This is a genomic window from Sodalis sp. RH19, from assembly GCF_047324215.1.
Classification (GTDB): domain Bacteria; phylum Pseudomonadota; class Gammaproteobacteria; order Enterobacterales; family Enterobacteriaceae; genus Acerihabitans.
Genome location: NZ_CP178734.1, coordinates 2,245,054 through 2,301,449, shown reverse-complemented (window position 1 = coordinate 2,301,449; position 56,396 = coordinate 2,245,054). Strand labels below are relative to the sequence as shown.

Annotated in this window: 57 protein-coding genes and 1 pseudogene (1 of these 58 running past the window's edge); 34 read left to right on the top strand and 24 right to left on the bottom strand. The window is 58.3% G+C overall.

Translation table 11 applies throughout. The features are described 5' to 3' along the window. The 17 genes from otsA to ACL2XF_RS10265 all read left to right on the top strand — a co-directional run. Positions 1-1,309: the 3' portion of an alpha,alpha-trehalose-phosphate synthase gene (gene otsA, locus ACL2XF_RS10345; RefSeq protein WP_410015422.1), read on the top strand. It extends 74 nt beyond the left edge of the window; 1,309 of the gene's 1,383 nt are visible here — the last part of the coding sequence; the start codon falls outside the window, past its left edge; the stop codon is at positions 1,307-1,309. Positions 1,310-2,430: 1,121 nt separating this feature from the next. Further along, positions 2,431-2,781: a flagellar transcriptional regulator FlhD gene (flhD, locus tag ACL2XF_RS10340; protein WP_410015421.1), complete on the top strand. Its 351-nt coding sequence runs from the start codon at positions 2,431-2,433 to the stop codon at positions 2,779-2,781. Positions 2,782-2,783: 2 nt separating this feature from the next. Beyond that, positions 2,784-3,365: a flagellar transcriptional regulator FlhC gene (gene flhC / locus ACL2XF_RS10335; protein WP_410015420.1), complete on the top strand. Its 582-nt coding sequence runs from the start codon at positions 2,784-2,786 to the stop codon at positions 3,363-3,365. 125 nt (positions 3,366-3,490) lie between these two features. Then, entirely contained in the window at positions 3,491-4,381 is an 891-nt protein-coding gene (motA, locus tag ACL2XF_RS10330; RefSeq protein ID WP_410015419.1) for a flagellar motor stator protein MotA, read from the top strand. Then, entirely contained in the window at positions 4,378-5,547 is a 1,170-nt protein-coding gene (gene motB / locus ACL2XF_RS10325; protein ID WP_413728535.1) for a flagellar motor protein MotB, read from the top strand. Before motA ends, motB begins: the two co-directional genes overlap by 4 nt. A 10-nt stretch (positions 5,548-5,557) precedes the next feature. Next, positions 5,558-7,624: a chemotaxis protein CheA gene (cheA, locus tag ACL2XF_RS10320; RefSeq protein WP_413728802.1), complete on the top strand. Its 2,067-nt coding sequence runs from the start codon at positions 5,558-5,560 to the stop codon at positions 7,622-7,624. 38 nt (positions 7,625-7,662) lie between these two features. Then, positions 7,663-8,160, top strand: a complete 498-nt coding sequence (gene cheW, locus ACL2XF_RS10315; protein ID WP_410015417.1) for a chemotaxis protein CheW — start codon at positions 7,663-7,665, stop codon at positions 8,158-8,160. Positions 8,161-8,576: 416 nt separating this feature from the next. Further along, on the top strand, positions 8,577-8,720 hold the full coding sequence (locus ACL2XF_RS10310) for a hypothetical protein (protein WP_413728534.1): 144 nt from the start codon (positions 8,577-8,579) through the stop codon (positions 8,718-8,720). Between the two features lie 213 nt (positions 8,721-8,933). Then, entirely contained in the window at positions 8,934-10,604 is a 1,671-nt protein-coding gene (locus ACL2XF_RS10305) for a methyl-accepting chemotaxis protein (protein ID WP_413728533.1), read from the top strand. 40 nt (positions 10,605-10,644) lie between these two features. Continuing rightward, positions 10,645-12,264, top strand: a complete 1,620-nt coding sequence (locus tag ACL2XF_RS10300; protein WP_413728801.1) for a methyl-accepting chemotaxis protein — start codon at positions 10,645-10,647, stop codon at positions 12,262-12,264. A 34-nt stretch (positions 12,265-12,298) separates the two neighbouring features. Next, a complete protein-coding gene (gene cheR, locus ACL2XF_RS10295) occupies positions 12,299-13,159 on the top strand; it encodes a protein-glutamate O-methyltransferase CheR (RefSeq protein ID WP_410015415.1) in 861 nt (286 codons plus the stop codon). Then, on the top strand, positions 13,156-14,202 hold the full coding sequence (locus ACL2XF_RS10290) for a chemotaxis response regulator protein-glutamate methylesterase (protein WP_410015414.1): 1,047 nt from the start codon (positions 13,156-13,158) through the stop codon (positions 14,200-14,202). Before cheR ends, ACL2XF_RS10290 begins: the two co-directional genes overlap by 4 nt. A gap of 40 nt (positions 14,203-14,242) precedes the next feature. Further along, entirely contained in the window at positions 14,243-14,632 is a 390-nt protein-coding gene (gene cheY, locus ACL2XF_RS10285; protein ID WP_410015413.1) for a chemotaxis response regulator CheY, read from the top strand. Between the two features lie 12 nt (positions 14,633-14,644). Continuing rightward, positions 14,645-15,286 carry a protein phosphatase CheZ gene (gene cheZ / locus ACL2XF_RS10280; RefSeq protein WP_410015412.1) on the top strand — a complete coding sequence of 214 codons (642 nt, stop codon included), beginning with the start codon at positions 14,645-14,647 and terminating at the stop codon, positions 15,284-15,286. 148 nt (positions 15,287-15,434) lie between these two features. Beyond that, complete coding sequence (gene flhB / locus ACL2XF_RS10275; protein WP_410015411.1) at positions 15,435-16,577, top strand: flagellar biosynthesis protein FlhB; 1,143 nt, start codon at positions 15,435-15,437, stop codon at positions 16,575-16,577. A 1-nt stretch (position 16,578) separates the two neighbouring features. Further along, positions 16,579-18,666: a flagellar biosynthesis protein FlhA gene (flhA, locus tag ACL2XF_RS10270; RefSeq protein WP_410015410.1), complete on the top strand. Its 2,088-nt coding sequence runs from the start codon at positions 16,579-16,581 to the stop codon at positions 18,664-18,666. Beyond that, positions 18,663-19,292, top strand: coding sequence for a flagellar protein FlhE (locus ACL2XF_RS10265; RefSeq protein ID WP_413728532.1), 630 nt, complete (start codon positions 18,663-18,665; stop codon positions 19,290-19,292). The genes flhA and ACL2XF_RS10265 overlap by 4 nt, the downstream gene beginning before the upstream one ends. On the opposite strand, the gene ACL2XF_RS10260 is transcribed toward ACL2XF_RS10265, so the two are convergent. The 3 genes from ACL2XF_RS10260 to flgA form a co-directional block, all read right to left on the bottom strand. Then, positions 19,282-19,725, bottom strand: a complete 444-nt coding sequence (locus tag ACL2XF_RS10260; protein WP_413722609.1) for a flagella synthesis protein FlgN — start codon at positions 19,723-19,725, stop codon at positions 19,282-19,284. The genes ACL2XF_RS10265 and ACL2XF_RS10260 overlap by 11 nt on opposite strands. A 9-nt stretch (positions 19,726-19,734) precedes the next feature. Further along, on the bottom strand, positions 19,735-20,031 hold the full coding sequence (gene flgM / locus ACL2XF_RS10255; RefSeq protein WP_410015407.1) for a flagellar biosynthesis anti-sigma factor FlgM: 297 nt from the start codon (positions 20,029-20,031) through the stop codon (positions 19,735-19,737). Between the two features lie 96 nt (positions 20,032-20,127). After that, complete coding sequence (gene flgA, locus ACL2XF_RS10250; protein ID WP_413722610.1) at positions 20,128-20,874, bottom strand: flagellar basal body P-ring formation chaperone FlgA; 747 nt, start codon at positions 20,872-20,874, stop codon at positions 20,128-20,130. 195 nt (positions 20,875-21,069) lie between these two features. On the opposite strand from flgA, the gene flgB reads away from it, so the two are divergent. The 11 genes from flgB (at position 21,070) to flgL (ending at position 31,249) form a co-directional block, all read left to right on the top strand. Then, positions 21,070-21,480: a flagellar basal body rod protein FlgB gene (gene flgB, locus ACL2XF_RS10245; protein ID WP_410016566.1), complete on the top strand. Its 411-nt coding sequence runs from the start codon at positions 21,070-21,072 to the stop codon at positions 21,478-21,480. A gap of 7 nt (positions 21,481-21,487) precedes the next feature. Then, positions 21,488-21,892 carry a flagellar basal body rod protein FlgC gene (flgC, locus tag ACL2XF_RS10240; protein ID WP_410015405.1) on the top strand — a complete coding sequence of 135 codons (405 nt, stop codon included), beginning with the start codon at positions 21,488-21,490 and terminating at the stop codon, positions 21,890-21,892. A gap of 12 nt (positions 21,893-21,904) precedes the next feature. Continuing rightward, the gene (gene flgD / locus ACL2XF_RS10235) at positions 21,905-22,573 is read left to right on the top strand and encodes a flagellar hook assembly protein FlgD (protein WP_413728531.1); all 669 of its coding nucleotides are present in this window, start codon (positions 21,905-21,907) and stop codon (positions 22,571-22,573) included. 57 nt (positions 22,574-22,630) lie between these two features. Further along, positions 22,631-23,836, top strand: a complete 1,206-nt coding sequence (gene flgE / locus ACL2XF_RS10230) for a flagellar hook protein FlgE (protein WP_410015403.1) — start codon at positions 22,631-22,633, stop codon at positions 23,834-23,836. 21 nt (positions 23,837-23,857) lie between these two features. Next, positions 23,858-24,616, top strand: a complete 759-nt coding sequence (locus ACL2XF_RS10225; protein WP_410015402.1) for a flagellar basal body rod protein FlgF — start codon at positions 23,858-23,860, stop codon at positions 24,614-24,616. A gap of 19 nt (positions 24,617-24,635) precedes the next feature. After that, positions 24,636-25,418, top strand: coding sequence for a flagellar basal-body rod protein FlgG (gene flgG / locus ACL2XF_RS10220; RefSeq protein ID WP_410015401.1), 783 nt, complete (start codon positions 24,636-24,638; stop codon positions 25,416-25,418). A gap of 270 nt (positions 25,419-25,688) precedes the next feature. Then, positions 25,689-26,315: a flagellar basal body L-ring protein FlgH gene (locus ACL2XF_RS10215; RefSeq protein WP_410016565.1), complete on the top strand. Its 627-nt coding sequence runs from the start codon at positions 25,689-25,691 to the stop codon at positions 26,313-26,315. 93 nt (positions 26,316-26,408) lie between these two features. Further along, positions 26,409-27,473 (top strand): flagellar basal body P-ring protein FlgI, encoded by a 1,065-nt coding sequence (locus ACL2XF_RS10210; protein ID WP_410016564.1) that lies wholly within the window; start codon positions 26,409-26,411, stop codon positions 27,471-27,473. Next, positions 27,473-28,447: a flagellar assembly peptidoglycan hydrolase FlgJ gene (flgJ, locus tag ACL2XF_RS10205; protein WP_410015400.1), complete on the top strand. Its 975-nt coding sequence runs from the start codon at positions 27,473-27,475 to the stop codon at positions 28,445-28,447. Before ACL2XF_RS10210 ends, flgJ begins: the two co-directional genes overlap by 1 nt. A gap of 141 nt (positions 28,448-28,588) precedes the next feature. Further along, on the top strand, positions 28,589-30,235 hold the full coding sequence (flgK, locus tag ACL2XF_RS10200) for a flagellar hook-associated protein FlgK (protein ID WP_410015399.1): 1,647 nt from the start codon (positions 28,589-28,591) through the stop codon (positions 30,233-30,235). A gap of 48 nt (positions 30,236-30,283) precedes the next feature. Next, entirely contained in the window at positions 30,284-31,249 is a 966-nt protein-coding gene (gene flgL, locus ACL2XF_RS10195) for a flagellar hook-associated protein FlgL (RefSeq protein WP_410015398.1), read from the top strand. Positions 31,250-31,359: 110 nt separating this feature from the next. Here the strand turns inward: flgL and fliR are convergent, their stop codons facing one another. From fliR to fliF, 13 genes and pseudogenes are all read right to left on the bottom strand, one after another. Next, entirely contained in the window at positions 31,360-32,145 is a 786-nt protein-coding gene (fliR, locus tag ACL2XF_RS10190) for a flagellar biosynthetic protein FliR (RefSeq protein ID WP_410015397.1), read from the bottom strand. A gap of 2 nt (positions 32,146-32,147) precedes the next feature. Next, positions 32,148-32,417: a flagellar biosynthesis protein FliQ gene (fliQ, locus tag ACL2XF_RS10185; protein ID WP_410015396.1), complete on the bottom strand. Its 270-nt coding sequence runs from the start codon at positions 32,415-32,417 to the stop codon at positions 32,148-32,150. Between the two features lie 23 nt (positions 32,418-32,440). Beyond that, on the bottom strand, positions 32,441-33,205 hold the full coding sequence (fliP, locus tag ACL2XF_RS10180; RefSeq protein ID WP_413728530.1) for a flagellar type III secretion system pore protein FliP: 765 nt from the start codon (positions 33,203-33,205) through the stop codon (positions 32,441-32,443). Positions 33,206-33,234: 29 nt separating this feature from the next. Next, positions 33,235-33,600: pseudogene (fliO, locus tag ACL2XF_RS10175) on the bottom strand (flagellar biosynthetic protein FliO); the annotation flags it as partial. After that, positions 33,601-34,020 carry a flagellar motor switch protein FliN gene (fliN, locus tag ACL2XF_RS10170; RefSeq protein WP_410015394.1) on the bottom strand — a complete coding sequence of 140 codons (420 nt, stop codon included), beginning with the start codon at positions 34,018-34,020 and terminating at the stop codon, positions 33,601-33,603. Further along, complete coding sequence (fliM, locus tag ACL2XF_RS10165; RefSeq protein ID WP_410015393.1) at positions 34,013-35,014, bottom strand: flagellar motor switch protein FliM; 1,002 nt, start codon at positions 35,012-35,014, stop codon at positions 34,013-34,015. Before fliM ends, fliN begins: the two co-directional genes overlap by 8 nt. 5 nt (positions 35,015-35,019) lie before the next feature. Further along, on the bottom strand, positions 35,020-35,499 hold the full coding sequence (gene fliL, locus ACL2XF_RS10160; RefSeq protein WP_410015392.1) for a flagellar basal body-associated protein FliL: 480 nt from the start codon (positions 35,497-35,499) through the stop codon (positions 35,020-35,022). Between the two features lie 149 nt (positions 35,500-35,648). Continuing rightward, positions 35,649-37,103: a flagellar hook-length control protein FliK gene (locus ACL2XF_RS10155; RefSeq protein ID WP_413728529.1), complete on the bottom strand. Its 1,455-nt coding sequence runs from the start codon at positions 37,101-37,103 to the stop codon at positions 35,649-35,651. After that, the gene (gene fliJ / locus ACL2XF_RS10150; protein ID WP_410015390.1) at positions 37,100-37,543 is read right to left on the bottom strand and encodes a flagellar export protein FliJ; all 444 of its coding nucleotides are present in this window, start codon (positions 37,541-37,543) and stop codon (positions 37,100-37,102) included. Before fliJ ends, ACL2XF_RS10155 begins: the two co-directional genes overlap by 4 nt. 18 nt (positions 37,544-37,561) lie before the next feature. After that, entirely contained in the window at positions 37,562-38,923 is a 1,362-nt protein-coding gene (gene fliI / locus ACL2XF_RS10145; RefSeq protein WP_410015389.1) for a flagellar protein export ATPase FliI, read from the bottom strand. Then, the gene (gene fliH / locus ACL2XF_RS10140; protein WP_410015388.1) at positions 38,923-39,612 is read right to left on the bottom strand and encodes a flagellar assembly protein FliH; all 690 of its coding nucleotides are present in this window, start codon (positions 39,610-39,612) and stop codon (positions 38,923-38,925) included. Before fliH ends, fliI begins: the two co-directional genes overlap by 1 nt. Continuing rightward, entirely contained in the window at positions 39,605-40,597 is a 993-nt protein-coding gene (gene fliG, locus ACL2XF_RS10135; protein WP_410015387.1) for a flagellar motor switch protein FliG, read from the bottom strand. Before fliG ends, fliH begins: the two co-directional genes overlap by 8 nt. Further along, positions 40,594-42,315, bottom strand: coding sequence for a flagellar basal-body MS-ring/collar protein FliF (fliF, locus tag ACL2XF_RS10130; RefSeq protein WP_410015386.1), 1,722 nt, complete (start codon positions 42,313-42,315; stop codon positions 40,594-40,596). The genes fliG and fliF overlap by 4 nt, the downstream gene beginning before the upstream one ends. Before the next feature lie 234 nt (positions 42,316-42,549). Between fliF and fliE the strand changes: the two genes are divergently transcribed. Continuing rightward, entirely contained in the window at positions 42,550-42,861 is a 312-nt protein-coding gene (fliE, locus tag ACL2XF_RS10125) for a flagellar hook-basal body complex protein FliE (protein WP_410015385.1), read from the top strand. 264 nt (positions 42,862-43,125) lie between these two features. On the opposite strand, the gene lysM is transcribed toward fliE, so the two are convergent. Both lysM and ACL2XF_RS10115 read right to left on the bottom strand, forming a co-directional pair. Next, positions 43,126-43,563, bottom strand: coding sequence for a peptidoglycan-binding protein LysM (lysM, locus tag ACL2XF_RS10120; protein WP_410015384.1), 438 nt, complete (start codon positions 43,561-43,563; stop codon positions 43,126-43,128). A gap of 438 nt (positions 43,564-44,001) precedes the next feature. After that, positions 44,002-44,436: a hypothetical protein gene (locus ACL2XF_RS10115; RefSeq protein ID WP_410015382.1), complete on the bottom strand. Its 435-nt coding sequence runs from the start codon at positions 44,434-44,436 to the stop codon at positions 44,002-44,004. A 518-nt stretch (positions 44,437-44,954) separates the two neighbouring features. Between ACL2XF_RS10115 and ACL2XF_RS10110 the strand changes: the two genes are divergently transcribed. Then, entirely contained in the window at positions 44,955-45,158 is a 204-nt protein-coding gene (locus tag ACL2XF_RS10110) for a hypothetical protein (RefSeq protein WP_410015381.1), read from the top strand. A gap of 29 nt (positions 45,159-45,187) precedes the next feature. On the opposite strand, the gene ACL2XF_RS10105 is transcribed toward ACL2XF_RS10110, so the two are convergent. From ACL2XF_RS10105 to fliD, 5 genes are all read right to left on the bottom strand, one after another. Then, positions 45,188-45,349 carry a YnfU family zinc-binding protein gene (locus tag ACL2XF_RS10105; protein ID WP_410015380.1) on the bottom strand — a complete coding sequence of 54 codons (162 nt, stop codon included), beginning with the start codon at positions 45,347-45,349 and terminating at the stop codon, positions 45,188-45,190. Between the two features lie 144 nt (positions 45,350-45,493). Continuing rightward, positions 45,494-45,748, bottom strand: coding sequence for a CsbD family protein (locus ACL2XF_RS10100; protein ID WP_410015379.1), 255 nt, complete (start codon positions 45,746-45,748; stop codon positions 45,494-45,496). A gap of 119 nt (positions 45,749-45,867) precedes the next feature. Further along, positions 45,868-46,242, bottom strand: a complete 375-nt coding sequence (gene fliT, locus ACL2XF_RS10095) for a flagellar protein FliT (protein ID WP_410015378.1) — start codon at positions 46,240-46,242, stop codon at positions 45,868-45,870. Positions 46,243-46,383: 141 nt separating this feature from the next. Further along, positions 46,384-46,773, bottom strand: coding sequence for a flagellar export chaperone FliS (gene fliS, locus ACL2XF_RS10090; protein ID WP_410015377.1), 390 nt, complete (start codon positions 46,771-46,773; stop codon positions 46,384-46,386). Between the two features lie 39 nt (positions 46,774-46,812). Continuing rightward, positions 46,813-48,240 carry a flagellar filament capping protein FliD gene (gene fliD / locus ACL2XF_RS10085; RefSeq protein WP_410015376.1) on the bottom strand — a complete coding sequence of 476 codons (1,428 nt, stop codon included), beginning with the start codon at positions 48,238-48,240 and terminating at the stop codon, positions 46,813-46,815. Between the two features lie 280 nt (positions 48,241-48,520). On the opposite strand from fliD, the gene ACL2XF_RS10080 reads away from it, so the two are divergent. The 3 genes from ACL2XF_RS10080 to fliZ all read left to right on the top strand — a co-directional run bounded on the left by ACL2XF_RS10080 (position 48,521) and on the right by fliZ (position 51,660). Beyond that, a complete protein-coding gene (locus ACL2XF_RS10080) occupies positions 48,521-50,050 on the top strand; it encodes a flagellin (RefSeq protein ID WP_410015375.1) in 1,530 nt (509 codons plus the stop codon). Between the two features lie 242 nt (positions 50,051-50,292). After that, positions 50,293-51,015: an RNA polymerase sigma factor FliA gene (locus ACL2XF_RS10075; RefSeq protein ID WP_410016563.1), complete on the top strand. Its 723-nt coding sequence runs from the start codon at positions 50,293-50,295 to the stop codon at positions 51,013-51,015. Positions 51,016-51,150: 135 nt separating this feature from the next. Continuing rightward, positions 51,151-51,660 carry a flagella biosynthesis regulatory protein FliZ gene (gene fliZ, locus ACL2XF_RS10070; protein WP_410015374.1) on the top strand — a complete coding sequence of 170 codons (510 nt, stop codon included), beginning with the start codon at positions 51,151-51,153 and terminating at the stop codon, positions 51,658-51,660. A 63-nt stretch (positions 51,661-51,723) separates the two neighbouring features. On the opposite strand, the gene putA is transcribed toward fliZ, so the two are convergent. Beyond that, entirely contained in the window at positions 51,724-55,662 is a 3,939-nt protein-coding gene (putA, locus tag ACL2XF_RS10065; protein ID WP_413728528.1) for a trifunctional transcriptional regulator/proline dehydrogenase/L-glutamate gamma-semialdehyde dehydrogenase, read from the bottom strand. Positions 55,663-55,806: 144 nt separating this feature from the next. Here putA and ACL2XF_RS10060 point away from each other — a divergent pair, with 144 nt between their 5' ends. Further along, positions 55,807-56,112, top strand: a complete 306-nt coding sequence (locus ACL2XF_RS10060; protein WP_413728527.1) for a hypothetical protein — start codon at positions 55,807-55,809, stop codon at positions 56,110-56,112. Positions 56,113-56,396: the final 284 nt, after the last annotated feature.

Sequence of the window (56,396 nt, the reverse complement as noted above, 5' to 3'; positions counted from 1 at the left end):
CGTCGGCATTATGGATTCGCTGAAGGACGCGGGCGGCTTGTGGTTCGGCTGGAACGGCAAAATCAGCGAAGAAGAGCTTCCTTTGGAGAAACACCAGCAGGACAACATTACGTTTGCTGCGTTCACATTGAACCAAAGCGAATATGACCAATATTATCTCAATTTTTCCAATACCGTTATCTGGCCGGCGTTTCATTACCGCCTGGACCTGGTGCAATACCAGCGTGAGGATTATGACGGTTATTGCCATGTTAACGAGAAGCTGGCGGGACGTTTGCAGCCTCTCGTGGAAGACGACGATATCCTGTGGATCCATGATTATCATCTGTTACCCTTCGCCGCCGCCTGCCGCAAGCTGGGCATGACCAATCGCATTGGTTTTTTCCTGCATATCCCGTTCCCGACCTCGGAAATATTCAATGCCTTGCCGCCGCGAAAAGAATTGTTGGAAATGCTGTGCGAATATGATCTCATCGGTTTCCAGGCGGAAACCGACCGTTTGGCCTTTATTGAAAACCTGTCGCTGGTGACCGACGTGGAGCAACTGGATGAAGACCGCTTTGCCGCCTATGGCAAATCGGTCACGGTGCGCGTGTATCCCATAGGCGTGGAACCGGACAGTATCCGTGAACTGGCGGAAGGGGCGCTGCCGCCTAAGCTTGCGCATCTGCGGGATAAAATGAACGGCAAGCTGATTATCAGCGTGGATCGCCTGGATTATTCCAAAGGTTTGCCGGAGCGATTCCAGGCCTTCGAGACCCTGCTTGAGAACTATCCACAGCACCGCGGCAATATACGTTTTTTCCAGATAGCGCCCACTTCGCGCGGCGACGTCCAGGCCTACCAGGATATTCGTCACGAACTGGAGACGGAAGCCGGCAGGATTAACGGCCATTTCTCAACGCTGGAATGGACCCCGTTATTCTATCTTAACCAGCATTATGAACGCAGCCTGCTGATGAAGATTTTCCGTCATTGCGAAGTCGGCCTGGTCACCCCGCTGCGCGACGGTATGAACCTGGTGGCGAAAGAGTATGTCGCCTCACAGGATCCCGCCAATCCGGGCGTACTGATTCTTTCCCGTTTTGCCGGGGCCGCCAACGAGCTTACCTCGGCGTTGCTGGTGAATCCTTATGACCGCGACGGTGTCGCCGCCGCCCTGGATAAAGCGCTCTGTATGCCGCTGGAAGAGCGCATTTCTCGCCATGCGGAAATGATGAAGGTGATTAATAAAAATGACATCGTACACTGGCGTCAATCGTTCCTGAACGACTTAAAAGCCGTTCCGGCCACCACGGCGGCGCACTAAAGCCTATCGTCCCGTACCCGCCGCCGCGCCCTTACGCTGGCCGGGGGCGGAGGGAACGGCATAGGTCCCGGCCAGCGGGACGCTTGCCCCGGGGTCCGTGACATAGCCCTGCTCAACGTATCGCCGCCGTAAACCCGGACCGGAATTACGGCGGCATTTTTGTAGCTGTATGATAACGTTATGCGTTATCACCCTTATTTTCCCTAACGGACGTGGACATAAATACCCGTCGCGGCGTTGCAAATCCCCTGGTATAAAAAACGATCTAAAATAAAGAGTTACTGCATATTTTGCGAATATTTTGATCAGTTTTATCTCAAGTTTTGAATAAGTATGCCGATGATAATCATACATGGCTATTTTGGGTTGTGGGCACGCCCTCATCCTTTTAACAGCCACATAAATGTTTACGTATCATTTCCTTCCCCAATCTCATTCCTTCCATTGTTAACATTCCACTGTAAAATCGTTCATTTTTAATACAAAAGAATCTGACCCTGACGGGCAAAAGCCGTTGGTATGTTTCAATAATGTTATTGATGTATCCATGACGTTTATCCTGGAAAACAGCATTAATACTGATGAATTTAATTTTAAAAGATATTTTAGGGTGCGAATTTGTTTTTTCGAATGATATTCTGTCAAAATCAATATGATCAGATGAATCCGCTGATTGTGCGGGGATTTTTGCTAAAAATTTGTTGCAATCTTTTTTTGTGTTCATTTTTTGATCAGCAATCACATCAGACCAGTAGCAATTCTGATCAAGTAAGCTAAATTTCTGTGATCTAGATCACACTTTATCTAAAATTTGCCCAGGGGTAGATTGTATGAACGACAGAATCGGCGTTAGAGTTGCGGCGCAATTAGGAATAATCTCACTAAATTGTAAAAATGTTTCACGGAAGAAACCTTAATGATTCATGTTAATTTTGGGCATATTTTACACCAAGAATATTTAACGGTACGGCTTTTATAATTAGCCGCTTCGATTACCGGACAATTTAAGTATGTACGGTATCGTTGATTTCATTAGCCACCCAGGGGAAAAATCCCCGGATACCGGGCGATATTTTATCACCCAAGTTATGTTTTTAAACATAGTCTAGAGGGATGGGAAAATGAATACGAGTGAAATACGTAAACATGTTTACGATATAAATTTATCATATTTATTATTGGCGCAGCGTTTGATCAACCAGGAAAAAGCGTCGGCAATGTTTCGGCTGGGGATTAACGATACCATGGCCGATGTTTTACTGAAACTGACCTTGCCGCAAATGGTTAAACTGGCCGAGACGAATCAGCTATTGTGCCTGTTTCGTTTTGACGATCACCAAACCATTACGCAATTAACGCAGGATTCCCGCGTGGACGAATTACAGCAAATCCACACCGGCATATTGCTATCCAGTCAACTACAGGAACGGCTGGCGGCAAAAGACAACCATCTGCCTAAGAAAAGGGCATAGCGATGGCCGGCAAAAGTATTGTCCAGGAAGCGAAGGATATTCAGCTGGCTATGGAGCTGATTACGTTGGGCGCCCGGTTGCAAATGTTGGAAAGCGAAACGCAACTTAGTCGCGGTCGACTGATCAAATTGTACAAGGAGTTGCGCGGCAGTCCTCCGCCCAAGGGTATGCTGCCGTTCTCAACCGATTGGTTCATGACCTGGGAACAGAACATTCATTCGTCGATGTTTTACAATATTTTCCAGGTGTTGCTGCAAAATGGGCAATGCACCGGTGTTGAAGCGGTGATCAGGGCCTACCGGTTATACCTTGAGCAGTGTCCCCAGCAGGACGGTGAACAGCCGATACTGGCGCTGACCCGCGCCTGGACCCTGGTGCGGTTTGTCGAAAGCGGCATGCTGCAGCTAACCCCGTGCAGCCACTGCCATGGCCACTTTATCACTTACGCTCATCAGCCCATTTACGGGTTTGTCTGCAGTTTGTGCCAGCCGCCGTCCCGGGCGGTAAAAAGACGTAAACTTTTGCCGGTAGCGGCCGATATCAATACCAAGCTGCTGGATGAGCAGGCGCAGCATGCGGTGTGATGGGCAATCCTAACGGATGACGACATCCACGACGATATCCTGGCATAAGCTTGCCAAGACTGTCGTCGTTCGGTTTCCCGGATGTGCTGCGTGCAGGCCGACATCTTTTTACCGGGAGAACGGATGTGTTAGTGATAGTGGGATACCTTGTGGTAATGGGCGCCGTATTTGGCGGTTATGCCTTAGTCGGCGGCCATCTTGGCGCGCTGTATCAACCTGCCGAGTTTCTTATGATTGGCGGCGCTGGCCTTGGCGCCTTTATTGTCGGCAATAACGGCAAAGCGATCAGATTGACAATAAAGGCCTTCCCGCAGTTATTTCGTGGCTCTAAATATAACAAATCCCTCTATATGGACCTCATGGCGTTATTATTCCGCTTAATGGCCAAGGCGCGCCAGCACGGAATGCTGGTACTGGAATTTGATATCGATTCCCCCAATGAGAGCGACATCTTTAAACTCTATCCGCGTATTCTTGCCGACAAACATCTGATGGACTTTATTACGGATTATTTACGCCTGATGATCGGCGGCAATATGAACGCGTTTGAAATTGAAACGCTGATGGATGAGGAAATCGAAACTTATGAGCATGAATGCGATATACCGGCCAGCAGTCTGGGGCAGGTAGGCGATTCGCTGCCGGCCTTCGGTATTGTCGCCGCGGTTATGGGGGTGGTGCACGCCCTTTCCGCAGCGGACCGCTCGGCCGTTGAGCTGGGTGCGATGATAGCTGAGGCCATGGTAGGTACCTTTTTAGGCATACTGCTGGCTTATGGTTTTGTCTCGCCGTTGGCGTCGCTGCTGCGGCAAAAGAAAGATGAAAGCACCAAAATGATGCAATGCATCAAAATTACTCTGCTCTCCAGTATCCATGGCTATGCGCCGCAAATCGCCGTGGAGTTTGGGCGAAAAACGCTGTTCTCCGCCGAGCGCCCGTCGTTCAGCGAACTGGAGGCGCATGTCAGGTTGGCCAGGGAACCGATTAAACAGCAGCCGGTGGAAGAGGATGCATGAAAAACCAGCCGATCATCGTGGTACGCAAACGGCGTGGGTCCAAACGCCATGCCGAGCACGGCGGCTCCTGGAAAATCGCCTATGCCGACTTCATGACCGCCATGATGGCGTTCTTCCTGGTGATGTGGCTGCTGGCCATCGCCACGCCAAAGGAGCGGGTTTCCATCGCCGAGTATTTCCGCACCCCGCTGAGCGTGGCGCTGACCGGCGGCAATCGCAGCAGTTCGGATACCAGTCCCATCCCCGGCGGCGGCGCGGATCCGACGCGTCAGCAGGGCGATGTGCATAAGAACATTAACGATCTGTTGGACAAGCTGGAAAAGAAACGGCTGAACAAGCTGCGCGAACGTCTGGACCAGCTTATTGAATCCGATCCGCGCCTGCGGGTGCTGCGTCCCCAGTTGCTTATCAATCTGGTGGACGAGGGGCTGCGTATCCAGATCCTCGATAGCCAGAACCGGCCGATGTTTGAAACCGGCAGCGCGCGGGTGGAACCCTATATGCGGGATGTGCTGCGCGGTATCGCGCCGATCCTCAATGATATTCCCAATAAAATCAGCATATCGGGGCATACCGACGCTGCCCCCTACGCCAATGGCGAACGCGGCTACAGTAACTGGGAATTATCGGCTGAACGCGCCAACGCGTCCAGGCGGGAACTTATCACCGGCGGGCTGTCGGAAGGCAAAATCCTGCGGGTGGTGGGCATGGCCGCCACCATGAGCCTTGCGCCGCAGCAGCCCGACGCGGCGATTAACCGCCGCATCAGCCTGCTGGTGCTGAATAAGCAAACGGAACTGAGCATTGCACATGAAAACGTGCAAAGCCAGGGGATGGAAATCAATAACTCGAAAGGATTAACGCAGCAGCCGTCATTTAAGGACGCTACCGATACGCCGCCGGTTCCGGACCCGGCGGCGCCGGGAACACCGGAATCGACGCCAGTGAAACCCGCGGCGCCGCCAGCGGCAGGGGAGCCGGCGGTAATCCCGCCAGGAACCGCGGAACCTGTGCCGTCCACCGCCCGGCAGACCAATGCCGGCGTCAACGCGGCGCCGGCGAGTTCATCATCCGGGGGACCGGCCGCAGCCCCGGCTACTTTGCCATCCGGGGCCTCCGTTCCGGCTGCCTCGCCGTTTAACGAACGTGATTCACAGCAGAGGTGATTTCGTGAGCATGGAATTAAGCGCTTTTTACCAAACTTTTTTTGATGAAGCCGCCGAACTGCTGGCGGATATGGAACAGCACCTGCTGGTACTGGATCCGCAAAATCCGGATAGCGAACAGCTGAATGCGATTTTCCGCGCCGCCCATTCGATTAAAGGCGGGGCGGGAACCTTCGGTTTTACGGTATTGCAGGAAACCACGCATTTGCTGGAGAACCTTCTGGACGAGGCGCGGCGGGGGGAGATGTCCCTCAGCACGGAGATTGTTAACCTGTTTTTGGAAACCAAAGATATCATGCAGGATCAATTAGATGCCTACAAAACGGCTCAGGAGCCTGATGCGGCAAGCTTTGCTTATATCTGCGAAGCGCTGCGCCAGCTGGCTTTGGAAGCTAAAGGCGCCGTGGCGCCGGCCGACGGCGCCGTCGCACAGGCGGCGGACAATGTCCAGCAGAACGCGGCGCCGCGTCCCGGTCAAACGGCCGCGGCGGATGCTGCGCTGCGCATACGGCTTAGCGGCCTTAAAGCCAGTGAAATTCCGCTGATGCTCGAGGAACTGGGCAATCTCGGCACGGTGCTGGCTCACGAGGAAACGCCCGACGGCCTGAGCGCCAGCCTGCAAACCACGGTGAGCGAGGATGACATCTGCGCAGTGCTGTGTTTTGTGCTGGATGCCGATCAGATTCATTTTGACGCCGAGCCCGACGCCGCGACCGTAGCCGAAGTCCCCGAAGCCCCCGATGCGCCCGATGCTAACCCGTTGCCGGCCGCCGCCGGCCAGGCCCAGGTCGGCGAAATCGCGTACGCCGGCCACGCCGACAATGTCACGCCCATCAACGCCGCGGGCGCGCCGGCCAGACAGGCCGATACCGGCGCGGCACGAGTCAAACCCGCTGATACCAGTATCCGGGTGGCGGTAGAGAAAGTGGACCAGTTGATCAATCTGGTCGGCGAACTCGTGATTACGCAGTCCATGATTGCCCAGCGCGCCGGCGCGCTGGATCCGGTGGAACATAGCGATTTAATGATCAGCATGGGGCAATTGGAACGCAATGCCCGCGATCTGCAGGAATCGGTGATGTCGATCCGCATGATGCCGATGGAGTATGTCTTTAACCGTTTCCCGCGCCTGGTGCGGGATCTCGCCGCCAAGCTGGATAAGCAGGTGGAGCTGACGCTTGAGGGCAGTTCAACCGAGCTGGATAAGAGCCTGATCGAACGTATTATCGATCCGTTGACCCATTTGGTGCGCAATAGTCTCGATCACGGGATTGAGTCGCCGGATATCCGTACGGCGCTCGGCAAGCCGGCCGTCGGCAACCTGCAGCTGCGCGCCGAGCATCAGGGGGGCAACATTTGTATCGAGGTGATCGACGATGGCGCCGGCCTTAACCGCGAAAGAATTCTGGCCAAAGCGTTGTCCCAGGGACTGCCGGTGAGCGACAGCATGACCGACGAAGAAGTGGGCATGTTGATTTTCGCGCCGGGATTTTCCACCGCCGAACAGGTGACCGATGTTTCCGGACGCGGGGTGGGCATGGATGTGGTGAAACGCAACATTCAGGCGATGGGCGGCCATGTGGATATTTTGTCCCAGGCCGGCAAAGGCACCACCATCCGCATCCTGCTGCCCCTGACGCTGGCGATCCTGGACGGTATGTCGGTACGGGTAAACCAGGATGTGTTTATCCTGCCGCTGAATACCGTGATGGAGTCGTTGCAGCCGCAGGCGGACGATTTGCACCCGCTTGCCGGCGGCGAGCAGGTCTTGCAGGTGCGCGGCGAATACCTGCCGCTGGTGGAAATGCACCATTTGTTTGATATCAACGGCGCCAAGACCGATCCGACCCAGGGCATCGTGGTGATCCTGCAAAGCGCGGGGCGACGTTATGCCCTGCTGGTGGATCAGCTTATCGGCCAGCATCAGGTGGTGGTGAAAAACCTGGAAAGCAATTATCGCAAGGTACCGGGAATTTCCGCCGCCACCATTCTTGGCGATGGCAGCGTGGCGCTGATTATCGATGTGTCCGCACTACAGGCCCTGAACCGTAGTAAACGGTTGGCCGGTGCTGCTTAATTTATCTTATTTAGCCGACTGATTAAAAGGTGAAAACCATGGCAGGACTTGCAAGCGTCACCGCGCTGAACGGAGAAACCGTGGGTCAGGAGTTTCTGATCTTTACGCTGGGCGATGAAGAATATGGTATTGATATCCTGAAGGTACAGGAGATCCGTGGTTATGATCAGGTGACGCGGATCGCTAATACGCCGGCCTTTATCAAAGGCGTTACCAATCTGCGCGGCGTGATTGTGCCGATATTGGATCTGCGCATTAAGTTCGCGCAGTCGGATGTTATGTACAATGACAATACGGTCGTGATTGTGCTGAACCTGTACCAGCGGGTGGTGGGCATTGTTGTCGACGGCGTTTCCGACGTGCTGTCGTTGACCGCCGAGCAGATCCGCCCGGCGCCGGAATTTGCCGTGACCCTGGCGACTGAGTATTTGACGGGCCTGGGGTCGCTGGGCGAACGGATGCTTATCCTGGTGGATATTGAGCGGTTGTTGAATAGCGAGGAAATGGCGCTGGTGGATAGCGTCGCCATGGCGTAAATAAGCCCGATCGGCACGCTCTCCCTTTAACACGTTTGCTTTAGGTTTGGTGCTGGCGGGCATACCGTGCCATGGGGCCTCGGTTGGGCAGGAACACCATGCCCAATTCGACCCCATCGGCACGCTCTCCCTTTAACACGTTTGTTTTAGGCCCGGTGTTGGCGGGCATACCGTGCCATGGGGCCTCGGTTGGGCAGGAACACCATGCCCAATTCGACCCCATCGGCACGCTCTCCCTTTAACACGATTGCTTTAGGCCCGGTGCTGGCGGGCATACCGTGCCATGGGGCCTCGGTCGGGCGGGAAAATCACGCCCGATTCGACCCCATTGGCACGCTCTCCCTTGAACACGTCTGCTTTAAGCGCGGTGTTGGCGGGCATACCGTGCCATGGGGCCTCGGTTGGGCAGGAACACCATGCCCAATTCGACCCCATCGGCACGCTCTCCCTTTAACACGTTTGCTTTAGGTTTGGTGCTGGCGGGCATACCGTGCCATGGGGCCTCGGTTGGGCAGGAACACCATGCCCAATTCGACCCCATCGGCACGCTCTCCCTTTAACACGTTTGTTTTAGGCCCGGTGCTGGCGGGCATACCGTGCCATGGGGCGCTCGGTTGGGCAGGCCAATTCGACCCCATTGGCACGCTATTCCTTGAACAGGCTCGGTTTGGTACTGGGTGCTCGCGGGCCTGGCGCTAATTTCTGACGATAGCGGTAAAGTTTGGCGGTTGCCTGCCGATACAATTAGCACCAGTTGTAGTGGGAAAACAGGCATGTTTAACCGAATAAGAGTAGTGACCGGCTTAGTTCTTGTGTTGATAATTTTTTGTTTATTACAACTCTCCTCCGGAGGCGTGTTTTATCATTCGCTGAAACAAGATCAGCACTATTTTGGCGTGTATCAGAATCTGCGTAAGCAGCAGACCGCGCTGAGCGCCAGTTGGGTTGCCCTGGTCCAGACCCGTAATACCCTTAACCGGGCGGCGGTGCGTTACCTGATGGACGAGAATAAAATGGGCAGCGGCGCAACGGTGACCGAATTATTATCCGAAGCGGTGGGGACCCTGCGGCGTTCGGAGCAGACCTTCGGTAATTTCATGGCGATGCCGCGCGAGGAAGGGCAGGACGAAGCCAATATTCAGGCCATGAAACAGCGCTATGATGCCCTGCATTCCGCGTTGGCTGAGCTCAATACCCAATTGAGCAACGGCAATATCGTTGATTTTTACGCGCAGCCTACCCAGGCGGTGCAAAATAATTTCGAGGATACCTATGGCCGTTACCTGGCCGGGAATATCCGCCTCTATAACGACGCGGTGGACATGAACCAGCAGTCCTATAACCAGTCCCTCGGCGTGCTGGGCGGTGTTCTGGTCATTTTTATTCTGATTTCCCTGCTGGTGTGGGTCGGCATCCGCCGCATCTTGCTGCATCCGCTGCGCTATCTGATAAGCCATATCCGCGGTATCGCCGCGGGCGATCTTACCCAGGCGCTGACATTAAACAGCCGTAATGAAATGGGCATGCTGGCGGAGAGCCTGCGGGATATGCAGCATGCGCTGACCGCCACCGTGCATACCGTGCGCCAAAGCGCCGACGCCATTTACAGCGGCGCCGGCGAAATCGCCGCCGGCAATAACGATTTGTCCGCGCGCACCGAGCAGCAGGCGTCGGCGCTGGAGGAAACGGCCGCCAGCATGGAGCAGTTGACCGCCACGGTGAAACAGAACGCCGAGAATGCCCGTCAGGCGCGGCAACTGGCTCTGAGCGCGTCGGAAACCGCGCAAAAGGGCGGCAAGGTGGTGGATAACGTGGTCACTACCATGCATGAAATTGCCGGAAGTTCGCAGAAGATAGCCGATATTACTGGTGTTATCGACGGCATTGCTTTCCAGACCAATATCCTGGCCCTGAACGCGGCGGTAGAGGCGGCGCGCGCCGGGGAGCAGGGGCGCGGATTCGCAGTGGTGGCGGGCGAGGTGCGCAGTCTGGCGCAGCGCAGCGCCCAGGCGGCGAAGGAAATCAAGGGACTGATTGACGATTCGGTTAATCGTGTCGACGTGGGTTCGGCGCTGGTGGAAAGCGCCGGCGAAACCATGTCGGAGATTGTCGACGCGGTGACACGCGTGACCGATATCATGGGCGAAATTTCTTCCGCGTCCGATGAGCAAAGCCACGGTATCGACCAGGTGGGCGAGGCGGTGGCGGAAATGGATCGCACCACGCAGCAGAATGCCGCCCTGGTGCAGCAGTCGGCCCAGGCCGCTGCCCAACTGGAAGCGCAGGCCGGCCTGTTGACCCAGGCCGTGTCGGTATTCCGGCTGGAGACGGCGGTGGTGCCCGCGACGGAAAAGGCGGTGGTCCCTCTGCCGCAAACGCCGTCGTCCGCGACGGCAAAAAAAACCACGGAAAGCACGTCGCAGGAAAATTGGGAAACCTTCTAACTACGCATTATATAAGCCACACACCGGCATGAGGTTAATGATGTTAACGCGTATACGGATTTCCACCAGCCTGATCATGATTGTTTTGATCTTTGGCCTGATGCAGCTGGTCAGCAGCGGACTCTCGTTTGAAAATTTCAGGCGCAGCAGCGAGAACTTTCATCAGGTAGAGGCGGACAACCTGAAACGTAACTCGCTAAGCATGAGCTGGTCGGAGATGCTGCAAACCCGTAATTCCCTGAACCGGGCGGCAACGCGTTTTGCGTCTTATACGCCGCTTGAGCAGATCCTGCCCCTGATGGCGGACGCCAAAAAAAGGCTGAGCCATGGGGAAGCGGTGTTTAAGGAATTCAACGCCTATCCGGCGGACAACGAAGCGGAGCAGGCGCTGCGCGTCAAGACCGTGAAGAGTTTCAAGGAATTCGACCAGGCGATGCATGAGGCGATAGAGATGCTGGACAACGGTAATGTCCAGGCCTTTATGGGCCAGCCCACGCAGAAGTTCCAGGATGCGTTCGAACTGCAGTACAACACCTATATGACCCAGCTTTCCGGGGTGATTGGCGAAGCCAGCGAGGCAAATCGCATCGCCTATGGCCGTTCGGGCTGGATGCTGGGGCTGATGACCGGCATGACCGCGCTGCTGACGCTGGTGGCCCTGATGTGGCTGAAACGTATGCTGCTGCGGCCGCTGGCCGTAATGAGCGGCCATTTCAACGCCATTGCCGGCGGCGACTTGGGTAACCGTATCGAGGTCAGCGGACGCAACGAAATCAGCCAGCTGTTTCATCAGTTGGAGACGATGCGCGATGAACTGGCGCAAACGGTGATGACCGTACGCCAGGGCACCGATGCCATGCTTAGCGGCATCCAGGAAATCGCCAGCGGCAATAACGACCTGTCGTCACGTACCGAACAACAGGCTGCGGCGCTTGAGGAAACGGCCAGCAGCATGGAGCAACTGACCTCGACGGTGAAGCAGAACGCCGAAAATGCCCGCCAGGCCAGCAAACTGGCCAGCGATGCATCCAGCACCGCGCAAAAAGGCGGCACGCTGACCGGCAACGTGGTTAAACGCATGGCCGATATCGCCGTAAGCTCGCGCAAAATCAGCGATATCACAAGCGTGATAGACGGCATCGCCTTCCAGACCAATATACTGGCGCTGAACGCGGCGGTGGAAGCCGCACGCGCGGGCGAGCAGGGCCGCGGGTTCGCGGTGGTGGCGGGCGAGGTGCGCAGCCTGGCGCAGCGCAGCGCCCAGGCGGCCAAAGAGATCAAGGGGTTGATTGACGAGTCGGCGACCCGGGTACAGCAGGGATCGGAGCTGGTGGCCTCCGCCGGTGAAACCATGGATGAAATCGTGCGTTCGGTGGCCCGTGTCACCGATATCATGGGTGAAATCGCCTCGGCGTCGGATGAGCAAAGCCGGGGCATTGAACAGGTCGCCACCGCCGTCAATCAAATGGACGCGGCAACCCAGCAGAATGCGTCTCTGGTGGAACAATCAGCCGCCGCCGGCCATGCGCTGGAATCACAGGCGGAAGCATTAATGCAGGCGGTACGGGTATTCAGGCTAACGCAGCATGAGCTGCAGGAAAACCAGGATGAACCATTGGCTTCAGACCTCAGCACCCGGCAACTCGGGTCCATAACCTAACGCCAAACGCAAGCGCGGCGCAGCGAGAAACCCTATGTCAAACCAAGCTGAAATTGCCGCAAAATGGTCTAACTGGGCACAACAGGTGCCCTTATCCGATGTGCATTTCCAGCGCATCTGCCAATTGATCTACCAGCGGGCCGGCCTTGTGCTGGCCAGCCATAAGCGGGAGATGGTGTATAACCGCCTGGTCAGGCGGCTGCGTACGCTGAATATAGCGGACTTCGGCACCTATCTGGCGCTGCTGGATGCCGATGTCAAGGGGCCGGAGTGGGAGATATTCGTCAATGCGCTGACGACCAATCTGACGGCCTTTTTCCGTGAACAGCACCATTTCCCGGTGTTGGCGCGGCACGCCAAGGAGCGGCCGGGACCCTACAGCGTCTGGAGCACCGCGGCTTCCACCGGCGAGGAGCCTTATTCCATCGCCATGACGCTGATGGAAACCCTGACGGGTTCGCTGGCGCAGGTGTCGGTTATCGGCAGCGATATCAATACCCAGGTGTTGGACAAAGCCCGCGCCGGCGTGTACCGCCATGAAGAACTGCGCGGGCTGAGCACCGTGCAGCGGCAGCGGTTCTTTCTGCGCGGCACCGGTCCCCATGACGGGCTGGCGCGGGTCAGGCCCGAACTGAACGCCATGGTGCGGTTTCAGTACCTGAACCTGCTGGCGGCAGAGTGGGCGTTGCCCGGGCCTTTCGACGCGATATTTTGCCGTAATGTAATGATTTATTTTGATAAGGAGACGCAGGAGCGCATTTTGCGCCGCTTCGCGCCGTTGCTGAAGCCCGGCGGGTTGCTGTTTGCCGGCCATTCGGAAAATTTTAGTCAGATAAGCCAGGATTTCAAGCTGCGCGGACAAACGGTCTATCAGCTTACTAAGGAAAGAATATGAGAAAAATCAGAGTGCTTTGCGTAGATGATTCCGCGCTGATGCGCCAATTAATGACTGAAATCATTAATGGTTTTCCCGATATGGAAGTGGTGGCCACCGCGCCCGATCCGCTGGTGGCCCGCGATCTGATTAAAAAATTAAACCCGGAAGTGCTGACGCTGGATGTGGAAATGCCGCGCATGGACGGGCTGGATTTCCTGGAAAAACTGATGCGCCTGCGGCCGATGCCGGTGGTGATGGTGTCGTCACTGACCGGGCGCGGCTCGGAAATCACCCTGCGGGCTTTGGAGCTGGGGGCGATTGATTTTGTGACCAAACCCCAGACCGGCCTGCGCGACGGCATGCTGGCCTATAGCGAAGCCATTGCCGAGAAGATCCGCACCGCCTCCCGCGCCAGGCTGCCGCAGCGGCGCTCGACCGATGCCGCGCCGATCATCCATGTCCCGCTGCTGAGCAGCGAGAAGCTGATTGCCATCGGCGCGTCCACCGGCGGAACGGAGGCGATCCGCCACGTTCTGGAGCCGTTGCCGGCCAACAGCCCGGCGCTGCTGATTACCCAGCATATGCCGCCGGGATTTACCCGCTCCTTTGCCGAACGGTTGAACAAGCTTTGCCAGATAACGGTAAAGGAAGCCGAGGACGGCGAACGGATATTGCCGGGGCACGCCTATATCGCACCCGGGGCCCGGCATATGGAGCTGGCCCGCAGCGGCGCCAACTACCAGATCCGGCTGCATGACGGCGAGCCGGTCAACCGGCACCGCCCATCGGTGGACGTCCTGTTTCATTCGGTGGCGCAATTCGCCGGGCGCAACGCCGTCGGGGTGATCCTGACCGGCATGGGCAATGACGGCGCCGCCGGCATGCTGGCGATGCGCAACGCCGGCGCCTATACCCTGGCGCAGGACGAGTCCAGCTGCGTGGTGTTCGGCATGCCGCGCGAGGCGATTGCCATGGGCGCCAGCAACGAAACCGTGCCGCTGCATCAGATGAGCCAGAGAATGATGGCGCAAATCAGCAGCGGTCAGGCATTACGTATTTAGCGGCCCGCGAGCGGGTTACATGTTAATAACAGGAGTAGGTATGGCGGACAAAGAACTCAGGTTTCTGGTGGTGGACGATTTCGCGACAATGCGTCGCATCGTCCGTAACCTGCTAAAGGAACTTGGCTTTAACAATGTGGACGAAGCCGAGGATGGCGTCGACGCTCTCACCAAGCTGCGCGCCAACAAGATTGATTTTGTCATTTCCGATTGGAATATGCCGAATATGGATGGACTGGCCCTGCTGCAGAATATCCGCGCCGATGGCGCGATGGCCGCGCTGCCGGTGCTGATGGTGACCGCGGAAGCCAAGAAGGAAAATATCATTGCCGCCGCGCAGGCGGGCGCCAGCGGCTATGTGGTTAAGCCGTTTACCGCGGCGACACTGGAAGAAAAGCTTAATAAGATCTTCGAAAAGCTGGGGATGTAATCAGGAGGGGATATGAATAATACACCGACCATGCCGAATGTTAACGCCACCGCCACGGATATCATCTCCCGTATCGGACAATTGACGCGTATGCTGCGCGACAGCCTGAAGGAACTGGGCCTCGACCAGGCCATCGCCCAGGCCGCCGAAGCCATCCCCGACGCCCGCGACCGGCTGGATTACGTGGTGCAGATGACCGCCCAGGCGGCTGAGCGCGCGCTGAACTGCGTCGAGGCGGCGCAACCACGGCAGACCGCCATGGAACGTGGCGCCAAGGGGCTGACCACCCGCTGGGACCAGTGGTTCGACAGCCCCATTGAGCTGGCCGACGCGCGCGAGTTGGTGACCGATACCCGGCACTACCTGGCCGAGGTGCCCGGCCATACCGCCTTTACCCATGCCCAATTGCTGGAGATCATGATGGCGCAGGACTTCCAGGATCTGACCGGCCAGGTGATCAAGCGCATGATGGATGTGATCCAGGAAATAGAAAAGCAGCTGCTGATGGTGTTGCTGGAAAATATGCCGGAGCCGGCGCAGGGCAAACGCGCCAGCGACGGCCTGCTTAACGGCCCGCAGCTTGATCACAGCGTCGACGGCGTGGTGGCCAACCAGGGCCAGGTGGACGACCTGCTCGACAGCCTCGGTTTTTAAATCCTTTCTCCCGGCCCGGACCGTCGTCCGGGCTACGCCTATGCGCCAAATAACCGTCGCTTTAACGCGCTGTTCCCGCCATCGGTCCGGGCGTAATTTGTCATGCTAGCAAGATAATGCCCATGGCAAAACGCATTCGGGAACAGTGATGGCGGAAGACAGCGATCAGGAAAAAAACGAGGCCCCCACCGCCCACCGGTTGGAGAAGGCTCGTGAAGAGGGACAGATCCCCCGATCGCGTGAATTAACCTCGGTATTGATGTTGGTGACCGGGCTGGCCGTGTTATGGATGGGCGGCGAGCCGCTGGCGCGTCAGCTGGCGGCGATGCTGGCCCAGGGATTGCGCTTTGACCACGGTATTATCAGCGACGACCGGCAAATCCTGTTCCAGGTGGAATCGCTTATCGGCCAAACCGTCTGGGCGCTGCTGCCGGTGTTTGCCGGACTGGTGGTGATGGCGCTGGTAGCGCCGTCGCTGCTGGGCGGGGTGATGTTTAATCCCGGCTCGATAAAATTTGATTTAAAAAAACTTAATCCGCTGCCGGGCCTGAAACGGGTGGTATCCGCCCAGTCGCTGTCGGAGCTGTTCAAGGCCATTTTGAAAGCGTTGCTGGCGGGGTGGGTCACCGGCTGGTTCCTGTGGCATAACTGGCCGCGCATGCTGCATCTGGTGCTGGAATCGCCGATCGCGGCGCTGGGGGATGCCCTGGGCCTGATCGCCACCTGCGCGCTGATGGTTATCCTGTCATTTATTCCCATCGTGGCGTTCGACGCCTTTTGGCAACTGTGGAGCCATGTCAAGAAGCTGCGCATGACCCGCCAGGAAATCCGCGACGAGTTCAAGGACCAGGAAGGGGACCCGCACGTCAAAAACCATATTCGCCAGCAGCAGCGCGCCATGTCGCGCCGGCGCATGATGCGCGACGTGCCGGCGGCGGACGTTATCATCACCAACCCGACCCATTACGCCGTCGCGCTGCGTTATGAAGACAGTAAAATGAGCGCGCCGAAGGTGGTGGCCAAAGGCGCCGGCGATATCGCCATGCGCATCCGCGCGCTGGGGGAAACCCATCATGTGCCGATGCTGGAGGCGCCGTCGCTGGCCCGCGCGTTGTACCGGCACAGCGACATCGGCGAGGCCATTCCGGCCCAGTTGTACGCGGCGGTGGCCGAGGTGCTGGCCTGGGTTTACCAGCTCAAGCGCTGGCGCAGCCAGGGCGGCCTGATTCCGAAAAAACCTGAACATTTACCGGTGCCGGCGGCACTGGATTTTGCCCACGAGAAAGAGTGATATGGCCAATCTGGTAGCATTGTTACGTTTGCCTTCGAATTTCAAGACTATCCAATGGCAGATCCTGGCCGGGCCGGTATTGATTCTCATGATCCTGTCGATGATGGTGCTGCCGTTGCCGGCCCTGGTGCTGGATCTGCTGTTTACCTTTAATATCGCCCTGTCGATCATGGTGCTGCTGGTGGCGATGTTTACCCGCAAAACCCTCGAGTTCGCGGCCTTTCCCACCATCCTGCTGTTTTCCACTCTGCTCAGGCTGTCCCTGAACATCGCCTCGACGCGCATCATCCTGCTGCACGGCCATTCCGGCACCGCGGCGGCGGGCCGGGTCATCGAGGCGTTTGGCCATTTCCTGGTGGGGGGCAATTTCGCCATTGGTATCGTGGTGTTTATTATCCTGGTGGTGATCAACTTTATGGTGATCACCAAGGGGGCGGGACGTATCGCCGAAGTTGGGGCGCGTTTCGTGCTCGACGGCATGCCCGGCAAACAAATGGCCATCGACGCCGACCTCAACGCCGGCCTGATCGGCGAGGAGGAAGCTAAGAGCCGGCGCAGCGAAGTGACTCAGGAAGCTGATTTCTACGGCTCCATGGACGGGGCCAGTAAATTTGTGCGCGGCGACGCCATCGCCGGCCTGATGATCATGGTGATCAATGTGATCGGCGGGCTGCTGGTGGGCATGATCCAGCACGGCATGAGCCTGGGCAACGCGGCGGAAAGTTATACCCTGCTGACCATCGGCGACGGCCTGGTGGCGCAGATCCCGGCGCTGGTGATCTCCACCGCCGCGGGCGTTATCGTCACCCGCGTGGGCAGCAACGAGGACGTCGGCCAGCAAATGGTCGGCCAGCTGTTCAATAATCCGCGGGTGATGCTGCTGAGCGCCTGCGTGCTGGGGCTGCTCGGGCTGGTTCCCGGTATGCCCAACCTGGTGTTTTTATTCTTTACCGCCATGCTGCTGGGACTGGCCTGGTGGCTGCGTGGCAAGACCATGGACGGTCCCGCGGCCGAGGCGCCGCCCGCGGTGGCGCAGCAGGAAAACGCCTTCGCCAAGGAAGCCAGCTGGAGCGATGTGCAACTGGAGGATCCGTTGGGCATGGAGGTGGGTTACCGTCTGATCCCCATGGTGGATTTCCAGCAGAACGGCGAGCTGTTGGGCCGTATCCGCAGCATCCGCAAAAAATTCGCCCAGGAAACCGGTTATCTCCCGCCGGTGGTGCATATCCGCGATAACCTGGAGCTGCAGCCCGCCAGTTACCGCATCCTGCTGAAAGGCGTTGAAATGGGGCGCGGCGAGGCCTACCCCGGCCGCTGGATGGCGATTAATCCCGGCGGCGCGGCGGGGGAACTGGCCGGCGACGTGACCCGCGATCCGGCGTTCGGCCTGCCGGCGGTCTGGATTGACAGCGCCCTGAAAGAGCAGGCGCAGATACAAGGCTACACCGTGGTCGAGGCCAGTACGGTGGTGGCCACCCATCTCAACCATCTGATCGGCATCCATGCCAGCGAATTGCTGGGCCGCCAGGAGACGCAGCAGTTGCTGGAACGCGTCACCCAGGAAATGCCGAAACTGACCGAAGACTTTATTCCCGGCACCCTGTCGCTGACGATTTTCCATAAGGTATTGCAAAACCTGCTGGCGGAAAGCGTGCCGATCCGCGATATGCGCACTATTATCGAAACCCTGGTCGAACATGCCCCGGTACAAAAAGATCCGGCGGAGCTGACGGTCGTGGTGCGGGTGGCTCTGGGACGGGCCATTACCCAGCGCTGGTTTCCGGGCGACAGCGAAATCCAGGTCATCGGCCTGGATCTGGCGCTGGAGCGCGTCCTGCTGCAGGCGTTGCAAAGCGGCGGCGGGCTGGAGCCGGGCATGGCGGATCGCGTACTGGCCCAGGCCAGGGACGTACTGGCGCAGCAGGAAAACCTGAACGCGCCGCCGGTATTGCTGGTCAACCATAGCCTGCGCCCGCTGCTGGCGCGCTTTTTGCGCCGCACCTTGCCGCAGATGGCGGTGCTCTCTAACCTGGAGGTCAGCGACCAGCGGCAAATCCGCATGACCTCCATGCTGGGCGCCACCCAGTGACCGGGCGGCGGCAGCGAATCAGGCGTCGTCCGCTGGCGGGGTATCTGATTGCGGGCGCGCTAACCGGCCTGGCGCCGCTGGCCGCCGCCATGCCCGCACTGGGCAATGGCGTGCCGGCCGCCGGGGCGGCGCTTGGCATCAGCGCGCGAGTGGTGGCGCCGGGGGGCGGTACGGGCCCTGTCCGTATGCCGCCTGCGGATCTTGCCGCGCGGCGCGCGGCGCCGGACGCCCCCGCGGGTTTTGGCCATCAGATCAAGGGCGGCGCGCAGGGAGGATGGCAGGGGACAGGGCAAATGCTGGTGCTTTCCCAGCGCGGCAGCGCCAAAAGCAGCCCGCCGATGCGCCCCTTCGCGCCTTTACCGGCCGGGGTGCGCGTCACGTCGATCAACTGGCGGATAGAAACCGGGCGGCCATTGCCGTCACAGGTTGTTCTGGCGCTCTGCATGCCGGGGAAATGTGTTTATCTGGACGGCCTGGCCGGGCGCAGCGACGCCATGGCTGGCCAGCCTGCGGACAATCCGGTGACGCTATTGATACAAGTCGCTGGGCGCGGGGTGATAAATCAACCGCTGATAGTAAACCGCTACCAGGTGCTGGTGAATTACCAGGGAGACATTAAACGCTGAATTTGCGCCCGAGCGCGCTGCCGCCCAGGGCCTGGCCGTCGGGGCCGTACATGCGGCGCTGGGTTTGATATTCATCCAATACCGATAATACCTGATCGTTATGCTTAAGGTGCTGCGCCAGCAATAAACCGTTACGGTAGTTATTGCGGCTGAGATCTTCCGTCAGGCGCGTGATGGCCAGCCAAATCCGGTGCAGGCCGGGATGCGGCTCATAAGGAGGATTGCCGGCGTCGCTGGCTTGCGCCTGCTGCTGGCGGTGGTGATCCACATACTGCAGGGTGGTTAACTGCTCGTTTTTGTTTTCCGTCACCCGGTGCAGCAACGCCGTATTCACCTGGCCGGCGCTCAGTAAACGCTGTTCTTCCACCAGGGTCAGTTCCAATTGCTGCAAAATACCCAGCATCCGGGCGCAGATCTGTTCCAGTTCGTTCATGGCGGTCGCTTATTCATCCAGCATCGATTGCGTTTGCGCTATCAGCGCATCGGCAATTTTGCCGGTATCTATTTTTAATTCGCCGTTGCGGATCGCCTGCTTCAGGCTTTCCACCTTGGCGACGTTGATGTCATTGCTGCCGGGCTGGCGCAGTTGCGCCTGGGCATCGCTCAGCTTAACCCGCGTCTCTTCGCCGGGCGTGACGGCGGGAGCGGCGGCCTTGGCTTTCGGCGACTGGACAGTACCCTGGTCGTTACCCGGCAGGGTGGACAGGGGTCGTATCGGGCGCGTACTTTCAATACTCATACAATCTCGCTTAGGTAGGGGATAAATGGTGCTAAAGGCTTATCCTGAATTATCGGTCAAATTACCCAAAGCTTTAATTTTTAATCAGCGCGGCCGTTAAGGCTCAATGCGGATGCCGCCATCAGGGGTAACCTGGCCGACGACCATCTGGCCGGACTCCATCCGCACCCGCAGGCGATCGTTGACCGCCGCGTTGCCCATCGCCTTGCCGGTGCCTTGCACCGAAAATCCATCGCCCTGCGCCGTGACCTGCACGGGCTGGCCGGTTTTGACCAGCCAGGGACGACGCAGCATGGCGGCGGTCAATACCTGACCGCTGCCCAGGGCGCGTTCGCTGAGACTTCCGTAGACCCAGGCCATGTCGGTGAGCGGCGTCACGGACATGTTGTCCACGCGCCCGGTCTGCCAGACAACATCCCCCTGCGCCAGCGTCTGGTTAGCGGAAATGGCGCGGGCGGTGACCAGATAGCGATCCGTGACCTGCACCTCGGCCTGCACATAGCGTTTTTGATTGCCGCAGATCACCTGGACACTGATATTCCCCCGGGCGCGATTATTGGCGGGCAATGAAAACTGCGGCTGCTCGCAGTCCGGCCGGCGGGCGGCCGGCGTTTTTACCACCACCTTCAGCTCGACCGGCGGCGAGGCATATTGCCGCAGCAAAAAATCGGTCAGTCCCTCGGTAAGGCGATCGGCCGCCCGGGCGCCGGTGGACAACAGCAGGGCGCCCGCCATGCCATACAAAAAACCGTTGGCTACGCGCCGCGCCGCCATACGCCAAGCACCGCCCGCCGGCGCCCGCGTGGGTTCGCCCTCCGGCTGTTGTCTGTTTTGTCCGCTCACGCCATGACCTTGTCGGTGGAGGAATTGCTGTTACCCGCCTCTTTGCGCGATAACCCCGGAAAACAAGTGTACCGGTCCCCGTTTGCCGCCAATGGGTAAATTAGCACTGCAATTCATGCTTATTCCAACGATAGGGAAGGGAATGTTGCGTCTAAGCTGGCAAGCATAAATCAGTATAGCCTTCTTAGGATAATGATGATTGATAAGCTTGATGCCGCCCTGCAATTCCAGCAGGAAGCCCTCAACCTGCGCGCGCAGCGTCAGGAAATTCTTGCCGCCAATATCGCTAATGCCGATACCCCGGGCTATCAGGCGCGCGATATCGATTTTGCCAGCGAATTAAACAAAGCGATCACCCAGGGACGCGCCAGCGGCAACTCACTGTCGTTGACCACCACGTCGACGCGCCATATCGAGGCGTCCACCTCCACCCCCGCCGCCAGGGAACTATTATACCGCGTGCCGGACCAGCCGGCCCTGGACGGCAATACCGTGGACATGGATCGCGAAAGAACGCAGTTTGCCGAAAACAGCCTGCAATATCAAACCGACCTGACGGTACTGGGCGGACAGATTAAAAACATGATGTCGGTGCTACAGGAGTAAATAGCCCATGGGTATGACTTCGATTTTTGCTATTTCCGGATCGGCGCTTACCGCGCAATCCCAGCGGATGAACGTGGCCGCCAGCAACCTGGCCAACGCGGACAGCGTCACCGGGCCGGACGGCCAGCCCTACCATGCCAAGGAAGTGGTGTTCCAGGTCGCGGCGCCCGCCGGGCAAGAAATAGGGGGCGTGCAGGTCAGCGGGGTGGTGGAATCGTCGGAAGCGGAGAAACTGGTCTTCCAGCCGGGCAACCCCATGGCGGATGAAAAAGGCTATGTGCGGATGCCGAATGTCAACGTGGTCGATGAGATGGTGAACAGCATGTCTGCCTCGCGCAGCTACCAGGCCAATATTGAAGTGCTGAACACCGCCAAAACCCTGATGCAAAAAACCCTGACGCTGGGTCAATAATCGGAGCAACCCATGAGCACCACCGTTAACACCAATAACACCACCGCCACATCCGCCGCCACCAGTACCAGTAGCAGCAGCGCAGACCTGCAGAATCAGTTTCTGAAGCTGCTGGTGGCGCAGTTGCAAAACCAGGACCCGACCAATCCCATGGACAACGCGCAACTGACCACGCAACTGGCGCAGATAAGCACCCTCAGCGGCATTGAAAACCTCAATACCACCCTGGGGTCGATTTCCGGTCAGTTGACCACCAGCCAGTCGCTGCAGGCGTCCACCCTGGTCGGCCACGGCGTGATGATCGACGGCAGCGGCATTCTGGTGGGCGCCGATAGCTCCACCACGCCGTTCGGCGTGTCGCTGGATAATGCGTCCGCCGCCACCACCGTCACCGTTAAGGATTCCGCCGGCACCGTGGTGCGCACCGTCGATCTCGGCGCGCAGACCGCCGGCGTGCATAGCTTTTCCTGGGACGGGACCAACGATGCCGGCGCCGCCGTACCGGAAGGGGCCTACACCTTCACGGTGGCCGCGACAACGGCGGCTGGCGCCAGCGTGGTGAGCACGCCGCTGCAATACGCCGCGGTCTATGGCGTGAACAACAATGCCACCGGCGGCACGGAGCTGAACCTTGGCCTGGCCGGCAACATCACGCTGGATAAGGTTCGTCAAATCATCTAATGGGCACGGGCGCCGTCGAGCGCGGCAGGCCGGGTGTTTTTACCACAGGAGAGTCAAATGGGTTTTTCACAAGCGGTCAGCGGGTTGAATGCCGCCTCAAATAATTTAAACGTTATCGGTAACAATATCGCCAACTCCGAAACCAGCGGCTTTAAATCAGCTTCCGTGTCCTTTGCCGATGTCTACGCCAGCTCCCAGGTGGGGCTGGGGGTCAAGGTGGCCTCGGTGTCGCAGAATTTCAAGGACGGCACGGTGAACACCACCGATAATAATCTGAACGTGGCGATTTCCAACAGCGGCTTTTTCCGCCTGACGGACGCCAGCGGTTCGGTGTATTACTCCCGAAACGGCGATTGGCATCTGGATCCTGAGCGCAACCTGGTTACCACCAGCGGTCTGAACGTGACCGGCTATGCCGCCACCGGCACGCCGCCGACCATACAGCAGGGCGCCAATCCGGTTAATCTCACCATCCCGACCACCGGCATGACGGCGAAAGCCACCACCACCGGCTCTATGACGCTGAAACTCAACTCCGGCTCGGCGATACTCGACGACACCAAGTTCAGCGCCGCCGATACCACCTCCTATAGTTTCGCGCAGCCGCTGACCACCTACGACAGTCTCGGCAATCCGCATAATATGAGCTTTTATTTTGTCAAGACCGCGGATAACACCTGGAAAGTGCATAGCATCGACGGCAGCGACAGCACCGGCACGGTCGACGATCTTGGCACCATGTCCTTCGACACCAACGGCCAACTGACCGGCACCGATAATTTTAATGTCGCTATGAGCGGCGTTAACGGCTCCCTCGCCGGCGCATTCAATATCAGCTTTAAGGGTTCCCAGCAGCAGTACACCACGACCAGCAGCGTCAGCGGCCAGGATCAGAACGGTTATTACGCCGGCGACCTGACCAAGTATGCCATCAATGACGACGGCACCATCACCGGCACCTACTCCAACGGCCAGAACCAGTTGCTGGGACAAATCGTGCTGGCCAACTTCGCCAATCCGCAGGGGCTGAAATCCGACGGCAATAACGTCTGGACCGCCACGTCCGCGTCAGGGCAGGCCGTGGTCGGCACCGCCGGCAGCGGTAATTTCGGTTCGCTGACCCCGGAAGCGCTGGAAAGCTCCAACGTCGATCTGAGCAAGGAGCTGGTCAATCTGATTGTCGCCCAGCGCGATTATCAATCGAACGCGCAGACCATCAAGGCGCAGGACACGATTATGCAAACGCTGGTCAACTTAAGCTGACCACTCTGACGGAATAAGCCAATGGATCACGCAATTTATACCGCTATGGGCGCCGCCGGCCAGACTCTTGACCAGCAGGCGATCATTACCAATAACCTGGCCAACGCCTCGACGCCGGGGTTTCGCGCGCAGCTGTTCGCCATGCGGGCGGTGCCCATCGAGGGCCAGACCCTGCCGACGCGCACGCTGGTGGTCGCCTCGACCCCCGGCGCGCTGATGACCCAGGGGCCATTGGATAACACCGATCGCCCCCTGGATGTGGCGGTTCAGGATCAGGGCTGGCTGGCGGTGCAACTGCCCGACGGCACCGAGGCCTATACCCGTAACGGTAATATGCAGGTGGACGCTACCGGCCAATTGCTGATCCAGGGATATCCCGTCATGGGGCAAGGCGGTCCGCTGACGGTGCCGACCCAATCGGCCATTACGGTTGCGGCCGACGGTACCGTTTCGGCGCTGGGCGACGGCGACGCGCCCAACACCATCGGGCCGGTAGGGCAGCTTAAGCGGGTTAAACCCGCCGACGACAGCCAGTTGGAGCGCGGCGACGACGGCTTATTTCATCTTACCGCCGCCGCCAGCGCCGCGACGGGAGGAACCTTGCCCAACGACGAGACCATTAAGGTCATGCCCGGCGTGCTTGAAGGCAGTAACGTCAACACCGCGGAAACCCTGGTGGATATGATTGGCAGCGCCCGGCGTTTCGAAATGCAGATGAAGGTTATCGCCGATGTCGATCAAAACGCGGAGCATGCCAACCAGCTGCTTTCACTTAGCTAATTTTCGGGAGTATTAACGGATGATCCGTTCATTATGGATTGCCAAAACGGGTCTGGATGCACAGCAGACCAATATGGATGTGATTTCCAATAACCTGGCGAACGTCAGCACCAACGGCTTTAAACGCCAGCGGGCGGTATTCGAGGATTTGCTGTACCAAACGGTACGCCAGCCTGGCGCGCAGTCGTCGGAACAAACCACCCTGCCTTCCGGATTACAGCTGGGCACCGGGGTACGGCCTGTCTCTACCGAACGCCTGCACAGCCAGGGCAATCTTCAGCAGACGGAAAACACCAAAGACGTCGCCATTAACGGCAAAGGCTTTTTTCAGGTGCAAATGCCCGACGGCACCACCGCCTATACCCGCGACGGTTCGTTCCAGGTCAATCAAAACGGCCAGTTGGTGACCTCCAGCGGCTATCTTATCCAGCCGGCGATTACCGTGCCGGAAAATGCCCTGACCGTCGCAGTGGCCCGTGACGGGGTGGTGAGCGTCACCACCCAGGGGCAGGCCGCCGCCAGCCAGGTCGGCCAGCTCACGTTGAGTAATTTTATCAACGAGGCCGGTTTGCAGAGCCTGGGCGAAAATCTCTATCAGGAAACCGACAGCTCCGGCGCGCCGAATGAATCCACGCCGGGCCAGAATGGCGTCGGATTGTTGTACCAGGGGTACGTGGAAACCTCCAACGTCAATGTGGCGGAGGAATTGGTGGACATGATCCAGGTGCAGCGCGCTTATGAAATCAACAGCAAAGCCGTTACCGCCTCTGATGCCATGCTGCAAAAGCTGACGCAGCTCTAAATCGGGTAAAGGCATAGGTTACGTTGTAACATTAAATCAGCATTTCGTTACAACGTAACATATTGCCGACTATGGCGGATTTTTTTAAGTGACGGTGTCACTATTAACCGCGCTTCGCGGCGGCTGATTTGCCGGCCAGGATAGACAGGTCATATGAAACTGAAAAAGAGTACCTTTGCATCGCCAGCAGCCAGGCCGGCGTTTCCGGGCCGGCCTCTGGCGCGCGTACTGGCGGCGCTCGGCCTGTTGACGCTGCAGGGCTGTGCGTATATGCCCCATAAAAACCTGGTGGAAGGCGAAACCAGCGCCCAGCCGGCGCCGGCTTCAATGCCCATTGCCAATGGATCGATTTTCCAGGCGGTGCAGCCGATGAACTACGGTTACCAGCCCTTGTTCGAGGACCGGCGGCCGCGCAACGTCGGCGATATCCTGACCATCACCTTGCAGGAAAACGTCAGCGCCAGCAAAAGCTCCTCCGCCAATACGGCGCGCAAGTCGTCCAATACGCTCAACCTGGCCACCACGCCCGCCATGCTGACCGGCGCCATCGGCAACGGCAAGGTGGATCTGGACGCCGCCGGCACCAATGATTTTGACGGCAAGGGTGGCGCCACCGCCAAAAATACCTTTACCGGCACTATTACCGTGACCGTGCAGCAGGTACTGGCCAACGGCAACCTGAAAGTCGTGGGCGAAAAGCAGATCGCCATTAACCAGGGCGCCGAATATATTCGTTTTTCCGGCATCGTCAACCCGCGCACCATTAACGGCAACAATGCGGTGGTATCCACCCAGGTGGCAGACGCGCGCATCGAATACGTCGGCAAAGGCTATATCAACGAAGCGCAGGAAATGGGCTGGCTGCAGCGCTTCTTCCTTAATATTTCACCCTTTTAACAGGCGGCCGGCACCATGCGGATTTCAACTTTACCCTTACGGTTAACCGCCGCCATCGCCGGGCGGTATCTCGCCTGCGCGCTGGCGCTGGCAATGTGCCTACAACCGGCCGGCGCGGAGCGCCTGCGCGATCTGGTGGATATTCAGGGTGTTCGCGATAACCCCTTGATCGGCTACGGGCTGGTGGTGGGGCTGGACGGCACCGGCGACCAGACCACGCAAACGCCGTTTACCACCCAAAGTCTGACCAATATGCTTTCGCAGATGGGCATTACGGTCCCCAGCGGCACCAATATGCAGCTGAAAAATGTGGCTGCGGTAATGGTGACCGCCAATTTCCCGGCGTTTGCGCGCGCCGGCCAGAATATCGACATCGTGGTTTCGTCCATGGGATCGGCTAAAAGCCTGCGCGGCGGCACGTTGCTGATGACGCCGCTAAAGGGATCGGATAACCAGGTCTATGCCCTGGCGCAGGGCAATTTGCTGGTGGGCGGCTCGGGCGCCTCGTCCGGCGGCAGCAAAGTGCAAATCAACCAGCTGGCCGGCGGGCGCATTAACAACGGCGCGGTGATTGAGCGCGAGCTGCCCAGTACCTTCGGCGCCAGCCGCGTCCTGACGCTGCAGCTCAAGCAGGAAAATTTCAGCCTGGCGCAGCGCATCAGCGACGCCATTAACGGCCAGAACGGCATGGGGATCGCCCGCGCCCTGGATGCGCGCACTATCGAGCTGCAGATGCCGGCCAATAACAGCAGCCAGGTCCGTTTCCTGGCGCAAATCCAGGATATCAATATTGCCATGGGTGAGATGGATGCCAAGGTGATTATCAATTCACGCACCGGTTCGGTGGTGATGAACCGTAACGTGATGCTGGACACCTGCGCCGTGGCCCAGGGCAACCTGTCGGTGGTGGTGAATAACCAGCAAAACGTCAGCCAGCCGGATACCCCGTTTGGCGGCGGCCAAACGGTGGTGACCAATCAAACGCAGATTTCGGTTAACCAAAGCGGCGGCTCGCTGCAGCAGGTCACTTCCAGCGCCAGCCTGAACAACGTTATCCGTACCCTTAACTCCCTGGGCGCCACGCCCAATGACCTGATGTCGATTTTGCAGGCTATGCACAGCGCCGGGTGCCTCCAGGCGACGCTGGAGATCATCTGATGGAGCTTAACGCCACCACCGATTTTTCATCCGCCGCCTATGACGTCAAGTCGCTGCAAAAGCTGCATAACCAGGCGGCGCAGTCCTCGCCGCAGGCGCTGAATGCGGTGGCGAAACAGGTGGAGGGTCTGTTTGTACAGATGATGCTGAAAAGCATGCGCGCCGCGCTGCCCAAGGGCGGGGTATTCTCAAGCGACCAAACGGAACTGTTCACCAGCCTCTACGACCAGCAGATGTCCCAACAGCTCACCGCCAAGGGGCTAGGCCTGGCGGATATGATGGTTAAACAGCTTGGCGGTCAGAACGCCGCGGCGGAGGCGGCGAAAAATCCCGTTCCCGCAGCCCTTTCCCAGGCCGATACGCCGGTCAGCGCCAACGTCATCAACGCGCAATTTATGTCGCCCGCGCTGCTGGGAGAATACTGGCGACGCGATCGTCAGCAATCCGCGCCGGCGCCGGTGGCGGCAACGCCCGGCGGGGCAAGTTTTACCGAACGCCTGTCGATCCCGGCGATGATTGCCAGCCGGCAAAGCGGCATTCCCCATCACCTGATTATGGCGCAGGCGGCGCTGGAATCAGACTGGGGCAAGCGGGAAATTCCCGCCGGCGACGGCAAGACCAGCTTCAACCTGTTCGGCATCAAAGCGTCCGACGACTGGCAGGGCAAGACCACCACCATCACCACGACGGAATACCAGAACGGCCAGGCGGTCAAGGTGCAGCAGAAATTCCGGGTCTATGACTCCTACCTGGACGCCCTGGGCGACTATATTCATGTCCTGACGGACAACCCGCGTTATCGCGAGGTGGTGAACGCCGTCCAGCCGGAGGCCGGGGCCTATGCGCTGCAGCGCGCCGGCTACGCCACCGATCCGGCCTACGCCGCCAAGCTTATCCGGATTATCACCCAATTGAAGCACGGCGCCCAGGAGGCGGCCAAATCCTACGGTAGCGATCTGGGCGGGCTGTTCTAGGCGAGCGGGGGCGCGTGGTTTTTTTGCCGCGGCGCTCAAGTTTGTCCCGGTGCGGACGATATAGATATATAGATATAAAGGGTGGAGCGCGCCGTCGCAGGTGAACCGGGCGTCATCGTCTCCCCGGCATAAGGAAAAACGATGTCCAATACGTTAGTGAATATTGCCTCCAGCGGCATCCAGGCCGCGCAGGCCGCGCAGAACGCGGTGGCGAACAACATCAGCAATGTGTACGTCCCGGGTTATAATCGCCAGACTGCGCAGCTGTCGGAAAAACTGACCAGCGGCATTTCCGGCAACGGCGTCTCGGTGACCGGCGTCAGCCGCGCTTATGATTCCCTGGTGGTGAACCAGCTGCGCTCCGCGTCGTCCACTTATGCCGCCTCCAGCAGTTATTACGACCAGATTTCGCAAATCAACACCCTGCTGTCGAACACCGACAGCGATCTGTCCACCATGGTCAGCACGTTTTTCAGCAGTATCCAGTCGCTGAGCAGCAACGCGCAGGACAACGCGGCGCGCCAGACGGTGATCAGCAGCTCGCAAAGCCTGGTCAACCAGTTTAAAAGCGCCAACACCTATCTGCAGAATATGGACGACGGCATCAATCAGCAGCTTTCCTCCAGCGCCGATCAGATCAACGTTTACGCCAAGCAAATCGCCAATCTTAACGATCAAATCGTGCGCCAGGGCGGGGGCGACACGTCCAATGCCCTGCTGGATCAGCGCGATCAACTGGTCAGCGAGCTTAACGGCATCGTCGGGGTAACGGCCAGCGTCCAGGATAATAATTCGGTTAACCTGACCTTCGGCAACGGCCTGACGCTGGTGCAGGGCAGCAGCGCCTACCAGGTCAAGGCGGTGACGTCAAGCGCCGACCCGTCGCGCAGCACCCTTGCCTACGACCGTGGCACCGGCACCCCCAGCGAAATTGATGAAAAAAGTCTGACCACCGGCAGCGTCGGCGGTTTGCTCAGCTTCCGCTCCGGCGCCCTGGACGATGCCCGCAACCGCCTCGGCCAGATTGCCCTGGGACTGGCCGGCAGCTTTAATGAGACGCATAAACTCGGTGTTGATCTTAACGGCGATGCCGGTGAGGATTTTTTCAGCTTCAGCGACCCTACCGTCAGCGCCAACAGCAAAAATACCGGCACCGCGGTGATGACCGTCACCTACAGCGATACCAGCGCGGTCAAGGCCAGTGATTATAATGTCAAATATTCCGGCGGCGCCTGGCAGGTAACGCGCGCCAGCGACGGTGCTGCCGTCGCCCTCACGCCCGCGCCCGTCACCGACGCCGCGGGCAACACCACCATGAGTTTCGACGGGCTTAGCGTCGCCATCAGCAGCGGGGCGGCGAGCAACGATAAATACACTATCAATACCGTCAGCAATGTCATCAACAGCCTGAACGTGGCGATTACCGACCCGGCCAAGATTGCCGCCGGTCTCGACGACAGCGCCGGCGGTGAAAGCGACAACCGCAACGCGAAGGCGCTGCTGGCGCTGCAAACCACCAAAGTGATCGGCGGAACGGCGACGATCAGCACGGCCTACGCGACGCTTGTGAGCAATATCGGTACTAGTACCAGCAACGCCGACGTGACCAGCACCGCGCAATCCAATATCGTCGATCAACTGACCGAGCGGCAACAATCCATCTCGGGCGTTAACCTGGATGAGGAGTATATCGACCTCACGCGTTATCAGCAGTATTACCAGGCCAATGCCAAAGTGCTCAATACCGCCAGCGATGTGTTTAATTCGCTGTTGTCGGCGCTCAGTTAAACGGCCCGCGGGCCACTCATTTACGTCTAAGCGGAAAGGATAAACACCATGCGTTTAAGTACCAGCATGATTTATCAGCAGAATCTGAACAGCATTACCAACGCCTACGGCAAATGGCAGGCCACCGGCACCCAGTTGGCCACCGGCAACCGGGTGAATTCCCCGGCCGACGATCCCATCGCCGCATCGCAGGCTGTGGCCGTCAACCAGATGCAGGCGCAGGGTGCGCAATATTCCGCGGCGCGCAGCACATCCGAGGCCAGCCTGTCGCTGGAGAGCACCGTTCTCGATCAGGTGACCACCGCGATCCAGGGTATCCAGACGCTGCTGGTGCAGGCCGGGGACGGTACCCAGGGCGATTCGGACCGGCAGTCGCTGGCGACCAAGCTGCAATCCTATAAGGATCAGCTGCTGACGCTGGCCAATACCCAAGATTCCAACGGCAACTATATGTTCGCCGGCTACAAGACCGAGACCGCGCCATTTGTGCAGGATGCCGACGGCAACGTCACCTACGTCGGCGGCACCGAGCCGGTCAGCCAGGACGTGGATTCGAGCCGCACCATGACTATCGGCGATACCGGCAAGACGGTTTTTGACAGTCTGGCCGCCGGTTATACCGTCGAACCGGACAGTACTGCCAGTGAAACCAACGTATTCAATTCCATCAACCTGGCGCTGAACGCGTTGAACACGCCCCAGGACGACGCGGATGACGCCACCCGCGCCCAGTACACCGCCGATATGGCCAAGGCCCAGCGCGGCATGGCCAACTCGCTGGATAACGTCTTGTCGGTGCAGTCGTCGACAGGCAGCAAACTCAATGAACTGGACACGCTCGATACCATCGGCACCGACCGGACCACTATCTATACCACCCGGCTTAACGATTTGATTGGCGCGGACCCCTACCAGGTGATTTCCGATTACAGCAAACAGCAGGTGGCGCTGCAGGCGTCCTACGCCACGTTTAACGCCATGCAGAAGCTGTCGCTGTTCCAGACCAATCAATAACCAGGCACCAAACCCGTCCGGTGGCTCTGGCGGGTAATTTTGGGCGGGTAATCATGTGTGCCGGCCCTGTTGGTATGCCATTCGGGTAACGACGGATGGCATACCTTTTTTTATCCCTTGGGCATTTCCGCCAGGATATCCGCCAGCAAATCGAAGGTTTCCCCCATCAGTTTTTCACTGTAGGGCGCCAGCAGCGGCAGCAGCAGGCCGAAGGTGAGGATGCCGATGGTCAGGGTGAGCGGAAAACCCACCACAAACACGGTCAGCTGCGGCGAAACGCGGTTCAGCAGGCCGAGCGCGATATTCAGCGTCAGCAGCAGCGTAATCATCGGCAGGGCCAGCATCAGGCCGTTGATGAAAATCATGCCGGCGGCGCGGCATAACGCCATAAACGCGTTGGCGTTCAGCGGCAGGCCGGATACCGGCAGGGAATGGAAGCTGTCCGCCAGCAGTGAAAGCATCCACAGATGGCCGTTCAGGCTGGTGAACACCAGCAGGGAGAGCAGATTAAGCAATTGCGCCAGCACCGGCATATTCAGGCCGCTGGCCGGGTTGAAAAAGGTGGCGAAGGACAGCCCCATCTGCAGACCTATCACTTCGCCGGCCATGCGGATGGCGGCAAAAGCAAACTGCATGGTCAGCCCCAGCGCGGTGCCAATCAGGATTTGCTCCGTCGCCAGCCAAAACCCGGCGATGGAAAACAACGGCGTGTTGATGGGCGGCAGGCCGGGCGACAGCACCAGGGTCACCATCAGGCCCAGGCCAAGCTTGACGCGCGCAGGAATGATTTTTTCGCTAAACAGCGGCGCGGTGCCGATAAGCGCCAGGATACGCACCAGCGGCCAGAAATACTGGCCGATCCAGAACGCGAGCTGCGTGGTATCCAGTTGCAGCATCGTCAGCCGGCGAGCGCGGGCAGGCTGGTGAACAGCGTGCGCATATAGTCCAGGATCAGGTTGAGCATCCAGGGACCGGCAATCACGATGGTGGCCACCACCGCCAGTATTTTGGGGATAAACGATAACGTCATTTCATTGATCTGGGTGGCGGCCTGCAGCAGGCTGATGATAAGGCCGCTGAACAGGGCGGCCATCAGCAGCGGGGCGGCCAGCGCCAGCGCCACTAAAATTGCCTCGTGGCCCAGAGCCATTACCGATTCCGGCGTCATAATCTTGCCTGTCTTGTTAAGGGTTAAGTATAGAAACTCTGCGCCAGAGAACTCAGCAGCAGCTGCCAGCCGTCCACCAGCACAAATAACATGAGTTTAAAGGGCAGGGAGATGGTGGCGGGCGGCACCATCATCATGCCCAGCGCCATCAGTACGCTGGCGACCACCAAATCGATAATCAGGAAGGGAATAAAAATGGTAAACCCGATCTGAAAGGCGGTTTTCAACTCGCTGGTGACATAAGCCGGCAGCAGGATGCGCATGGGCACCGCTTCCGGGCCATCGAGCGGCGGCGCCTTGGCCAGCCGGGCAAACAGGGCCAGATCCGCTTCGCGCGTCTGGCGCAGCATAAAGGCGCGCAGCGGCTGCGCCCCTTTTTCCAGCGCGGCCTGCATGCTGATTTTGTTTTCGCTTAACGGCAAGTAGGCTTCGTCGTAAATGGTATTGAATACCGGCGCCATAATAAAAAAAGTCAGGAACAGCCCCAGCCCCAGCAAAACCTGGTTGGGGGGCGCGGAAGGCGTGCCGATGGCGCTGCGCAGCAAGCCCAGCACGATAATGATGCGCGTAAAGCAGGTCATCATCAGCAGCGCGGCCGGGATAAAGGTCAGCGAGGTAAGGAATACCAGCGTCTGCACCGGCAGCGACCAGTTTTGCCCGCCGCCCGCCAGCGGCTGGCTGATAATGCCGGGCAGTTGCGCCCAACCGCACGGGGCGAAGGCCAGCAGCGCCAGCCCAAGAACGATAAGCCGGCCGTTTCCGGGCCGGCAGAGACACAACCTGTTCATCGGGCGTTCCCAGTCCTTTGCATCACCTGGCGCAGCCGCTGGCGAAAGTCCGGCGGCGCAACGCCGTTGTCCGTGGCGTCGGGCGGCGCGGGCAGGGTATGCAGCGGTGTAATCTGCTGCGCGGTAACCCCCAGCACCAGCCAGGTGCCCTCGACCTCCACCATCACCACGCGCTCACGCTGGCCCAGGGAGCAGCTGGCCAGTATTTTCAGCCGTTGCGATTGCCTTGCCGCGGGCGCCAGGCCCAGCTTACGCACCACCCAGGCGCCGAGGAGGATAACCAGCAGGATGGCGCCCAAGGCGCCCGCTACCTGGGTAAGGGCGCCCGCGCCGTTAAATTCATGGGCGGCGGGAGGCGAGGCGTGGGCCGTGACGAGGGGCTGGGCGGCGGTCATTTAGCGGCTCAACCGGCGCATGCGTTCGGAGGGCGTAATGATATCGGTAATGCGCACGCCGTATTTATCCGCCACCACCACGACCTCGCCCTGGGCAATCAGATAGCCGTTGATCAAAATATCCAGCGGCTCGCCGGCCAGGCCGTCCAGCGCCACCACCGAGCCCTGCGACAGCCGCAGCAGTTCCTTGATGGTCATTTTGGTCCGTCCCAGCTCAACGGTAAGCTTGACCGGGATATCCATAATCATATCGATATCCTGCAAGGGGCCGGCATTATCCTCGGCGGTCAACTGGTGGAAAATACCGTCGGTGGATGCCGGTGATTCCTTGCCGGCGGACTGCTGCTCGTCGAATGCCTCCGCCCACAGATCGTCGGCGGACGGCGTATCTGCGCCGGACGGATTCTTAGGGTCACTCATCGGGCTGTTCCTCATTAAGGGAGTTCAATACGGGGTTAATAAGTTGTTTTACGCTGAGCGCGTACTGACCGTTCAGGGTACCGTAGGTACTGGTCAGCACCGGCACGCCGTCCACATGGGAAATCAGGTAATCGGGTTTATCGATTGGCAGCACGTCGCCGGGCGCCAGTTTGAGGATTTCCGACAACCGCAGCGAGACCTCGGCAAAATTCGCCACCAGCTCCAACTGCGTATGCTGGACCTGCTTCACCAGGTTTTCCCGCCATCCCTGGTCTTCCACCCGGGAATATTCGAGCGGCGGATTGGTCAGCAGTTCCCGTAACGGTTCAATCATGGAAAACGGAATGCAGATATAGAATTCGCCCACCATCGAGCCGATTTCCACATGAAACGGCGTGGTGACCACGATATCGTTAGGCGAAGTGGTGATATTGGTGAATTTCACCTGCATTTCGGCGCGCACGTATTCCACATGCAGCTTATAGATGGCGTTCCAGGCGTCTTCATAGCCGTCCAGCGCCAGTTTCAGCATGCGGCGGATCACCCGCTGCTCGGTATGGGTGAATTCCCGGCCCTCGACCTTGATGGGAAAACGGCCGTCGCCGCCGAACAGGTTATCGACCGCGATAAACACCAGGCTGGGCGAAAACACCAGCAGGGCGGTGCCGCGCAGCGGTTTGAGGTGGATAAGGTTCAGATTGGTGGGCACCGGCAGGTTACGGGCGAAATCATGATAAGGCTGGATCTTGATGGCGCCGACGGTAATATCCGGGCTGCGCCGCAACAGGTTAAATAATCCCATGCGAAACGAACGCGCAAAACGTTCGTTGATGATTTCCAGCGCCTGCAGCCGTTCGCGCACCACCCGCCGCTGGGTATTGGGATTATAGGGTTTGACATCGTTTTCAATACCCGCGCTGACCGGCTGCTGTTCACCGTCGTCGCCATTGAGCAGCGCATCGATTTCGGCCTGGGATAATATGCTATCGCCCATGATGTTCAGCGCAGGATAAAGGCAGTGAAAAGGACATCATTCACAACGGGCCGAGGCTGGCCCGCCACCAAGGGTTCACTCAAAGTCAATTTAATCTGCTCGACCAACTGCTGTTTACCCTTATCATTTGCCAGCGCCTCCGCGTCCTGGCGGGACAGCAGCAGCAGCATGCGGCTGCGTACCGTCGGCATAAAATCAATCATCGCCTTGCGCGTGGGTTCGTCGGGCAGGCGCAGCGTCAGGCCGATGTAGAGCACGCGATCGGGATCGTTGGCCGGATTGACCAGGTTAACGGTGAACGTGTCCAGCGATAAAAATATCGGTATCGGCGCCACGGGCGCCGGGGCCTCCAAAGCTGTCTGACCGGGCAGGCGATGCTGCCACCAAAGGTAACCCGCCGCGCTGCCAGCAGCCAGGGCAATGACCACCAGGGCCATCAGCCATTTTGATTTTTTCCGAGCCGAAGGAAGCACATTTTGTGACATAACGATTAGGTATTCCTGTAAGCGTGACGGCATTTTTCCATGGCGACTGCCGTAAAATGCCGGTTATTGACGGTAATTATCCCGTCTCCCGCGTAATTCAATAGCGCGAATAGGCGCGGTAATTTGCCTTAACTTGCCCGTTTGCAGCATCAGGCGAAGGTATCTATGCCGGCGGCGCGACGGCCGGTGGTCGCGGGCGCAACAACGCCGCTGGCGTTCCCGGCGACGGCGTCAATGGTGAATCCCGATGCCGCGCGGGCATTGCCTGCGGCCTCTTGCCCGGCGCCGCCCCAATTGGGCGTGGCATCGCTGCCGACGCTGCTCTGGCCCAGATGGATACCGCTTTCCGCCAGGGAGGCGCGCAGCTGCGGCAGGGCGTCTTCCAGGGCGGAACGCACCTGGCTATGTCCCGAGGCCAGATGGATTTGCGCCTGGTTGTTGCCGTCCATGCGCAGGCTGATCTGCAGGGCGCCCAGATTGTCCGGGTGTAAACGCAGCTCGGCGTTCTGCTGGCCGTTGCGCAACTGCATCAATACCTGCTGGCCGATGGCCTGGCGCCATTCGTCGCTGCCAAGCTGGGCGCTGATAAGCGCGGGGGCAGGTGCTGCGGGGGTGGTGACGGCCGCATCGGCGGCGCTCAGCGTAGGTGTGACCGGCGCCGTGGCGCCAGGCATGGAAACGTCGGACAGGACGCCGGTGGTTTTTTTCAGGAGCAGGGCAGTGACGGCCGCCGGGTCGGTCCCTTCGTTAGCGCTATCGGTGCCGGCGGCGATCGCCGGATTGACCGGCGAGCCGGTCGCGGCGGTGGCGGCCGGCGGCGGTAATCCCGCATCGGCGACGGGCGATGGCTTGCCCTTGGTCGCCGTGGCGGCGGAGACGGTTTTCAACTCAGGCGCCGTGGCGTCGACGGTCTTGGCGGAAACGAAACCCGCCACCAGGGCTGCCGGCGACGTCAACGGCGGCGTCGCGGCGGCGTCGTCCGGGGTGATAACGGTATTCTGCGCGTTGTCCGCCGTGGCGGCGGCGTTATTCGTCCCGACGCTCAGGGCGGCGGCGTTTTCGGCCTGGGCCAGTGGCACCGTCGCCACGGCCATGTCGCTGTTCTGGGCGGCAGCGGCGCTCAAGGCGGCAGCGGCGCTATCGGTATTAGCGGTGACGCCGGCGGCGGCCACGGACGTGTCAGCAACCGTCGGGCGGGTCAATGCCAGCAACGCCATCAGGGCGGCGGCGTCGCTGGTAAGGACCGGGTCCGCTTCCTGTGCCGTCGCCGCCGGCATGGCGGCTGGCGCGGTGGCGGTATCGCCGGCGGATGGCGGCAACGTCTCGTTCACGGCGCCGGCCGGGACATCGCCGGTCAGCTTGGCCGCCAGCTTTTCCGCCAGCAGGTCGGGACGTGCCGGTTCGGCCGTGGTCGCGACGGGAGCGTCCTCTGCGGCGTCGGCCTGGGCGCTGCCGGCGTCGGCTGCCGGCGCCGGCCGCTGGCGGTCGTTAACCTTGCCGCTCAGCATGGCGCTGAAATCCGGGGCGGCGTTGCCGGTGTTTTTAGCGCCGTTGCCGCCGGCCGTATCCTGCATGGAAGCAATGTCACTGACTGCGACTATCATGAGTGTTTCCTCGCGCACGCCCGTTGGGCGAACTCATCCATTCGTTTTTGATCCTGGCGGTTATCATGCGCCAGCTGAAGCTGTTGATGACGCGTATGCAACGTCACCAATGCGTTAAGGCGCTGATGTTTGTTCTGCCAGACCTGAACCGCCTGCTGCAGCCGCAGGCTCCATTGTTCCAGCAGGGTGCGGTGCTGTTCGATGGCGGTTTCCAGCGTGATGATAAACTGCTGATAGTTGTACCAGCTGGCCGAAGCCATGCCTTCGGTCATGCCGCGCTGTAGTTTCTGCCGGTATTCCCGTTCATATTCCTGTAGCTGCTCCAGCTGTTTACGGGCCAGTTGATGGGATTGGCGGATTTGCCCCAGGCGGATCGCCGCCTTGTCCAGTTCTTCTTTTGCCCGTTCGCGCAAAACGTCCAGCGGTGCATTACTTTTCATTGATCCTCGTTAACCGGCTTAACTGAATAATCCCTGCAATTGCTCGCAGGCCGACAGATATTCGCAACGCTGATGCATGTCCTGCTGTAAAAAAGCCTCGATGGCCGGATAAAGCGCGATGGCGCGATCGAGCTGCACGTCGCTGCCGGCGGCGTAGGCGCCGACGCTGATTAAATCCCGGTTGCGCTGGTAACGCGACAGCAGTTGCTTAAACTGCCTGACCAGCGTTTCCTGCGCCGCGGGCACGATGGCGGTCATGGCGCGGCTAATGGAGGCCTCGATGTCGATGGCCGGATAATGGCCGGCCTCGGCCAGCTGGCGCGATAGCACGATATGGCCGTCAAGTATGGCGCGCGCGGCGTCGGCGATGGGATCCTGCTGGTCGTCGCCCTCGGTCAGCACGGTATAGAAGGCGGTAATGGAGCCGCCGCCGCTGATACCGTTGCCGGCGCGCTCCACCAGCGCGGGCAGGCGCGCGAACACCGACGGGGGATACCCTTTGGTGGCCGGCGGCTCGCCGACCGCGAGGGCGATTTCACGCTGCGCCATGGCGTAGCGGGTCAGGGAATCCATGATCAGCAGGACATGGCTGCCGCGATCGCGGAAATCCTCGGCGATGCGGGTGGCGTAGGAGGCGCCCTGCATGCGCAGCAGGGGCGACACGTCCGCCGGGGCGGCGATAACCACCGAGCGCGCCAGGCCCTCCCGGCCCAGGATATTGTCGATAAAATCCTTCACTTCGCGTCCGCGCTCGCCGATAAGCCCCACCACGATCACATCGGCCTGGGTATAACGCGCCATCATGCCCAGCAGTACACTTTTACCTACGCCGGAGCCGGCAAAAAGCCCCATACGCTGACCGCGCCCGACGGTAAGCAGGGCATTGATGGTGCGCACGCCGACGTCGAGCACATCGTAAATCGGCGTGCGCTGCAGCGGATTGACCGGCGCAGTGTTCAATGACGCGCGGTAGCCGGTATCCGGCAGCGGCAATCCGTCCAGCGGCTTGCCGCTGCCGTCCAGCACGCGGCCAAGCAGGGCGGTGCCGAGCGGCAGCTGCTTGCCGTTCTGGCCGTCTGCGCGCCGGCGCGCATAGACGCGCGCGCCCGGCACAATGCCTTCCACTTCCTCAAGCGGCATCAGGAACAGCTTATCGCCGTTGAAGCCAACGACCTCGCAGTCGATTTCCTCGACCATGCCGGCGTCGCCCTGGCGCTCAATCAGGCAGGGCGCGCCCAGAGGCAACTGCAGGCCGGTGGCTTCCATAATCAGGCCGGTAGCGCGGGTCAGCCTGCCGTAATGCCTGATCTGCGGCGTGGCGGACAAACGTTGCTCCAGCGTATCCATGGCGTCCAACCAGCGGCCCAGACGGGTGGCCATTAGACGTCTCCCGGCGCGGCCAGGCGGCATAGTTCATGCCAGCGGGTGGCGAGACTGGCGTCAATATCGCCCTCCGGCGAGGTGACTTTACAGCCGCCGGGATGCAGTTCGTCGTCGGGGATCAGCCGCCAGCCGTGCAGTTTCAGTGTCGCGCCCAGATGCTGTTCCACCAGCGCCACCTGTGCCGGATGCACGCGCAGCTGCGGTTTGCCGCTCAGGAGCGGCTCCTGCTGCAGTAAACGCTGGATAAGGCGCAGCATGGCGTCGCCGCCGCCGGCCGGCTCCTGGCCCAACACCTGGCGGGCGGCGGTCAGCGCCAGCTGTGCGAGCCGTTCGGCCACCACGGTGTCAAGGGAGTCAAGGGAATGCTGGAACTCGTTGACCAGCATTTGCATTTGCGCGACGGCGGGCTGCTGGTCGCGCTGTATCTGCAGCAGGCCCTCCTCTTGCCCGGCGCGCAGCCCGGCCTGGTAACCTTCCTGCTGCCCCTGTTTAACGCCTTCCGCGTAACCGCTGCGGTGCGCTTCCTGTTTGGCCTGGTTGCGCAGGGCGTTGATTGCCGCCTGCTGGATCTGCGTATCGTCCGCCTGGGCGTCCAGTGCGATCGGCAGCATGTCCGCCGGCACCGGACTTGCCAGGTCGTTTAATGCCCAAGGGCGCCAGGGTAAGTGGTTAAATGCATCAGACATACGTATCCTCTCCGCCACCGATCGCCATTTCGCCGCTTTCCGCCAGGCGGCGGACAATCAGCAAAATCGCCTTTTGTTCGTTCTCTACCTGCGACATACGTACCGGGCCGCGGGTGGCCAGATCGTCGCGCAGGATCTCGGCCGAGCGCTGCGGCATATTGCGCAGGAACTTCTCGCGCAACGGCGGCTGGGCATTTTTCAGGGCAATCAGCAGGGACTCCGATTCCACTTCTTGCAACAACCGCTGGATGCTGCGGTCGTCCACGTCCACCAGATTTTCGAACAGGAACATTTCGTCGATGATTTTTTGCGCCAGTTCGTGGTCGTAGCCGCGTACCGCTTCTATGACGGATTCTTCCTGCTGCGTTTTCATCAGGTTGATAATCTCGGCCGCGGTGCGCACGCCGCCCATTTTGCTGCGTTTCAGGTTCTGGCCGTCCAGCAGGCCGTTCAGTACCTCGGTCAACTCCGCCAGCGCGGCCGGCTGCACGCCGCCGAAGGTGGCGATACGCAGCATGACGTCGTTGCGCAGTTTTTCGTCAAACAACGCCAGGATATCGGCGGCCTGCGAGCGCCGCAGGTGGACCAGAATGGTGGCGATAATCTGTGGATGCTCTTCATGGATTAAATCCGCCGCATTCTGCGGCTCCATAAAGTTGAGGGTTTCCATGCCGGTGGTGGTTTCGCGGGTTTCGAGGATATCCTCCAGCAGGCTGGAGGCGCGTTCCTCGCCGAGCGCCTTGATAAGCACCGTGCGCAGGAAATCGCCGGCATTCACGCTGAGCGCGGCATACTGCTCGGACTCGGCTTCGAACTCTTTCAGCACCTCCAGCAGTTCCTGATGTGAGGTCTGGTGCATATTGGCCATGGCGCTGCTCAACTGCTGCACTTCCCGGGCCGACAGATGTTTGAAAACCTCCGCCGCCCGGTCTTCGCCCAGGGTCATCAATAACACGGCGCTTTTTTCGGTTCCGGTCATGCTCATTGTTCGCTGCTCATCCATTGGCGGATAACTAACGCCACGATACGGGGATCCTGATCCGTCATATCGCGGATTCGTTGGGTACGCGCCTCGGTGTTTTCCCGCTGCTGCGCCCGTTTCTGATCTTCTTGCTGATCGCGGCTGAGCCTGACCACCACATCCTCGGCGGCGGGGGCTGCCGACGCCGTCGCGCCTGCGCCCGCCGCCTTCACCGGCGCCTCGGGTTTAACCCGAAGCAGCGGTTTAACCAGCTTACGCCATAGGATCCATGCCACCAGCAGCACCAGCAGCCAGCGTCCCGCGGTCAACAGGCTGTCGAAGAAGGACGCCTGCTGCCAGAACGGCAGCACGCCGCCATTGTCTTCGGTGGTGACAAACGGCGTATTCACCACGTTAAGACTATCGCCGCGATCGGCGGAGAACCCCATCGCCTCGCGGGTTAAATCCTCAATCTGCTTGATCTGGTCCGGCGTAAGCGGCGTGCCGGGCTTACCGGCCTCGCCGGGCAGGTAGTTGACCACCACCGCCACTGATAGACGCTGCAAGTTACCCTCGCTGCGTTTTACATGCACTACCTTATGATCCAGCTCATAATTGATGGTTTCATCATGCCGGGTATTGGACGGTGTGGCGGTGGCCTTGGACTGGGCGGCGTTTTGCCCGCTGACGCCGGCGCGGGCGCCAGGCGCGGTAGTCTGGCCGTTAGTATTGGCCACCGGCGGCTTATCAATGGGGGCCACGGCGGTGGGGGCCGGTTGGTTGGATAACGCGCCGGGCACGCCGCCCAACGGCGAACCGCCCAATTGCTCGCTTTGCGCCACCTGTTTGGAGCGAATGGCCGAGTTATCGTCGCGCCCGTTCGGCTGATACTGTTCCTCGGTCTGTTCGTGGCTGTCGAAATCGATTTGCGCCGTCACCTGGGCATGCACGTTGGCGCTGCCCACCACCGGCGCCAGAATGGTTTCGATGCGGCGCTGGTAGCGGTTTTCCAGCTCATTGTTGAATTTCAGCTGGGTCGCGTTCAGCGCGCGGCCGTTGGCGTCGGCTTGGGTCAACAGATGCCCCTGCTGATCCAATACCGTGACGCTTGCCGGCGGCAAACCGGCCACGCTGCTGGAGATCATATAGACGATGGCGTTAACCTGGCCGTCATCCAGCGCGCGGCCCGGCTGCAGGTTCAGGGTCACCGACGCGGAGGGGTTTTTCTGTTCACGCACAAACAGCGACGGCTTAGGCAGCGCCAAATGCACCCGCGCCGACTGTACCGGTCCCAGGGTTTCGATGGTGCGCGCCAGCTCGCCTTCCAGCGCCCGCTGGTAATTGATCTGCTCGCTGAACTGGCTGATGCCGAATTTTTCTTGATCAAGCAGCTCGAAGCCCACCGAGCCGCCCTTCGGCAGGCCGAGGCTGGCCAGTTTCAGGCGGGTTTCATGCACCGACTCGCTCGGCACCAGCACGGCGGTGCCCTGTTCGGTAAAACGGTAGGGGATATTCATCTGCGTCAGCTGCGCGACGATATCGCCGCCGTCGCGATCGCCGAGATTACTGTACAGCACCCGATAATCGGGGCTTTTTGCCCATAGTGCCAGTACCACCACAACCGCTATCATCGCGGCGGCGGCAATTGCCGCGGATATTTTAGGATGGCTGCGCAGCCGCTCCAGCATCGGCATGAACGGATTCTTGCCCTGTCCGGTAGAACCGTTTTTAACCGTACTCATCGCATCATTCCGCCATGAGTTGAACGGTATTGCTTAATCGCTGATAACAAATCACTCTCCCTGCGGTGCTTAACGGGCATAGCCGGCGGTCATCATATAAATGTGGATGCCATTATTTGCCTTTAGCAACACAATCGATGGCTGAAATAACCGGGTGTTTTAGCGTTATTTAGCGCCTTAGGCCGCCAAGGGTTCTGCTAAGGTAGCAGCCAACGTTAAAATTGAGGAAACGTCATGGCTATTCAGGGGATTGAATCAGCGGTTCAACAACTGCAGCAGGCCGCCAGGGCTGCGGGCGGCGTTAGCGAAGCCCCCGAGTCCGGCGGCGGTTTTGCCGGCATGCTCAGCGCTGCGCTGGATAAAACCAGCGATACGCAAAACCAGGTTCGCGTCCAGTCGGAAGCCTTCGCCACCGGCAATTCGGCTTTAGGACTCAATGATGTGATGGTGGATATGCAAAAATCTTCCATTTCGTTGCAAACCGCCGTCCAGGTGAGAAATAAAATGGTGGCGGCCTATCAGGACATCATGAACATGTCCGTGTAGGGGCACTGACGTACTGATAGTAATGTCCATTCCCTCACGCTGTTTCTCCATGGGGCATGGGTGGGGCAAAGAACGATAATGTCAGATGACGTGTTGTCCCGCGCGTGTATGGCGGTCAATGGGGGCGAGTACAACAGGCAATGCGGGTTCAACGAACTAAAGAACCCGGATAAATTCATCCCTCAAAAGAGGGCCTGGCGGTTTCCTGCTCTCAGGTCATGGCGTTAGGGTTGCCCCGAATATAACGGTTAGCCACGCAGCCGGTTATTTTGGAATACGCAAAACCTGACCGGGGTAGATTTTATCGGGGTGGGAGAGCATGGGTTTATTGGCTGCGAAAATTTTGTTGTACTCGTTGGGAGTCCCGTAAACCTGCTTTGAGATGGCGCTTAATGTATCGCCTTTCTTGACGGTATAGAGTTCCGATTGGGGGACGTTATCGACCGCGGTAACGTTGTCTTCCACTTTCGTGATCCCGGCAACATTGCCAGCAGCGATAAGAATTTTTTCTTTAAGCTCTTGTGAAATCCCGGCACCGGTAGCTGTAACCGTATCACCGTTGACTTTGACCTCAACTTTATCACTGCCTGGTAATCCCAGCTTGCTGATGTGTTCTTGCAGTTTCTTGTTCGCATCATCACTATTACTGACGGCATCCCATAATTTTTCGCCTGCTTCTTTGACAAAACTGAAAAGGCTCATGATTAACTCCTTTGCTTGTGTTGAAAACTGATATTGCCCCTTGGAATATTAATATTAGTTTAAATATCCGATTTTGCATCCTAAAGCCCAGCGCCCGGACATTGGACAATAATCTATCGCCGCGCCGTCAGGCGTTCCTCAGTTAAAAGGGCGCCGAGGTGTGAGCGTGCTGATTGATAGTGGCAGCACGGTCGAGGATTCAGACAAACTGAGTGCTAATGTGCCTATACCCTATGACCGCAGTGCCATAGCCGGGGTAACTGTTGCGGTAAATGATGCTTATTTTTTATCCGTTGCAACGCCCTAGAGGGCCAATGCGGCATGATTGCATCTGCCCAGCCGCTCTGCCCGTTCCATGCCGATGAGGAAATTAATAACATTGATCCACTCCTTACAATATTACATTGAAACGTCGCCCCAGGGCGGCTGAATCAGGTATCACAACTTGATGACAATTTTCCCACTCATTTTATTTATCTTCACGCGCTTAGCTCTGAAAATAAATGTGATGTAGGGAATCACAACTTTCCGCCATAGCGGTGTCTTTCTGTAGGATATTGAAAGTATTGAAATATGTTCTTGAGTGACGATTTTTTGAATGATATCTGTTCCACGCTGATCAAGGAGATGCGACTCAAAAGAAACGGTCTCATAACCGTCGGCCTTGAGCTTTTTCAAAATACTACGCAAAGAGCTATAAATCGCTGCTGATTTAGCGCGATTCCTTGGCGTCTTGCAAGGAATTAAATGCAAACCAACATCTTTTTTGCGCTTATTCGTGTATCTGAAACGGCCGTAACTCCCGATGGTCAACCAAGACCAAACATAACAACACCCAAGTAAACCCAGCAAAGTAATAAATACGTAATTCATATATTTCCCCTTATTCGTTTAATAGCTTATCGGCAACCAGAATAAAAAGGTTACGAGAATAACTGGCTAAACCAGATTGGGAGGCCATTACGTCGGTTTACCGGGGGATTGTTGTCTTTAAGATAAATAGGCTCTGTTCATGGCGTCAATGCAGGCACTCTGCGTTCTACGCGCGCATGCGCATGTCAATGACGGCCCAGGCGGTCGCTCCGTGGGTTAACGTTGTATTGGTGGTAATGATTCCTGCATGGAAGAGAAGGGGCAATATGCCTTTCGTAGCACGTTGAAGGGAGCTGCTACGAAAACGATTAAAGCGATCGGCATAGATTTTGTTAAGAAATTTTGCTGAAAAAACGTACTTATACGCAGACAGGCCAAAAAACGGATTTTATCCATCATGACTCTATTCGCCTGGCGCCGTTGTGTGCCGTCATATCCCCTGCGCCGCTTTCCATTCCCTGTTCATTTTTCTGCAACATTACGCCGGCAAAATGATAAAGAGAAAATAGGAGACGGCGATGACAATACCCGCAGAGGCGTTGCGGCACACCCATGATACGGTAAGTCTGTTGATAGGCCAGGCCAGCCTGGCGCTCCACCGGCGCGGCGCCAAGATTCATCCGGCCGCCATCATGGCGTACCTGGCCGCCGAGCAGGAGCGGGAAAGCGACGAAACCCGGCGTTTTTTTATCGGCGTGGCGATAGGGTTGCTCGCGGTATAGCGCGGGCGAATTTCTCAATAGGGCAAAGCCTATTTGTCTTTCGGCAAAAAATAGTGACCGCATTTGGGACAAACTAACGTGATGTTTTTGCGTACTTTTTGGGCGGGTTGCTGGGTTGCGTTGCCGCATTCCGGGCACGTGACTTTAACTGAAGTACTGCCGAACGCCTTAAGCGCATCAAGGATAGACATAATAATCGCCGCGGCTATAAAGAGACGATGATGATAACACTTCGCCACCCGTATAGCTCTTGCTGCTTTTACAACCGCGGGCTTACCGCGACACCGGGCAACCGCATGTGGGACACGCCGTCGCCCGGCGCCAACCGGGCAGAATCAATGACGGCGATGGCCTAAAATTTTAGCCAGCAGGAAACCCACGCCGCTGGCAATCAGCAGCGCCGGAATCGGATCATTGACGGTTTTTTCTTTAATCTGATCAATACAGTCGTTCACGCTGTAAGACGCCTGCGCGGCGCGTTTACGCAGTTTCCCTTCCAGATGGAGCGCGTTGTCCCCGGTAGCACGGCCGAATTCTTCCTGGCCCTTGCCCGCAATTTCTTCCGCTTTATCTTTGGCTCTATCAAACATTGTTATCATCCTTATTGAGTGTTCACCCTGTAAATATAGGCGAAAATGACAATTTTGCCTCCCACGTGGGCCTGGACGCATTTTTTAGGATGATTCCCGCCTGATATCGTCGCAGGCGGTTATTTTTTTATCTCACCCGGCAGCATCGACGCCCGATCGGAAAACTTATGGTAGGCCGAGTTAATGGATTGCTGACGGTTTGACTGGCCGATGAGCTCTTTCAACTGATCAAGGCGTGATTGAAGCAATTGATTTACTTCATGTTCATTTTTCAGCAACTGCTGTAATACCAAGGCAATATTATCCTGGATAACGGTGGAAAGTGGATTTTCCAACAAAGAATTCAGTTCGGCGATCTTGGCCACCGCCTGAACATATTTTTCTTCAATATAGACCAAGGCATCCCATTCTGACTGACGGGCCATCGACAACATATTTTCGCTTAGCGCAAGAATTTGCTGATAATGGGCTAAAAGAGAAGGGCAAGCATCCATTATGGCTATCCTAGTAGGTATCGGACATATAAATTGGGTTAATTCTGCTCATTTCCTAGCTATTTTTATCACACACCCTGACGTGTCGGGATAACCATTATTAGAAACGAAACATGAATCTGATAATCAGAATATTCCTCATTAAGGTTGCGGGCCGCCCGGGGAAATATGCTTCCAGGCATCGGCGATCCCGGTGAGCATCAGACGGATTTCCTGCAGCAGGTCGCGATCGTTATGCAGATTGACCTGGATAAGCTGTCGGCAGAAGTAATCATACAGACCGGCCAGGTTATGGCTCAGTTCGCCGCCGTTTTCCATATCCAGACCCATTTTCAGTCCGTTATCAATAATCTCAATCGCTTTGGACAGTGCATTGCCTTTGGCGGCGATATTGCCCTGCGCCATGAAGATGTCCGCTTTCGCCAGGGCGCTGAGCGCCCCGTCAAATAACAAGGTGATAAGCTTATGCGGGCTGGCGCTCATGACGCTGCTCTGCAAGCCCACGACGGCATACGCATGTGAACCGTACATTGTTACTATCCTTCTCCCAGAAATTTACGCCCGCGGCAATCAGTTGCTGCTGGATGATATGTTAGAAATGGCATCAAACTGCTGGGTTAAATACGTCGCGGTATTGTTCAGCGACGAAACCAGCACGTCCAGTTGGGTAAACTGTTTTTTATAGCGGGCAATATTATTGGTGATGCTGGTCTGAACCTGGGTGTACTGCTTGTTCAGTCCGGTCAGCACGTCGGCCAGGCTGTCCTTGGTATCACTGATGGTGCCGCTGTCCTCGGTGAACGAGGTGACAATGGACGACATTTGGGTCGCCATTCCGGTGGTTTTGCCGTCGCCGGCGAAAAAGCCCGCCACCTGCGATGGATTGTCCGCCAGGTTTTTGACCAGTTTGGCCTCATCGGTGGCCAGGGTGCCGTCTTTATTCAGCGTGATGCCGACCTGGCTTAACGCCTTGATGCCGTCGTTGCTCTGGCCCGCGCCCAGCACGCTGCGCAACTGATTTTTTACCGACGTTAAAACACTGTCGCTTAACAGAACCCCATTGCTGGCGTCCGGCGCAGTGCCGGCCGTTACGGGGGTATATTTTGTTAGCGTGGTAAAGGTGGTTTGCAGGGTGTTATACGCCGAGACCCAATCCTCGACGGCTTTGGTTGAATCGGTGGCGCTCTGGCGCACTATCAGGTTCTGTGCGGTGGTATTTTCCGCCGTCAGGGTCAGGGTAACGCCCTGGGGCACGTCGGTAATGGTGTTGCTGCTGCGTTCGACGGCGATACCGTTCAGCGTTAGCTTGGCGTTCTGAGCCGTCACGGCGGCATTCATGCCGGCGGCGGTTTTATCGGCGTCGGTGCCGTTGCTGTCGTAGCCCAGGATGCCGTTCAGGGTAGCGTCGCCGGTGACGCTCATGGTGACATTGGATGAGGTACCGGTGGTGTTGGACGTGACGACCAGCTGGTAACCGCTGTCCCCGGACTGGACGATACTGGCGGTGACGCCGGCGTTGGCCTTATTAATGGCGTCGCGCACTCCGCCGAGTGTGGTTTGCGCGTCGGTCAGGGGAATGGCCACGGCCTTGCCGCTGCCCACCTGAATGCTGAGGCTACGGGTGGTGCTGCTGGCGCCGATAAGCGAGGTGGTATCGGTAAACACTTGTTTGGTGGCCAGCGACTGCGCCGTCGCCAGTTGGGTAACCTTAATGCTATAGCTGCCGCTGGCCGCCGTGTCGCCCGCCGTCGAGGTAAACCCATCGGTGGTGCTGGTCACTTTTTTAGTATAAAGCGTGTTATCGGACAGGGCCTTGGTGGCGGTATTAAAGGTTTCCAGCGCGGTTTGCAGCGTACTGTAGGCCGCCACTTTGGCATTGATATTGGTCTGCTTGTTGGTTATCGGTGTTAACCGCTTGTTTTCGTCGGTGGTTAACGTATCCAGCAGGGTGCTTAGGTCCAGGTTGGACCCGACGCCGAGTGAACTGATGTTGGTCATGTTGCTCTCCTGATAATTACGCGGTAGGCGAAGCGGTTATCGGCACCGGCGGCAAGAAGTTTACCGCGATTTTTGCAGCGTCATGGGGGGTAGAGGGGAAAAGAAGGGGGTTAATTCCGGCTATTAAGGTCTTGCGGGGAATGGTAGGGCGAAATTTGCATTTTTCATTAAAGGTTACCGACGGCTCGCCGATACCTTGTGGGACGGCCATTAACACTTACTCGTATTGATGCCCGAATTAATTACTCAGTCCTGATGCATGATTTCAAAGGAATATACCATGGCTCAAGTTATCAATACTAACAGCATTTCCCTGCTGGCTCAGAACAACCTGAACAAGTCTCAGTCCAAACTGAGTACCGCTATCGAACGTCTGTCATCAGGCCTGCGCATCAACAGCGCTAAAGATGATGCCGCCGGTCAGGCGATCTCCAACCGTTTCACTTCCAATATCAACGGCCTGACCCAGGCGTCGCGTAATGCCAATGACGGTATCTCCCTGGCGCAGACCACTGAAGGCGCGCTGGACGAAATCAATACCAACCTGCAGGCCATTCGTACCCTGACCGTGCAGTCGCAAACCGGCACCAACTCCGCCAGCGACCTGCAGTCCATCCAGGACGAAGTCACGCAGCGCCTCTCTGAAGTCGACCGTATCTCCCAGCAAACCGACTTCAACGGCGTGAAAGTGTTGAGCCAGAATAAAACCCTGTCAATCCAGGTGGGTTCCAACGATGGTGAAGTGATCAATATCGATCTGCAAAAAATTGATTCCACCACGCTGACACTGAATACCTTTAATGTTAACGGCCCGAACGGCACCACGTCCGCCGCCGCCTTGTCAACCGGTACCGCTGTTGCTGCCACGGGCACCGTCGCACTTACTGCGACCGCCGCTGATGCGACCGGTGCTGATGCACCTGTCAAGGCAGCCATCGGCGCCAGCACCAAGGTAATTTCCGACGGTACCGATTATTATATCGAAGGTGATGACGGCAAGGCTTATAAAGCCACCACCACAATTGATAAAACCGGTAAATTAACGGCTACCGTAGGCGCCGGTGTGACTAACACCGACTTGACCGGTAAAACCGTCAATACCGTAACCGCCGGCAGCACCGCTGCCTACACCTCACTGGCTGCCACCGTGGATGCCGCCGGTAACGCCGACGCGACCAATATCGGTGCCGGTACCCTGGTTGCAGACGCCAAGGGCAATTACTCCGTCGTGACTTCCGCAGGTAAAAGTTATGCCGCCACCGTTTCTGTCGACGGCTCTGGCGTATTAACCGCGAAGGTTGAAGCTGCGACTACCGCTGCAGTTTCCGTTGCCACCGATACCAATAAAGACTCGAAAATTGATTCGGCCAATGTCAGTATTGTTCAAGATAAAAATAACCATTACTTTATCAAAGATACGACAGACGGCACCACGGCTGATAAAGTTAAGTATTACGCCGCTGACGTCACTACTGATGATGACGGCAAGATTACCAGCGCCGCTTACGATTCAAGCAAATCGCTGGCCGTCGCCACCACCGATCCGTTGAAAGCCCTGGACAGCGCGCTGTCCACCGTTGATACCCTGCGCTCCAAGCTGGGTGCGGTGGAAAACCGTTTTGACTCCACTATCAACAACCTGGCCAGCACCAACAGCAACCTGAGCGAAGCGCAATCCCGTATCCAGGATGCCGACTACGCGACGGAAGTGTCCAACATGAGCAAGGCGCAGATCCTGCAACAGGCCGGTACCTCGGTTCTGGCCCAGGCTAACCAGGTTCCGCAGACCGTGCTGAAACTGCTGCAATAATTTGTTCATCGCATTGTAATGCGTAAAAACCCCGCCCAGGCGGGGTTTTTTTTCGCTATATCATGGCCAATGTGAAATAAATACCGCCGCGGACGAAGATAAGCCACTGTTTATATAAAGTAAATTGCGTTCGATCCGGCAGGATATAAATAGAGGGGTATTTAAGCGACTATTCAGCCGATTGATCGTGCCGGCTAACCGGATAATAACATCGATAAGAGGATCAATGTAGGATAGTCATGGTGAGCGATCTGTATACTGCCACGGGCGTAATAGATAAACAGTCCCTATGGCAACGCTATATTCCGTTGGTCCGTCACGAGGCCTTGCGTCTGCAGGTGCGGCTTCCGGCAAGCGTGGAACTCGACGATCTGCTGCAGGCGGGGGGGATAGGCCTGTTGAGCGCGGTGGAACGGTACGACTGCCTGCAGGGCACGACCTTTACCACCTACGCGGTGCAGCGCATTCGCGGCGCCATGCTTGATGAGCTGCGCAGCAGGGACTGGGTGCCCAGGAGCGTGCGGCGCCATGCGCGGGAGGTGGCGCAGGCCATTCATCAGGCCGAACAGCAGCTGGGGCGGGTTGCCACTGAACAGGAAGTCGCCCAGACGCTCAATATTACGCTTGGGGAATACCGGCAGATATTGCTCGACACCAACAACAGTCAGCTCTTTTCTTATGACGAATGGTGTGAAGATCACGGCGACAGTGCCGATAATCTAATGCCGGGACACGAAGACGCGAATCCGCTCCAGATATTAATGGAGAACAATTTGCGTGAAAGGGTCATTGAGGCCATCGACGGTTTGCCGGAAAGGGAAAAAATGGTCCTGGTGCTGTATTACCAGGAGGAATTGAACCTGAAGGAAATTGGCGCGGTGCTGGAGGTGGGTGAATCACGGGTAAGTCAATTGCATAGCCAGGCGATTAAACGTTTGCGCGCGCGCCTGAATAACGATCATTAGCGGCCGGGTAGGGGAATAATAAATTCCCCGTTGTTAAGCACGCTGATAGAGATATTAAAACATATTAATTAGCTTTCCATAGCGCAAGTCCAATGCGCTATTGAAAGCCCTATTCTTAGCGCTAGGGAAAACGACATGTTAGCCAAAGTGGGTAAAAAACGGCCCTTGAGCCGTTACCTGAAAGATTTCAAGCACTGTCAAACCCATTGCTGCCAGTGCGGCAAGCCGTTGGATCGTATGACATTGGTGTTTCGCGGGCAGATTATCAATAAAGAAGCCATCGCCGGTATGGACCAGCTTATCGACGATCTCGTCTGGCAAAGCCTGAATAAAGAGCTGACGGCGCTGTGCCGGTTTTGCAGCGTGATTTCTTGCAATAGTGAAGCCAACTATTTCGATATCAAAGCGTTCAAGCAGTATTTATTTGAACAGACGGCGATGAGTCACAGTACTATTCGTGAATATGTGGTACGCCTGCGGCGCCTTGATGAAATATTGGCGGCCAGGAATTATCCCCATGATAAATTCGAGCGCCCCAGTGGCCCGCAAATGCTTATTGAGGACGTTCCGGACGCAGGCCAAAGCAATTACCGCATCGCCCTGCGTAAATACGATCAGTACCTCAATTGGCAGCGTAATTTTTAAAAGCCAGGCCGGTTGCCCGTCCACGCCATGCCTATACCATGGCGGCGGACGGGGGATAAAGGTTTAGCCGATGGTCATCAGGCTGGCGTTGCCGCCCGCGGCGGCGGTATTAATGCTGACCGACCGTTCCACTAATAAGCGTTCCAGTAAAATCGCCGTCTCGCCGCGCGCGTAGCCATGCACCTGGATAATGGGGCCGGGCCGCCGCGCGAGCGTGCCGCAGAGCGCCAGCAGCCGGTCCGAGTCGCCATGGAACAGCACGGCGTCAAACGGATCCGCCGCCTTGAGCCAATCATCGTGCAGGACAATGCGCGCCTGCGCCGCCTCCGGCAGACCGTCATACAGCACGCGGGTCTCCGGCCCGTCCTGCCACAGCGCCTGGGACCCGACGCTTAACACCGCCGCCAGTTGCGTTAGCCGGTCATTATTGTCTTCGGCCAGGCACAATACGCGTGCGCGCGGCAATAAGCGGTAGCTGTTCTGCTCGCCGGTCGGGCCTGTGAGCATCCTGACCGTGCCGGCCAATGACAGCTCGCCAAAGCGCCTGAGCGCGCGCACCTTCTCCGCCGGCATATTCTCCCCGGCCCATATCATCAGGGCGTCATAAGCCGGCCGCGGCGCGCACGGGCTGCCGGTCGCGTCCCCGGCGCGCAGCGCGTCGGGCCGTGCCTCGGGCAGCCGTTGGGATAACAGGCGATAAAGATACAGCGGGCCGCCGGCTTTGGGCCCGGTGCCGGAGAGTCCTTCCCCGCCGAAGGGCTGCACGCCGACCACGGCGCCGACCATATTGCGGTTGACATAACAGTTGCCTACCCGCGCCTGTTCCATTACCCGGTTTATGGTTTCATCAATGCGGGTATGCAGGCCCAGGGTCAGGCCATACCCGCCGGCGTTAATCTGCTCAAGCAAGGTGTTCAGGTCGCGGCTGCGGTAGCGGACCACGTGCAGGACCGGACCGAACACTTCCTTATCCAGCTGCGCCACGCTGTCCAGCTCAATCAGCGTGGGCATGACAAAGGTACCGGCGCCCAGGGATTGCCGTCCGGCGCCGTCGTTATGGGCGCCCTGCCATACCGGGTGGCCGGCTTCGCGCATGGCGGCGATATGTTCCTCTATAGCCTGCCGGGCCTGGGCGTCAATCACCGGACCGATGTCGGTGGCAAGCCATTGCGGATCGCCGACGCTGCACTGCGCCATGGCGCCGCGCAGCATGCGCAGAGTGCGTTCGGCCACCTCTTCCTGAATACATAATAAACGCAGCGCCGAACACCGTTGCCCGGCGCTGTCGAACGCGGAGGCGATGACATCGTTCACCACCTGTTCCGTTAAAGCGGAAGAGTCAACGATCATGGCGTTAATCCCGCCGGTTTCCGCCACCAGCGGCACCGGACGTCCCAGCGGGTCCAGCCGTTGGGCGAGCGTCGCCTGTATCAGTCGGGCGACGGCGGTGGACCCGGTAAACATCACGCCGCGCACCCGATGGTCGCCCACCAGCCGCGCGCCGACGGTCTCGCCGTCGCCCGGCAGGAAATGCAGTACGCCGGGCGGCACGCCCGCTTCCAGCAGGATGCCGATGGCCTGCGCGGCCACCAGCGGCGTTTGTTCGGCGGGCTTTGCCAGCACGCTGTTGCCTGCGGCCAGCGCCGCCGCCACCTGGCCGGTAAAGATGGCCAAGGGGAAGTTCCAGGGGCTGATACAGGCCACCGGCCCCAGCGGACGGCAGCCGTCGCGATCGAATTCCCGGATCTGGCCGGCATAGTAGCGCAGGAAATCGACGGCCTCGCGCACTTCGGCGATGGCGTTGGCAAAGCTTTTACCGGCCTCGCGTATCAGCAGGCCGATAAGGGTGGGCATACGCTGTTCCAACAGATCCGCGGCATGGTTTAAAACCGCGGTTCGTTCGGCGCAGGGCGTGGCCGACCATATCGCGCCGTGGTGATCCGCGCAGGCAATGGCCCGCTCGACGTCGTCTTCGGTGGCGTCGCGGCATTCCCCGACATTATCGCGCGCGTCGGCCGGGTTAAGCACCGCATGCCATAACTCGCCGTCGCGTGACGTGCTATCGCCGGCGTGGGCGCGCCAGTGCAGGTTGGCGCTGTTGAGCAAGGCGCTGGAGAGCGAGGCGAGACGATGTTCATTGGCCAGATCGATCCCGGCCGAATTAAGCCGTAACGGACCGTACAGCCGACGGGGCAGGGGAATCAGCGGGTGCGGCAGGCCAACGCCGCCTTCCCGTTCGCCGATGGCCAGCGCCTCGTCCACCGGATCGGCAATCAGGTGATCCAGGGATAGGGCGCTGTCGGCAATACGGTTAACAAATGAGGTATTGGCGCCGTTTTCCAGCAACCGGCGCACCAGATAAGCCAGCAGGGTTTCATGGGTACCCACCGGGGCATAGATGCGGCAAGGGCGGTTCAGCCTGCCGTCGGCCACCGGTCCCACCACCTGGTCATACAGCGGCTCGCCCATACCGTGCAGACATTGAAATTCGTATTGGCCAGGATAATAGTTCTGCCCGGCGAAATGATAGATGGCCGCCAGCGTCTGGGCGTTATGGGTGGCGAACTGCGGGTAAATATGATGCGGCACCGCCAGCAGCTTGCGCGCGCAGGCAAGGTAGGCGACGTCGGTATATACCTTACGGGTATAGACCGGATACCCTTCCAGTCCCTCCACCTGGGCGCGTTTGATTTCGCTGTCCCAATACGCCCCTTTCACCAAACGGATCATCAGGCGCCGTTGGCTGCGCTGCGCCAGGTCTATCAGCTCGTCGATAACAAACGGGCAGCGTTTTTGGTAAGCCTGGATGACAAAACCAATGCCGTTCCAGCCGGCGAGCGCCGGTTCAAAACACAGTCGGGTCAATAAATCCAGGGATAGCTCCAGGCGGTCCGATTCTTCGGCATCGATATTAATGCCGATATCATATTGGCGCGCCAGCAGGGTTAACGCCAGCAGCCGGGGATAGAGTTCGTCCATCACCCGCGCGTATTGAGAACGGGCATAGCGCGGATGCAGGGCGGAAAGCTTGATGGAAATGCCCGGTCCTTCATAGATGCCGCGGCCGTTGGAGGCCTTGCCGATGGCATGGATGGCCTGCTGATAAGAAAGCAGGTAGGCCTGGGCATCATCCTCGGTCAGGGCGGCTTCGCCCAGCATATCATAGGAATAGCGGTAACCGCGCTGTTCCAGCCGGCGGGCATTGGCCAGCGCCTGGCCGATATTCTCGCCGGTGACGAATTGTTCGCCCATCAGGCGCATGGCCATATCCACGCCTTTGCGGATCAACGGCTCGCCGCTTTTACCGATAATACGGTTCAGGGAGCGCGACAGGCTGCCCTCGTTATGGGTGGCCACCAGACGGCCGGTAAACAGCAGTCCCCAGGTGGCGGCATTGACAAATACCGACCGGCTGCGGCCAATATGGGGCTGCCAATTGCCGCGGCTGATTTTATCGCGGATCAGCGCATCGCGGGTGGCCTTATCCGGTACGCGCAGCAGCGCCTCCGCCAGGCACATTAACGCCACCCCTTCTTGCGACGACAGGGAAAATTCCTGCAGAAATCCTTGCACCATGCCGGCGCGGCCGCCGGCGCTGTGCTGCTGGCGCAGCGTTTCGGTCAGGCGGCGGGCTAATTGGCTTATCTGCGCCGCGGCGGCGGGATGGCGCGCCTGTTCAATCAGCAACGGCACGGCTTCGGTTTCCGGACGTCGCCCTGCGGCGGTGACGGCGGCGCGCAATACCGATTGCGGCAATACCTGTTCGGCGAACTCCAGAAATGGCTGGCGCGTTTCTATTGCCGGCGGCTCCGCCGGGTCGTTGTCCCCGGGCATGGACGCGGCGTCTTGCCCAGGGGCATGACCCTTATCCAGCTCATCCAGGTAATGGAAGATAGCTTGCTTAATCAACCAATGCGGAGTGCGATCAATCAGCCGCGCCGCGTTCTTAATCCTTTCCCTGGCGGCATCGTCAAGCTTTACCCCCATCGTAGTGGTTACCATCGCTGTATCCCCGGCGAGCATGTGAGATATCACTATCGCCAATGTTGCAACTAAGTGCAACCGGGTTAATAAACAATTAACTTATAGTTAATAAGGTTGCAATCGTGGCGCGGGCGACGCCTGCACGCCGTAAACCGCAACGGCATGATGGCGCAAGAACGGCGTGACAGGGGTTATTTGATTAAATTTGTAATAATTGATGTTTTACGTAAGCCGCGGGTTTTTACCAGCGCAGCGGGAAAAAGCGTTCTGTGGGGCGATATATCAGCGGGCAATAAAGTCGGGGGGCGCTATTGGGTTAAGGTCATCCAGTTCAAGCGTAACGGCTATTGCTTATTATTTGGTCGAATGCTAAAAAAAATATTGCAATTCCAGCGCAAAGTGATGCAATGTCATTATACTCAAGACATCAAGCTAGTTCAGAAAGTTGTTCAGATGCGAAATTCATAACCTCACTGCGGGGATCGCTAATGACAGTGTCCTTTTATGGGCTGATGGCAATACCAGGTTCTGCACCAATCGCCTCCGGAACAGTCGGCGGTTGTAATTTCAACGCTTCGTTTCCAACTTCGTTTTTGCCGACCGGCAATGTAATTGTTCTCTTGTGTTCTCAACTCCGTTGCTTTTTTCCAACTGATGCGCACTCCGGTACGTCCGTATTGTCCATGCGGATGCAACGGGCCGTGTCATCTTATCTCATGGCTATTATTGGCTTTAAAGGAAGCCACAACCTC

Excerpts from the sequence above, each read along its gene's own strand:
- flhD (WP_410015421.1), top strand. The coding sequence starts at position 2,431 with ATGAATACGAGTGAAATACGTAAACATGTTTACGATATAAATTTATCA.
- flhC (WP_410015420.1), top strand. The coding sequence starts at position 2,784 with ATGGCCGGCAAAAGTATTGTCCAGGAAGCGAAGGATATTCAGCTGGCT.
- motB (WP_413728535.1), top strand. The coding sequence starts at position 4,378 with ATGAAAAACCAGCCGATCATCGTGGTACGCAAACGGCGTGGGTCCAAA.
- cheA (WP_413728802.1), top strand. The coding sequence starts at position 5,558 with ATGGAATTAAGCGCTTTTTACCAAACTTTTTTTGATGAAGCCGCCGAA.
- cheW (WP_410015417.1), top strand. The coding sequence starts at position 7,663 with ATGGCAGGACTTGCAAGCGTCACCGCGCTGAACGGAGAAACCGTGGGT.
- ACL2XF_RS10310 (WP_413728534.1), top strand. The coding sequence starts at position 8,577 with ATGCCCAATTCGACCCCATCGGCACGCTCTCCCTTTAACACGTTTGCT.
- ACL2XF_RS10305 (WP_413728533.1), top strand. The coding sequence starts at position 8,934 with ATGTTTAACCGAATAAGAGTAGTGACCGGCTTAGTTCTTGTGTTGATA.
- ACL2XF_RS10300 (WP_413728801.1), top strand. The coding sequence starts at position 10,645 with ATGTTAACGCGTATACGGATTTCCACCAGCCTGATCATGATTGTTTTG.
- cheR (WP_410015415.1), top strand. The coding sequence starts at position 12,299 with ATGTCAAACCAAGCTGAAATTGCCGCAAAATGGTCTAACTGGGCACAA.
- ACL2XF_RS10290 (WP_410015414.1), top strand. The coding sequence starts at position 13,156 with ATGAGAAAAATCAGAGTGCTTTGCGTAGATGATTCCGCGCTGATGCGC.
- cheY (WP_410015413.1), top strand. The coding sequence starts at position 14,243 with ATGGCGGACAAAGAACTCAGGTTTCTGGTGGTGGACGATTTCGCGACA.
- cheZ (WP_410015412.1), top strand. The coding sequence starts at position 14,645 with ATGAATAATACACCGACCATGCCGAATGTTAACGCCACCGCCACGGAT.
- flhB (WP_410015411.1), top strand. The coding sequence starts at position 15,435 with ATGGCGGAAGACAGCGATCAGGAAAAAAACGAGGCCCCCACCGCCCAC.
- flhA (WP_410015410.1), top strand. The coding sequence starts at position 16,579 with ATGGCCAATCTGGTAGCATTGTTACGTTTGCCTTCGAATTTCAAGACT.
- ACL2XF_RS10260 (WP_413722609.1), bottom strand. The coding sequence starts at position 19,725 with ATGAACGAACTGGAACAGATCTGCGCCCGGATGCTGGGTATTTTGCAG.
- flgM (WP_410015407.1), bottom strand. The coding sequence starts at position 20,031 with ATGAGTATTGAAAGTACGCGCCCGATACGACCCCTGTCCACCCTGCCG.
- flgB (WP_410016566.1), top strand. The coding sequence starts at position 21,070 with ATGATTGATAAGCTTGATGCCGCCCTGCAATTCCAGCAGGAAGCCCTC.
- flgC (WP_410015405.1), top strand. The coding sequence starts at position 21,488 with ATGGGTATGACTTCGATTTTTGCTATTTCCGGATCGGCGCTTACCGCG.
- flgD (WP_413728531.1), top strand. The coding sequence starts at position 21,905 with ATGAGCACCACCGTTAACACCAATAACACCACCGCCACATCCGCCGCC.
- flgE (WP_410015403.1), top strand. The coding sequence starts at position 22,631 with ATGGGTTTTTCACAAGCGGTCAGCGGGTTGAATGCCGCCTCAAATAAT.
- ACL2XF_RS10225 (WP_410015402.1), top strand. The coding sequence starts at position 23,858 with ATGGATCACGCAATTTATACCGCTATGGGCGCCGCCGGCCAGACTCTT.
- flgG (WP_410015401.1), top strand. The coding sequence starts at position 24,636 with ATGATCCGTTCATTATGGATTGCCAAAACGGGTCTGGATGCACAGCAG.
- ACL2XF_RS10215 (WP_410016565.1), top strand. The coding sequence starts at position 25,689 with ATGCCCCATAAAAACCTGGTGGAAGGCGAAACCAGCGCCCAGCCGGCG.
- ACL2XF_RS10210 (WP_410016564.1), top strand. The coding sequence starts at position 26,409 with ATGTGCCTACAACCGGCCGGCGCGGAGCGCCTGCGCGATCTGGTGGAT.
- flgJ (WP_410015400.1), top strand. The coding sequence starts at position 27,473 with ATGGAGCTTAACGCCACCACCGATTTTTCATCCGCCGCCTATGACGTC.
- flgK (WP_410015399.1), top strand. The coding sequence starts at position 28,589 with ATGTCCAATACGTTAGTGAATATTGCCTCCAGCGGCATCCAGGCCGCG.
- flgL (WP_410015398.1), top strand. The coding sequence starts at position 30,284 with ATGCGTTTAAGTACCAGCATGATTTATCAGCAGAATCTGAACAGCATT.
- fliR (WP_410015397.1), bottom strand. The coding sequence starts at position 32,145 with ATGCTGCAACTGGATACCACGCAGCTCGCGTTCTGGATCGGCCAGTAT.
- fliQ (WP_410015396.1), bottom strand. The coding sequence starts at position 32,417 with ATGACGCCGGAATCGGTAATGGCTCTGGGCCACGAGGCAATTTTAGTG.
- fliP (WP_413728530.1), bottom strand. The coding sequence starts at position 33,205 with ATGAACAGGTTGTGTCTCTGCCGGCCCGGAAACGGCCGGCTTATCGTT.
- fliN (WP_410015394.1), bottom strand. The coding sequence starts at position 34,020 with ATGAGTGACCCTAAGAATCCGTCCGGCGCAGATACGCCGTCCGCCGAC.
- fliM (WP_410015393.1), bottom strand. The coding sequence starts at position 35,014 with ATGGGCGATAGCATATTATCCCAGGCCGAAATCGATGCGCTGCTCAAT.
- fliL (WP_410015392.1), bottom strand. The coding sequence starts at position 35,499 with ATGTCACAAAATGTGCTTCCTTCGGCTCGGAAAAAATCAAAATGGCTG.
- ACL2XF_RS10155 (WP_413728529.1), bottom strand. The coding sequence starts at position 37,103 with ATGATAGTCGCAGTCAGTGACATTGCTTCCATGCAGGATACGGCCGGC.
- fliJ (WP_410015390.1), bottom strand. The coding sequence starts at position 37,543 with ATGAAAAGTAATGCACCGCTGGACGTTTTGCGCGAACGGGCAAAAGAA.
- fliI (WP_410015389.1), bottom strand. The coding sequence starts at position 38,923 with ATGGCCACCCGTCTGGGCCGCTGGTTGGACGCCATGGATACGCTGGAG.
- fliH (WP_410015388.1), bottom strand. The coding sequence starts at position 39,612 with ATGTCTGATGCATTTAACCACTTACCCTGGCGCCCTTGGGCATTAAAC.
- fliG (WP_410015387.1), bottom strand. The coding sequence starts at position 40,597 with ATGAGCATGACCGGAACCGAAAAAAGCGCCGTGTTATTGATGACCCTG.
- fliF (WP_410015386.1), bottom strand. The coding sequence starts at position 42,315 with ATGAGTACGGTTAAAAACGGTTCTACCGGACAGGGCAAGAATCCGTTC.
- fliE (WP_410015385.1), top strand. The coding sequence starts at position 42,550 with ATGGCTATTCAGGGGATTGAATCAGCGGTTCAACAACTGCAGCAGGCC.
- lysM (WP_410015384.1), bottom strand. The coding sequence starts at position 43,563 with ATGAGCCTTTTCAGTTTTGTCAAAGAAGCAGGCGAAAAATTATGGGAT.
- ACL2XF_RS10115 (WP_410015382.1), bottom strand. The coding sequence starts at position 44,436 with ATGAATTACGTATTTATTACTTTGCTGGGTTTACTTGGGTGTTGTTAT.
- ACL2XF_RS10110 (WP_410015381.1), top strand. The coding sequence starts at position 44,955 with ATGACAATACCCGCAGAGGCGTTGCGGCACACCCATGATACGGTAAGT.
- ACL2XF_RS10105 (WP_410015380.1), bottom strand. The coding sequence starts at position 45,349 with ATGTCTATCCTTGATGCGCTTAAGGCGTTCGGCAGTACTTCAGTTAAA.
- ACL2XF_RS10100 (WP_410015379.1), bottom strand. The coding sequence starts at position 45,748 with ATGTTTGATAGAGCCAAAGATAAAGCGGAAGAAATTGCGGGCAAGGGC.
- fliT (WP_410015378.1), bottom strand. The coding sequence starts at position 46,242 with ATGGATGCTTGCCCTTCTCTTTTAGCCCATTATCAGCAAATTCTTGCG.
- fliS (WP_410015377.1), bottom strand. The coding sequence starts at position 46,773 with ATGTACGGTTCACATGCGTATGCCGTCGTGGGCTTGCAGAGCAGCGTC.
- fliD (WP_410015376.1), bottom strand. The coding sequence starts at position 48,240 with ATGACCAACATCAGTTCACTCGGCGTCGGGTCCAACCTGGACCTAAGC.
- ACL2XF_RS10080 (WP_410015375.1), top strand. The coding sequence starts at position 48,521 with ATGGCTCAAGTTATCAATACTAACAGCATTTCCCTGCTGGCTCAGAAC.
- fliZ (WP_410015374.1), top strand. The coding sequence starts at position 51,151 with ATGTTAGCCAAAGTGGGTAAAAAACGGCCCTTGAGCCGTTACCTGAAA.
- putA (WP_413728528.1), bottom strand. The coding sequence starts at position 55,662 with ATGGTAACCACTACGATGGGGGTAAAGCTTGACGATGCCGCCAGGGAA.
- ACL2XF_RS10060 (WP_413728527.1), top strand. The coding sequence starts at position 55,807 with ATGATGGCGCAAGAACGGCGTGACAGGGGTTATTTGATTAAATTTGTA.